The organism is Paenochrobactrum gallinarii, from assembly GCF_014205685.1.
GTDB classification, from domain to species: domain Bacteria; phylum Pseudomonadota; class Alphaproteobacteria; order Rhizobiales; family Rhizobiaceae; genus Paenochrobactrum; species Paenochrobactrum gallinarii.
Genome location: NZ_JACIIU010000015.1, coordinates 1 through 57,671, shown reverse-complemented (window position 1 = coordinate 57,671; position 57,671 = coordinate 1). Strand labels below are relative to the sequence as shown.

At 49.1% G+C, this 57,671-nt stretch carries 51 protein-coding genes and 1 riboswitch (1 of these 52 running past the window's edge); of the genes, 23 read left to right on the top strand and 28 right to left on the bottom strand.

Annotated features, from left to right (window positions below; all coding sequences use genetic code 11):
* On the top strand, positions 1 to 1,519 hold the 3' portion of the coding sequence (locus FHS77_RS12740; protein WP_184223958.1) for an indolepyruvate oxidoreductase subunit beta family protein. The gene continues 20 nt to the left of window position 1, outside the view; the window shows 1,519 of its 1,539 coding nt (coding positions 21–1,539); the start codon falls outside the window, past its left edge; its stop codon occupies positions 1,517 to 1,519.
* A gap of 44 nt (positions 1,520 to 1,563) precedes the next feature.
* Here the strand turns inward: FHS77_RS12740 and FHS77_RS12735 are convergent, their stop codons facing one another.
* The 4 genes from FHS77_RS12735 to FHS77_RS12720 are packed head-to-tail and all read right to left on the bottom strand — an operon-like array spanning position 1,564 to position 5,197.
* The gene (locus tag FHS77_RS12735; RefSeq protein ID WP_184223956.1) at positions 1,564 to 1,956 is read right to left on the bottom strand and encodes an NUDIX hydrolase; all 393 of its coding nucleotides are present in this window, start codon (positions 1,954 to 1,956) and stop codon (positions 1,564 to 1,566) included.
* A gap of 14 nt (positions 1,957 to 1,970) precedes the next feature.
* Entirely contained in the window at positions 1,971 to 3,011 is a 1,041-nt protein-coding gene (locus tag FHS77_RS12730; RefSeq protein ID WP_184223954.1) for an HlyD family secretion protein, read from the bottom strand.
* 31 nt (positions 3,012 to 3,042) lie between these two features.
* Complete coding sequence (locus FHS77_RS12725; protein ID WP_184223952.1) at positions 3,043 to 4,767, bottom strand: MFS transporter; 1,725 nt, start codon at positions 4,765 to 4,767, stop codon at positions 3,043 to 3,045.
* Positions 4,754 to 5,197, bottom strand: coding sequence for a MarR family transcriptional regulator (locus FHS77_RS12720; protein WP_184223950.1), 444 nt, complete (start codon positions 5,195 to 5,197; stop codon positions 4,754 to 4,756). The genes FHS77_RS12725 and FHS77_RS12720 overlap by 14 nt, the downstream gene beginning before the upstream one ends.
* Positions 5,198 to 5,625: 428 nt before the next feature.
* Between FHS77_RS12720 and FHS77_RS12715 the strand changes: the two genes are divergently transcribed.
* The gene (locus FHS77_RS12715) at positions 5,626 to 6,897 is read left to right on the top strand and encodes an NAD(P)/FAD-dependent oxidoreductase (protein WP_184223948.1); all 1,272 of its coding nucleotides are present in this window, start codon (positions 5,626 to 5,628) and stop codon (positions 6,895 to 6,897) included.
* A 70-nt stretch (positions 6,898 to 6,967) separates the two neighbouring features.
* On the opposite strand, the gene FHS77_RS12710 is transcribed toward FHS77_RS12715, so the two are convergent.
* Entirely contained in the window at positions 6,968 to 8,152 is a 1,185-nt protein-coding gene (locus tag FHS77_RS12710; RefSeq protein ID WP_184223946.1) for an MFS transporter, read from the bottom strand.
* A gap of 107 nt (positions 8,153 to 8,259) precedes the next feature.
* Here FHS77_RS12710 and FHS77_RS12705 point away from each other — a divergent pair, with 107 nt between their 5' ends.
* Complete coding sequence (locus FHS77_RS12705) at positions 8,260 to 9,093, top strand: AraC family transcriptional regulator (RefSeq protein ID WP_184223944.1); 834 nt, start codon at positions 8,260 to 8,262, stop codon at positions 9,091 to 9,093.
* Positions 9,094 to 9,119: 26 nt separating this feature from the next.
* Here FHS77_RS12705 and FHS77_RS12700 read toward each other — a convergent pair whose 3' ends face one another.
* The 5 genes from FHS77_RS12700 to FHS77_RS12680 all read right to left on the bottom strand — a co-directional run bounded on the left by FHS77_RS12700 (position 9,120) and on the right by FHS77_RS12680 (position 16,156).
* The gene (locus FHS77_RS12700; RefSeq protein ID WP_184223942.1) at positions 9,120 to 9,953 is read right to left on the bottom strand and encodes a ChaN family lipoprotein; all 834 of its coding nucleotides are present in this window, start codon (positions 9,951 to 9,953) and stop codon (positions 9,120 to 9,122) included.
* A complete protein-coding gene (locus FHS77_RS12695) occupies positions 9,950 to 10,663 on the bottom strand; it encodes a hypothetical protein (RefSeq protein ID WP_184223940.1) in 714 nt (237 codons plus the stop codon). Before FHS77_RS12695 ends, FHS77_RS12700 begins: the two co-directional genes overlap by 4 nt.
* Before the next feature lie 7 nt (positions 10,664 to 10,670).
* Positions 10,671 to 12,404 (bottom strand): ABC transporter ATP-binding protein/permease, encoded by a 1,734-nt coding sequence (locus FHS77_RS12690; RefSeq protein WP_184223938.1) that lies wholly within the window; start codon positions 12,402 to 12,404, stop codon positions 10,671 to 10,673.
* A gap of 70 nt (positions 12,405 to 12,474) precedes the next feature.
* Entirely contained in the window at positions 12,475 to 14,784 is a 2,310-nt protein-coding gene (locus FHS77_RS12685) for a TonB-dependent hemoglobin/transferrin/lactoferrin family receptor (RefSeq protein ID WP_184223936.1), read from the bottom strand.
* A gap of 229 nt (positions 14,785 to 15,013) precedes the next feature.
* Entirely contained in the window at positions 15,014 to 16,156 is a 1,143-nt protein-coding gene (locus tag FHS77_RS12680) for a multidrug effflux MFS transporter (RefSeq protein WP_184223934.1), read from the bottom strand.
* Between the two features lie 104 nt (positions 16,157 to 16,260).
* Between FHS77_RS12680 and FHS77_RS12675 the strand changes: the two genes are divergently transcribed.
* From FHS77_RS12675 to FHS77_RS12630, 10 genes are all read left to right on the top strand, one after another.
* Positions 16,261 to 17,022 carry an AraC family transcriptional regulator gene (locus FHS77_RS12675; RefSeq protein ID WP_184223932.1) on the top strand — a complete coding sequence of 254 codons (762 nt, stop codon included), beginning with the start codon at positions 16,261 to 16,263 and terminating at the stop codon, positions 17,020 to 17,022.
* 128 nt (positions 17,023 to 17,150) lie between these two features.
* Positions 17,151 to 18,155, top strand: a complete 1,005-nt coding sequence (locus tag FHS77_RS12670) for an ABC transporter ATP-binding protein (RefSeq protein ID WP_246431330.1) — start codon at positions 17,151 to 17,153, stop codon at positions 18,153 to 18,155.
* Positions 18,152 to 18,892: an ABC transporter permease gene (locus tag FHS77_RS12665; protein WP_184223930.1), complete on the top strand. Its 741-nt coding sequence runs from the start codon at positions 18,152 to 18,154 to the stop codon at positions 18,890 to 18,892. The genes FHS77_RS12670 and FHS77_RS12665 overlap by 4 nt, the downstream gene beginning before the upstream one ends.
* 78 nt (positions 18,893 to 18,970) lie before the next feature.
* On the top strand, positions 18,971 to 19,996 hold the full coding sequence (locus FHS77_RS12660; RefSeq protein ID WP_210307135.1) for an ABC transporter substrate-binding protein: 1,026 nt from the start codon (positions 18,971 to 18,973) through the stop codon (positions 19,994 to 19,996).
* Positions 19,997 to 20,021: 25 nt separating this feature from the next.
* On the top strand, positions 20,022 to 20,891 hold the full coding sequence (locus FHS77_RS12655; protein ID WP_210307134.1) for an ABC transporter ATP-binding protein: 870 nt from the start codon (positions 20,022 to 20,024) through the stop codon (positions 20,889 to 20,891).
* A gap of 69 nt (positions 20,892 to 20,960) precedes the next feature.
* Positions 20,961 to 21,773: an ABC transporter permease gene (locus FHS77_RS12650; protein WP_184223928.1), complete on the top strand. Its 813-nt coding sequence runs from the start codon at positions 20,961 to 20,963 to the stop codon at positions 21,771 to 21,773.
* A gap of 1 nt (position 21,774) precedes the next feature.
* Positions 21,775 to 22,665 (top strand): substrate-binding periplasmic protein, encoded by an 891-nt coding sequence (locus FHS77_RS12645; protein ID WP_184223926.1) that lies wholly within the window; start codon positions 21,775 to 21,777, stop codon positions 22,663 to 22,665.
* A 404-nt stretch (positions 22,666 to 23,069) separates the two neighbouring features.
* Entirely contained in the window at positions 23,070 to 23,657 is a 588-nt protein-coding gene (locus tag FHS77_RS12640; RefSeq protein WP_184223924.1) for a c-type cytochrome, read from the top strand.
* A gap of 53 nt (positions 23,658 to 23,710) precedes the next feature.
* Entirely contained in the window at positions 23,711 to 25,468 is a 1,758-nt protein-coding gene (locus FHS77_RS12635) for a pyrroloquinoline quinone-dependent dehydrogenase (RefSeq protein ID WP_246431328.1), read from the top strand.
* Between the two features lie 73 nt (positions 25,469 to 25,541).
* Positions 25,542 to 26,393 carry a substrate-binding periplasmic protein gene (locus FHS77_RS12630; protein WP_184223922.1) on the top strand — a complete coding sequence of 284 codons (852 nt, stop codon included), beginning with the start codon at positions 25,542 to 25,544 and terminating at the stop codon, positions 26,391 to 26,393.
* A 55-nt stretch (positions 26,394 to 26,448) separates the two neighbouring features.
* On the opposite strand, the gene FHS77_RS12625 is transcribed toward FHS77_RS12630, so the two are convergent.
* The gene (locus tag FHS77_RS12625; RefSeq protein ID WP_184223920.1) at positions 26,449 to 27,054 is read right to left on the bottom strand and encodes a hypothetical protein; all 606 of its coding nucleotides are present in this window, start codon (positions 27,052 to 27,054) and stop codon (positions 26,449 to 26,451) included.
* Between the two features lie 125 nt (positions 27,055 to 27,179).
* Complete coding sequence (locus tag FHS77_RS12620; protein WP_184223918.1) at positions 27,180 to 27,638, bottom strand: Lrp/AsnC family transcriptional regulator; 459 nt, start codon at positions 27,636 to 27,638, stop codon at positions 27,180 to 27,182.
* A 137-nt stretch (positions 27,639 to 27,775) separates the two neighbouring features.
* On the opposite strand from FHS77_RS12620, the gene FHS77_RS12615 reads away from it, so the two are divergent.
* Positions 27,776 to 28,516 (top strand): AzlC family ABC transporter permease, encoded by a 741-nt coding sequence (locus FHS77_RS12615; RefSeq protein ID WP_184223916.1) that lies wholly within the window; start codon positions 27,776 to 27,778, stop codon positions 28,514 to 28,516.
* Complete coding sequence (locus FHS77_RS12610) at positions 28,513 to 28,812, top strand: AzlD family protein (RefSeq protein ID WP_184223914.1); 300 nt, start codon at positions 28,513 to 28,515, stop codon at positions 28,810 to 28,812. The genes FHS77_RS12615 and FHS77_RS12610 overlap by 4 nt, the downstream gene beginning before the upstream one ends.
* Positions 28,813 to 28,848: 36 nt before the next feature.
* Here the strand turns inward: FHS77_RS12610 and FHS77_RS12605 are convergent, their stop codons facing one another.
* From FHS77_RS12605 to FHS77_RS12580, 6 genes are all read right to left on the bottom strand, one after another.
* Complete coding sequence (locus FHS77_RS12605) at positions 28,849 to 30,483, bottom strand: dipeptide ABC transporter ATP-binding protein (RefSeq protein WP_184223912.1); 1,635 nt, start codon at positions 30,481 to 30,483, stop codon at positions 28,849 to 28,851.
* A complete protein-coding gene (locus tag FHS77_RS12600; protein WP_184223910.1) occupies positions 30,480 to 31,406 on the bottom strand; it encodes an ABC transporter permease in 927 nt (308 codons plus the stop codon). Before FHS77_RS12600 ends, FHS77_RS12605 begins: the two co-directional genes overlap by 4 nt.
* Positions 31,406 to 32,413 (bottom strand): ABC transporter permease, encoded by a 1,008-nt coding sequence (locus tag FHS77_RS12595; protein WP_184223977.1) that lies wholly within the window; start codon positions 32,411 to 32,413, stop codon positions 31,406 to 31,408. Before FHS77_RS12595 ends, FHS77_RS12600 begins: the two co-directional genes overlap by 1 nt.
* Positions 32,414 to 32,619: 206 nt before the next feature.
* Entirely contained in the window at positions 32,620 to 34,209 is a 1,590-nt protein-coding gene (locus FHS77_RS12590; protein ID WP_184223908.1) for an ABC transporter substrate-binding protein, read from the bottom strand.
* 50 nt (positions 34,210 to 34,259) lie between these two features.
* Positions 34,260 to 34,952 (bottom strand): AroM family protein, encoded by a 693-nt coding sequence (locus tag FHS77_RS12585; RefSeq protein WP_184223906.1) that lies wholly within the window; start codon positions 34,950 to 34,952, stop codon positions 34,260 to 34,262.
* Between the two features lie 156 nt (positions 34,953 to 35,108).
* Positions 35,109 to 36,056 carry an AroM family protein gene (locus FHS77_RS12580; RefSeq protein ID WP_210307133.1) on the bottom strand — a complete coding sequence of 316 codons (948 nt, stop codon included), beginning with the start codon at positions 36,054 to 36,056 and terminating at the stop codon, positions 35,109 to 35,111.
* Between the two features lie 140 nt (positions 36,057 to 36,196).
* Here FHS77_RS12580 and FHS77_RS12575 point away from each other — a divergent pair, with 140 nt between their 5' ends.
* Together FHS77_RS12575 and FHS77_RS12570 are read left to right on the top strand one after the other, a co-directional pair.
* A complete protein-coding gene (locus FHS77_RS12575; protein WP_184223904.1) occupies positions 36,197 to 37,276 on the top strand; it encodes an S-methyl thiohydantoin desulfurase family protein in 1,080 nt (359 codons plus the stop codon).
* On the top strand, positions 37,273 to 38,808 hold the full coding sequence (locus FHS77_RS12570; protein WP_184223902.1) for a hydantoinase/oxoprolinase N-terminal domain-containing protein: 1,536 nt from the start codon (positions 37,273 to 37,275) through the stop codon (positions 38,806 to 38,808). The genes FHS77_RS12575 and FHS77_RS12570 overlap by 4 nt, the downstream gene beginning before the upstream one ends.
* Positions 38,809 to 38,853: 45 nt before the next feature.
* Here FHS77_RS12570 and FHS77_RS12565 read toward each other — a convergent pair whose 3' ends face one another.
* Genes FHS77_RS12565 through FHS77_RS12545 form a run of 5 tightly spaced genes read right to left on the bottom strand, consistent with a single transcriptional unit; the run spans position 38,854 to position 44,347 of the window.
* Complete coding sequence (locus FHS77_RS12565) at positions 38,854 to 39,438, bottom strand: dual specificity protein phosphatase family protein (RefSeq protein ID WP_184223900.1); 585 nt, start codon at positions 39,436 to 39,438, stop codon at positions 38,854 to 38,856.
* 24 nt (positions 39,439 to 39,462) lie between these two features.
* Positions 39,463 to 40,557, bottom strand: coding sequence for an MBL fold metallo-hydrolase (locus FHS77_RS12560; protein ID WP_184223899.1), 1,095 nt, complete (start codon positions 40,555 to 40,557; stop codon positions 39,463 to 39,465).
* Complete coding sequence (locus FHS77_RS12555) at positions 40,545 to 42,269, bottom strand: ABC transporter permease (RefSeq protein WP_343061017.1); 1,725 nt, start codon at positions 42,267 to 42,269, stop codon at positions 40,545 to 40,547. The genes FHS77_RS12560 and FHS77_RS12555 overlap by 13 nt, the downstream gene beginning before the upstream one ends.
* A gap of 9 nt (positions 42,270 to 42,278) precedes the next feature.
* Positions 42,279 to 43,244, bottom strand: a complete 966-nt coding sequence (locus FHS77_RS12550; protein WP_184223897.1) for an ABC transporter substrate-binding protein — start codon at positions 43,242 to 43,244, stop codon at positions 42,279 to 42,281.
* Between the two features lie 26 nt (positions 43,245 to 43,270).
* Positions 43,271 to 44,347 (bottom strand): ABC transporter ATP-binding protein, encoded by a 1,077-nt coding sequence (locus tag FHS77_RS12545; RefSeq protein WP_184223895.1) that lies wholly within the window; start codon positions 44,345 to 44,347, stop codon positions 43,271 to 43,273.
* 190 nt (positions 44,348 to 44,537) lie between these two features.
* Here FHS77_RS12545 and FHS77_RS12540 point away from each other — a divergent pair, with 190 nt between their 5' ends.
* The gene (locus FHS77_RS12540; protein ID WP_184223893.1) at positions 44,538 to 45,968 is read left to right on the top strand and encodes a cryptochrome/photolyase family protein; all 1,431 of its coding nucleotides are present in this window, start codon (positions 44,538 to 44,540) and stop codon (positions 45,966 to 45,968) included.
* A 19-nt stretch (positions 45,969 to 45,987) separates the two neighbouring features.
* Here FHS77_RS12540 and ade read toward each other — a convergent pair whose 3' ends face one another.
* The 3 genes from ade to FHS77_RS12525 form a co-directional block, all read right to left on the bottom strand.
* A complete protein-coding gene (ade, locus tag FHS77_RS12535) occupies positions 45,988 to 47,679 on the bottom strand; it encodes an adenine deaminase (protein WP_184223891.1) in 1,692 nt (563 codons plus the stop codon).
* A gap of 77 nt (positions 47,680 to 47,756) precedes the next feature.
* Positions 47,757 to 49,073 carry an amidase gene (locus tag FHS77_RS12530; protein ID WP_184223889.1) on the bottom strand — a complete coding sequence of 439 codons (1,317 nt, stop codon included), beginning with the start codon at positions 49,071 to 49,073 and terminating at the stop codon, positions 47,757 to 47,759.
* Positions 49,074 to 49,075: 2 nt separating this feature from the next.
* Positions 49,076 to 50,713, bottom strand: a complete 1,638-nt coding sequence (locus tag FHS77_RS12525) for an MFS transporter (RefSeq protein ID WP_184223887.1) — start codon at positions 50,711 to 50,713, stop codon at positions 49,076 to 49,078.
* Positions 50,714 to 50,877: 164 nt separating this feature from the next.
* A riboswitch (cobalamin riboswitch) is annotated at positions 50,878 to 51,119 on the top strand.
* Between the two features lie 111 nt (positions 51,120 to 51,230).
* Between FHS77_RS12525 and FHS77_RS12520 the strand changes: the two genes are divergently transcribed.
* From FHS77_RS12520 to FHS77_RS12505, 4 genes are all read left to right on the top strand, one after another.
* Positions 51,231 to 53,183, top strand: a complete 1,953-nt coding sequence (locus FHS77_RS12520) for a TonB-dependent receptor plug domain-containing protein (RefSeq protein WP_246431326.1) — start codon at positions 51,231 to 51,233, stop codon at positions 53,181 to 53,183.
* A gap of 104 nt (positions 53,184 to 53,287) precedes the next feature.
* A complete protein-coding gene (locus FHS77_RS12515; RefSeq protein ID WP_374786268.1) occupies positions 53,288 to 54,106 on the top strand; it encodes an ABC transporter substrate-binding protein in 819 nt (272 codons plus the stop codon).
* Positions 54,099 to 55,100, top strand: a complete 1,002-nt coding sequence (locus tag FHS77_RS12510) for a FecCD family ABC transporter permease (RefSeq protein WP_184223883.1) — start codon at positions 54,099 to 54,101, stop codon at positions 55,098 to 55,100. The genes FHS77_RS12515 and FHS77_RS12510 overlap by 8 nt, the downstream gene beginning before the upstream one ends.
* A complete protein-coding gene (locus FHS77_RS12505; RefSeq protein WP_184223881.1) occupies positions 55,097 to 55,870 on the top strand; it encodes an ATP-binding cassette domain-containing protein in 774 nt (257 codons plus the stop codon). The genes FHS77_RS12510 and FHS77_RS12505 overlap by 4 nt, the downstream gene beginning before the upstream one ends.
* Positions 55,871 to 55,907: 37 nt before the next feature.
* Here FHS77_RS12505 and FHS77_RS12500 read toward each other — a convergent pair whose 3' ends face one another.
* Together FHS77_RS12500 and FHS77_RS12495 are read right to left on the bottom strand one after the other, a co-directional pair.
* Positions 55,908 to 56,234, bottom strand: coding sequence for a c-type cytochrome (locus tag FHS77_RS12500; RefSeq protein WP_184223879.1), 327 nt, complete (start codon positions 56,232 to 56,234; stop codon positions 55,908 to 55,910).
* Positions 56,235 to 56,291: 57 nt separating this feature from the next.
* The gene (locus tag FHS77_RS12495) at positions 56,292 to 56,501 is read right to left on the bottom strand and encodes a hypothetical protein (RefSeq protein WP_184223877.1); all 210 of its coding nucleotides are present in this window, start codon (positions 56,499 to 56,501) and stop codon (positions 56,292 to 56,294) included.
* A gap of 360 nt (positions 56,502 to 56,861) precedes the next feature.
* Between FHS77_RS12495 and FHS77_RS12490 the strand changes: the two genes are divergently transcribed.
* Complete coding sequence (locus FHS77_RS12490; protein ID WP_184223875.1) at positions 56,862 to 57,467, top strand: glutathione binding-like protein; 606 nt, start codon at positions 56,862 to 56,864, stop codon at positions 57,465 to 57,467.
* Positions 57,468 to 57,671: the final 204 nt, after the last annotated feature.

Below are 57,671 nucleotides of genomic sequence, written 5' to 3'. Positions count from 1 at the left end.
TCCTGATCAGGATAACACGGCTGACATCATTAAAATTGCAATTCTGGCCGTTGGCGGGCAGGGCGGTGGGGTGCTCACCAACTGGATTATTGATGTGGCCGAGCGCAATGGCTACCGTGCGCAGTCGACGTCTGTCGCGGGCGTGGCACAGCGCACTGGGGCTACGATTTATTATGTTGAAATATGCCCAGATACGGGGCGTCAGCCGGTTTTTTCACTGTCTCCTGCTCAGGGTGATGTTGATATTTTAATGGCGGCAGAATTGATGGAAGCAGGGCGTGCGGTGATGCGCGGGTTTGTAACTCCTGATCGCACTACGCTTATTGCTTCATCACATCGTATTGCGGCGGTTTCTGAAAAAACAGAGCCGGGCAATGGTATGGTTCCGTCAGAACCCGTGACGCAGGCAATCACGGGTGCGGCAAAGCATTTAGTCAGTTTTGATATGGAAAAACTGGCAAGACAGGCAGGCTCGGTGATTTCATCCAGCTTGTTTGGTGCGCTTGCTGGTTCTGGGGCTTTGCCTTTTGCACGCGAAACCTATGAAAAGACTATTGAAGTTTCAGGGCGGGGGGCGGCGGCCAGTCTGCGCGCTTTTCAAGCCAGTTATGACATTGCTAAAAATGGGGCAAAAGCGGAAGCCAAACCACATAGCGCAGCAGAAAAGCCAGCAATAAAAATTGCCGGCCCTTCACCGCTTTTGAAGAAATGGAATAGCTTATTACAGCGCGTTGAAACCTATCCGGAAACTGTGCAGCTCATGGCCAAGGCAGGATTGCGTAAAACCGTTGACTATCAGGACATTGATTATGGCGCTCAATATCTTGATCTTTTAGAAAAGGCTATCACGCTGGATGATGCGGCAAAGGACTATGCCTTGTCGGTTGCAAGTGCCAAATATCTGGCCAATGCTTTATGCTATGATGATATGATCCGCGTCGCTGACTTGAAAACACGATCAAAACGTCATGACCGTGTTGAAAAAGAAGTGGGTGCTAAAGAGGGAACTCTTTTGCAACTAACAGAGTTTTTTCATCCGCGGGCAGAAGAATTTTGCAGCATGATGCCGGTCAGGATCGGGCGTTTTATTGAACAAAGACCGAAGCTTTTTTCCTTGTTAGATCGCATGATCAATCGTGGCCGTCGCATCCGCACGGACAGTCTGTTTGGCTTCTCGCAACTATGGATGATTGGTAGTTTGCGCCGCTGGCGCCGCTCGTTTTTGCGCCATGAAACGGAAATGCAACATGTGCATAAGTGGTATGATCTGGCGCTTAGTTATAAAGCCCAAGATTATGCGCTAGCCGTTGAGCTTATTCAGTGTCGTCGTTTGATCAAAGGCTATAGCGACACGCATATGCGCAGTTTTTCAAAGTTTGATCGTGTTCTTTCCAGCCTTCCAATGCTTGAAGGACGGGAAGATGCGGCAGATTGGATCAGACGTTTGCGGGAAAGCGCATTGAAAGATGAAAAAGGCACCGCTTTGGACGGTGCCTTGCAAACGATTGCTTCGTTTTAAATAGAAGCGGAGACAACAGGCGGCAGTAGTTCTGCCGCCTGTTGTCATTTCCAGATGAGTGGTAAAATATGGTCACGGGTGAGAGGTGCGAGTTCCAGTTCTGAGGTATTGTCCGCCAAAACCCAGCGCGCATCTTCGATTTCGGCTTGCACTTGAATGGTGCTATCCGTGTTAATCTGAAACAGTTCCGCCGTAACGGTTGCACCGGTTTCATTGGCTGCGGGAGCTGAAAAGCAACCCAGGTAAACCGGCTCTTCCGGCTTGACCTCAAGCCCTAATTCTTCTTTCAGTTCACGGCAAAGGGCAGTCAGGGGAGTTTCACCAGCGTCTATTTTGCCACCCGGTTGCATAAAAGCGGTGGTGCCGCGCTTGCGCACCAATAATGTTGCTCCATCCGCGCGCATTAATGCGGCGGCTGCGATTTTAATTTCTGTCATCTGTTCGTCTCGTTTTATCCGTGCGCGGAACTTACATTGGCAATAACCGACATGCCAGGCATTAATTTTTCATTTAACGGCTGATTGTTATCAATCGTAATTCGCACCGGAATGCGTTGTGCGACTTTGGTGAAGTTGCCTGTCGCATTGTCTGCACGAATGACCGAAAACTCAGAGCCTGTTGCTGGTGCGAAGCGTTCAATCGTGCCGGAAAAAGCTTGGTTATGAAGTGCATCAACAGTGAAAGTAACGCGTTGGCCGGTCTGCATATTGCTCAGCTGCGTTTCTTTGAAATTGGCAATAACCCATAAATGTTCGGTCACGACCGAGCCGATTTGGGTGCCGACAGAAACATATTGGCCGACGCGTCCCGTAACTTCGCCAAGTGTGCCATCTGCAGGCGCAATAATCCGCGTATTGGCAAGATCAATCTCGGCAAGTTCCACGGCTGCTTTCGCACTCTCCACATTAGCTTCCAATGAGCGGCGGCTGACAATGGTTGAGTTAAGCTCTTGTTCTGCAATTAAAATTCCTGCTTCAGCCTGATGTACGGCTGCTTGAGCCTGATCAAAGATAGCGAGGTTTTTTTCTGCATCACTTTGGGTGGCGAACTCGCGATCAAGCAAAGATTGTGTGCGGTTATGGGCTGTTTGTGCAGAAATAAGGGCTGCCTTTGCACTTTCCAGAGCGGCTTTTGCCGAGACAATTTTGGCTTCAGCAGATTTGCGGGATTGCTCTGACATGGCAAGCGAGGCTTCTGATGCTTTCAGAGCAGCTTTGGCCTGTTCGGCCTTTTGAATATAGATCCGGTCGTCAATTTTGGCGATCAAATCACCTTTATGGATTTTTTGGTAATCCTGCACCGGTACATCCACCAGATAACCGGCCAGTTGCGGGCTTAGAAGTGTGATCTGGCCACGGACATAAGCGTCATTGGTGGTTTCTGAGCCGCCATGAAAGGGAGGTAAGTTCCATGCGTAAAGTACAATGAAAATACCGGACAAACCGATGGCTAAGGCAATATAAGTAGCGATAAAACGAAATATCTTTGACATGGAATAAGCTTCTTTGGGTTTGGCTTTATATTTAGGCTTGGGCGGTTTCAGTTATATTTTGCGGGAAAAATTTATGCCTGTTACGCCATGCAACATGGATGCAGAGACAGGCCAATGCACCAAGCGACAGATAGGCGGTGAACAGAAATGAGTCATTGTAAGCCAGCATATAGGCTTGTTGCTGCACCTGTTTTGCAAGCAGCGACGCACCTTGCAATGATTGCTGGTTTGGGTCGGTAAGCAGCTTGCCATAGCTGCCGCCCAATTGTTTCAGGCGGGTTGCCACCAACGGATCGGTTGAGGACAATTGCGAAACCAGCCTGAAAGAGTGAAACTGTTCGCGCCATTGCACGAATGTGCCGTAAAGCGCGCTGCCCAAATAACTGCCAACTTTTTGTGCTGCCAGAAAAACGACGATGAAGGATAAAATATAGTTTGGGCCGCGTTTCATAGCGGCAGCCATGCCGATCATCAAGGCAGGGGGCAGGAAAATGCCACCGGCAAAACTGACCATAAACTGGCTCAGATACATCTGCTCCGGACGGGTCAGGGATGTTGAAAGACTGTCCATATAGCTGCCAAGTGCCATCAGCATGAACGCAATGGCATGGATGGTGGATTCACGCCCTGGCCGCATGAATTTGATGCAAACAATGGCCGCGGCAACGGCTCCGGCAATGATTGAGAGGTAAACACCGGCCAGTTGTTCATTTTGCATGCCGTTGATGCGCAGGAAGTTGATCGCACCGCTGGTCTGTTCTGACAAAATCAAGCGCGAAACCATCAATGTGCCGGTGAAATGGATAATTTCCTTCGAGGCAAGCCAGCGAATGTCAACCAGATGATTGGAGTGGTTCAGCTCAATCATGGCAAAGATCGCGCCTGATGCGATGGCGGCAATCATCAGCCATGCAATCCAGTCCACTTCCGTCCACCAATAAAGGCGGCCAACAGTGAAGGCGACAGCAAAGCAGCCCATGGAAATGGCCAGAAAAATATAACTGACAATATCCATAAAGCTGATGACCTTTGCACGTGGCGGCGAGGCCAGCGGCAACATATAGACAAGGCCGAGGCAGATCATGGCGAAGCCAAGTTCGACCAGATAAATGGCATATTGCTGACCAATATCAAGAAGATAAGGCGAAATGAGCCCGGTTAGCGGCATCGGGATGATGAGCGCGGTGAGCGCTGTACACAGACCGATGGTCATCTTCTTCTCAGGCGGCAGGCACTCAAGAGTGTATAAAAAACCGAGTGAGGTTATCGGTGCTGCGGCAAGCCCTGCCACGAAACGCAATGCAAGCGCACTTTCATAAGTTTCAACCCAGAAATGTGCGAGGCAAACAAGGGCATAGGTGGCGATTGCCACTTCTGCAAAATTGCGCAAACCATACTGGGCGCGAATTTTAAACAACAGTAATGTCAGGCTTGCATTGGGAAAAAGATAGGCGGCTTGCAGCCATGTGGCTTCGGTTTGGGTAAGCCCCATCGGCCCTGCAATTTGTTGTAGGTTGATGGTAATAAAGCTCATACCGAAGCCTTGCGTTAGCGCAAGCAAAACACCGGCAAGCATGTAAAGCAGCGTGATATGCGTTGGCTTTGGCACAAAGGGCGGCGGAGTGGTTGGGGAAGGCTTTGGAGCTGGCTCTGAAGGCGCAGCTATATCCGTCGCATCAGATTGTTCAGCAGTGGGCTGATCACTCTGTTTTGTAAGCGTTTCCTCTGCTTTGGCTCTTGCTTCAAGCGGAGGCATCAGAGTTTTCCATAACGTCGATATTGCTGGATATACGATGGAAAAGCTTAATGCAGATTATTAGCTCTTGCTCAGTCATATTATGAAACATTTGCTTGCGCATGGTTTTGCCAATGGAGCGGACAAGCTCTGCCTGCTCAACGCCATGAGGCGTTAAAACCAGCAATTTTGCACGCCGGTCATTGGGGTCCGGATGGCGCTCAATCACGCCATTTTCTTCCAGTCTATCCAGCAGCCGCACCATAGTTGCCTGTTCAAGTTCAAGCTCAAAGGCCAGCTCGCTTTGGTTCATATATGGTTTTTTTATCAAGCGCAGCAAAGTGCGCGCGCGTGGATAAGTCAGCCCGTGTTCGGTAACTTCTTTGTTAAAAATGGTGCGAATTTTACGGCTCACTTTAGTGAGCTCTTCAAGAAAGTCAGAGCTGATCACGGGATTATCCATTGGGGGCTATATATTAGCGTGCTAAGTAATTTCTTTGAATAAATAACATGCACATTTTACGGTTTCAATGAGTGGGAAACAGAAAAGAGCGCAAAAAGGCTGAATTTCTTTTCACGCTTTTGTGATTGTTGAAACTACACCGTTTTTATCGGCGAAAGCCAAATTTGAAAAAGCTTTTGGCAAAGAAAAGGCGGAGCTTTTAAGGGATACAGTTCTCTTTATTACGTCTGATGCGTTTTTGCACGCTTTGGAAGAATGATCCGGCTCTGCGGGAGAAGCATTGAGGACAAAGCTCAACTATATTTCGATAAATTATCTTATCGTGATAGTCACACTATATATTTTCTTATGCGCATGTTCTAATCGATTAGTGTCGTGGTTATATATTGAGCTCCTCCTCAGAAATGGAATGCGTTATGGCAGAGAAACAGAGAGTTGTTGTTGTTGGCGCGGGTTTTGCAGGCTTGCAGGCTGTTCATGGCCTCAAAGGTGCAAATGTTGAAATCACTTTGATTGATCGTCGCAATCATCATCTCTTCCAACCTTTGCTTTATCAAGTTGCCACCACCGTGCTGGCGACATCAGAAATCGCATGGCCAATCCGTCATTTGTTTCGTGACCGCAAGGAAGTGACCACGCTGCTTGATGAAGTTGTCGGCATTGATCGTGACAGCAAACAGGTGATGTTGCGCAATAGTGCCAGCGTTCCTTACGACAAGCTGATTTTGGCAACCGGCGCACGTCACGCTTATTTTGGCAAGGACGAGTGGGAAACATTTGCGCCAGGATTAAAAACGCTGGAAGACGCAACCACTATTCGCCGCCGTGTGCTGTTGGCTTTTGAGCAGGCGGAACTCGAAACAGACCCACAAAAACAGGCGGCACTTTTAACCTTCACCATCATTGGAGCGGGGCCAACGGGCGTGGAAATGGCAGGTATTATTGCTGAACTGGCGCACAGTACTTTGCCTCGAGAATTTCGCCGGATTGATACGAAAAAAGCTGTTGTCCTATTGGTGGAAGCAGGGCCGCGCGTATTGCCTGCCTTCAGTGAAAAGCTCTCGGACTATGCACGCTCTGCTTTGTTGAAGCTGGGAGTGACCGTGCGCACCGGTGTGCCGGTAACGGCATGTGACGAAGATGGCATTAAGATTGGTGAGGAAGCTATAGCCTGTCGCACGGTGATCTGGGCGGCCGGCGTGCAGGCATCACCAGCCTCAAAATGGCTTGGCGTGCAAGGAGATCGTGCAGGACGGGTTATTGTTACCAAAGATTTGCGTGTTGAAGGTGATCCTTCAATCTTTGTCATTGGCGATACGGCTTCAGTGAAATGGGGCGAGGATAATCTGGTGCCGGGTGTTGCACCTGCTGCCAAACAGCAGGGTGACTTTGCGGCACGAGCCATTCGTGCTGATCTTGATGGCAAACCATTTAACGAGACATTCAAATATCGCCATCAGGGCAATCTGGCGACAGTCGGAAAGAAAGTTGCGGTAATTGAATTTGGAAATTTCCGCTTAAAAGGTCTGCTTGCTTGGTGGATATGGGGACTTGCCCATATTTACTTCCTGATCGGCACCCGCTCACGTCTGGCTGTTGTATGGAGCTGGCTGTGGATTTATCTCAGCGGTTTGCAAAGTGCGCGTCTGATTACGCAAAAAGAAACACTGCGCACACCTGAGCAATAAAGAAAAATGCCTTGAGACGGTTTTCTGTTTCAAGGCTTTTGTTAATTATTTAGTATGGGCAATCCGGTGTTTAGTCGATGTGAACCGCACGTCCGGCACGGTAGCCAAGCATAGCCATCACAATGCATAAAATGGTGCAGATGATGAGCGGTACTGTCCAGCCATGCGAATATTCAAAGATGAAACCGGCAGCTGGTGGTGCACCGGCTGCAACGGTGTAACCGATACATTGTGCCATACCGGAAAGGGCTGCGGCTTGTGCCGGACTGCTTGAGCGCAGGCTGATGAACGCCAGTGCCAGAATGAACGTAGCGCCACAGCAAAAGCCAAAAAGAGCTGCCCAGACCGATGCCCATTGTGGCAAAAGCAGAATACCGGCCAGCGAGATGGCAGTCATCAGCGGCAAGGCAACTGCAATAGCTTTTTGATCTCTGAAACGTGCCAGAACGAGGCCAAAAACCAAGCCCGGAATGGCGGTTGCAAGTTGTGAAATGCCGTGGAAAGAACCGGCAACGGCTGGTGAGAAACCGGCTTCGAGCAAAATGGCAGGCAGCCATGTGACGATGACATAATAAACCAGCGAGTTAAGGCCGAAGAAGAAGGTTACCTGCCATGCAAGGGCAGATTTCCAGATAGGCGTGCCGGAATGTGAGGTTACAGCGGCCTTTTGGGTTTCTGCATTTTTGCCGGAAAGCTGTGTCAGCCAGATGGCAAGTGCTGCAATAGGGAAAATGATAAACGCACCCAAAGCCCAGTTCCAGCCGCCATTAAAGTAATTGGCAATTGGAATGGCTGCGGCAGAGGCAAGGGCCGCTGCAACACCGGCTGTCACTGAATAAGCACCGGTAATAGATGCAATTTTGGTTGGAAAATCGCGCTTTAACAGGCTGGGCAAAAGCACATTGGCGATGGCAATGCCGGTGCCGATTATGGCCGTGCCTAAAAATAAGCACCAGACAGTTTCCACCATACGCAGTGCAATGCCGCCGGTAATGAGGATCAGCGCGATAAGAAGGCTAAGCTCCAAACCAAATTTGCGGGATAAAACCACTGCAAATGGCGAGACGACCGCAAAGGCTAAGAGCGGCAAGGTAGTCAGTGCGCCCGCTGTGGTGGTGCTGAAGGAGAAATCATCGCGGATCATTTCCAAAACCGGCGCAATACCGGTGATCGGCGCGCGCAAAGTGGTAGCGATCAGCAAAATGCCGATCAGCAAAATGAGGGGCTGCGCCACAGAATTTTTATTTGTGTCCATTGTTCTTATTTCCGTTTTTGTGTGGCTCTTCCTAGCAAATTGCTTATTTAAAGAATTTAGATATAATGCCTATTAATCTCTAAATTATGCCAAATACGGCTGGGCACATGCAAACAAAACGGCAGGCAGTGGAATTTGATCCGGATGTGACGAAGCGTCCGGCATTGGCGCTGCAACTGGATTTCAAAGATTATTCCAATGAAATACCGGTGCATCGCCATCGTAAAGGTCAGCTTGTTCTGGCCTTGCATGGTGCTGTGAGCTGCCAAATTACCGATGACGCGTCTCAAAAGAGCGATGGCCAGTCTGGCAAGGGCATGTGGATGGTGCCGCCTAATTGTGGTGTCTGGATTCCAAGTGGTGTCGCGCATTGCAATCACGCGACCGACAATGCGCGTTTGACGTTTTTATTCGTTGATCCGCTTGCAGCCGCCATGCCGCAGCAATGCTGCACGCTTTCTATATCACCGATGGTACGGGAGATGATCCGGCATTTATCCACGCTGTCGCCCGATTATGCCGATGATAGTCATACAGCAAGATTGGTGCGGGTGCTGCTGGATGAGCTGGTGCTTATGCCGAAAGAAGATTTTCATTTGCCTGTGCCCGATCATCATAAAATCCGTTTGATAGCAGATTTTTTGCGCGATGATCCGGCAGATCGCTCCACATTGGCGCAATGGGCAAAACGGGTAGCGATGAGTGAGCGCTCGCTTGCGCGCTTGATGGTGCAGGAAACCGGTTTGACCTTTGGCCGTTGGCGCCAGCAACTGCATCTTATCATTGCGCTGCGGGAGATTTCCGGCGGCACTTCGGTGCAGGCAATTGCTGAAATACTGGGCTATGAATCGCCAACTGCTTTCATCACTATGTTTAAAAAAGCAATGGGGCAGACACCGACACGCTATCTGGCAGCGCTGACAAGTGATGAACACCCGTGAATGTAAACACGCACGGGTGCTGGTTTTTAAGCCTGTGGCTGTAATCTGAAAACCGCATCGGCAACGGCTTTACCTTCAACCGTCAACGGGCAGGAGTGTTCATCACCCGCATCTTCGGTCAAAAGAATAGCACAGGCGGTAATTCCCAAATCATCAAGCTGATCAGGTGTGCCGTGGCCATATTCCATATGTCCGCGCCCGATAATGCTGATGACAAGAGCTTGCGGGTTTTCAGTGCAATAATTGGCGATATTGCAGGCAAAAGCGCGATCCCATGTCTGCTGCGCGCGGACAAAGCGATCAAAATCAGGGGAATCCGCTGACTTTCCTTGCATGAATGGCGGGCCGCCATTGGTGAGGCGTAAAAGATGCTCACGATGCGCCAGACTTGCAGGGCGTGCCGGTGTCAGGTCGTCACGGTCTTCTTCGGCAATGGCTTCCCAACCTTCTTTGCCAACGCGGGTGACGAGATCACGGCGGCAATTCAGCGCCAGCATTTTGATCTTGAACGCACGGCAGAAATCAAAAATCGGCATATAGAGATCGGATGCAAAACCCCAGACCGTTCCCCATTCTGTCCGTTGCAAAAATGTCTCCTGGTCAAGCTGGCCTGCAACCCATTCATCAAGAACTGGCTGCAATCGGCGCGGGAACATTTCGAAGCCGACAGCCAGATTATCACGCAAAGCAAGAAGCGATGCACAGATATGCAATTGCCAGCGGTGAATGTCATAGCGGTCGTGGCGTTCGCCCAATAAAACCACCTGCTTGTTAGCCATTTGCTGCATAAGCTGATGATGGCTGATGGTATGGCCGTCAGATCTGCGCCATTGCGAAGTCAAATTGTCGGTCTTACTCATGCGAAGGCTTCTTTCTCACCGGAGACCACCAGACCTGTTGGCTGCCCGTCAGCATCAAGAGCATAGAAATGGAGCTGATTGCCTTTTTCTTCGCCGCGCCAATCCATCACATGGCCGACCTTCAAATGCAGATGAAAGTCCGGTTTCATCACATTGATAAAGCCGCGGGAATTGCGGATATCAGGCATTTCGCCCGTCCATTCTTGCGAAAATGACGGACGCTCCAGCGCAATTCGCACACTAGCTTTATTACGCTGTGCCGCTGCAAAGGGTTTTAGTGCCGGATCGTCTTCCTGCACTTCCTCTTGTTCGCTCATTGAACGCGGTTCGTTGTTGAGCTCCAAAGCCTGATAGGCAAAAGGGCTCAATGCGGCATCAAATGGTTCCGCACCTTCAAAGCCGATGACGCTGCCGATCGTGTCGCCAGCTATGCTCAACAGGTCAATGCGCGGATAGACTTTTTCCTGCATCACGGAGCTTCGATCAACAATCATGGAATGGATAGCTTTTAGCTCTATTTTTGAATGGTGTTCATCCCCTGAAAAGAAAATCCAGCCATCATGAACATGAACATCTTGCACTGTGCCGATGCGTTCATGGGTAGCGCCGCCATTTTTAGAATTAATCATCAGCTTGCCGATTGCCGGCAATGTTTTCAAAACCTCAGCCGGATCAGCTGTTAATTTAGCGCGGATTACTTGCTCAGTCATTATATCCTCATACAGGTTGAACGGTTGGGGCAGTCAGTACTTGTTGATGACTGCGAAAAATTTCCAGATTGATAATGGCGTCCGGTTTGAGATTGCCCGGTTCACGATGGCTCAACATCACAAGGGTTGTTTCCGGCAATTCCTGGCGCAACATATCCAGAAGCTGTGCTTCAGAAGCGCAATCAAGCGCGCTGGTGGCCTCATCGAGAAACAGCCATTCGGGCTTGTTGAGAAGGGCACGGGCAAGGGCAAAGCGCTGCAGCTCGCCGCCTGAAAGACTATTGGGCATAGGGGTGCTATGGAGCTTCATTATATCTGTCGGAAGGAGCTTCGACAGGCCGGTTTTTGTTAAGGCCTCAGCCATGTCGCTATTCGTAAAATTTGAAGCGGAAGCCGGATAGCAGACAGCGGCTTTTAATGTGCTATTCGGCAGATAGGGCTTTTGCGACAGGAAAAGTGAAGAGGCATCGGGTCGAAAAATTTTACCTGTCGCACTTTTCCATGCACCCGCAATCAAGCGCAGCAAGGTTGTCTTGCCAAGACCTGATGCCCCGCGCAACCACACAACCGTTCCGGCCTCAATGGAAAGCTCAGGGATTTGTAAAAGTTGCTGTTCATCGGGGGTGTGTAAGGTCACATCGCTCAAAGACAATGTAGTGGTTGCCGACATTTCTGTACTGATATTATTTTCAGCGCTTGCGGCCTTTGCTTTTTCTATGAAATTGGAAAGGCGGGAAATGGCGGAAACCAGCTCGGCCAGTTTTCGATAGCTGAAGATAAACCATGACAATGTGGTGGCGACCTGTTGGGATGCACTGCCTAGTTGCATCAAGCCACCGAAATTAACCGCGCCGGCAAAATAACCAGGCAGCGCTAAAAACATTGGAATGCGCAAAATGGTTGAATAATAAGGGCGGGTGAATAGCCCCAATTGAACTTGTCGGCGTAACAAGCGGAACCTGTTTTTACAGACTGCCAAAAACTTTTGGTCAAGCTGTTCACGTTCGCTTTTCTCACCGCCCATAATGGCAATTTCGGCAGCATGTTGGCGCATATGCGCCATGCCAAAGCGAAAATCAGCTTCCTTTTTCTGCTGCTCAACAAAGGTTTCTTTCAAACGGCGGCCGAATAAATGGGTAAGAAGAGAAGATAGAAAAACGTAAGCAAATGGTGCCCAAACCATGTAGCGGGGAATACTGACTTCAAAACCAAAGAGATTGAATTCGAGCGCAAATGTAGCCAGTCCCCATAGTACAACCACATATGAAAACAGCCCGATAATGCGGGTAATAAGCTCAATGCCCTCAGTGAGCGTATGCGTGACAAACATGGCGCAATCTTCAGCAATGCGCTGATCGGGATTGTCCGGTTTTTCGCTCTCAGATTGAAGCGATAAAAACCAATAAGCTTTATTGCGGAGCCAGGCGGTGAGTGCGGCATTGGTCAAGCGCTCGCGCCAGCGGATTTCCAGCCAGCCTTTGGCATAAAATTCTACTAAATAAATGCCGACATTGCCTGCAACGATCATGCCGAAAATGGCTAGTTGATGGAGGGTTTCGTCTAAGTTTCGCTGTTCCAGTGCGTTGTAAAATCCGGCAGTCCATTTAATCAGTTGAATGCTTAAGTAAATGCTGAGCATTTCGAGCGTGAAAATAATGGCCAGCAATGCCCAGTTCAGCACTTTGCCGGAGCCTTGATTACAATAGGTCAGTAATGTCCAGAATTGTTTGATTAATCGCATTGCCGTTGCCAAAATGAATAAGCCGGAACGGCTTGAATAAAGCTGCTCCGGCATGAGGATTAAGGTTGTTTTAGAAACGCATGGTTGCGCCAAGTTTGAAAGTGCGTCCGGCGGCTGTTTGCAACTCCAGCGGATTGGCATTGGCTACGTTTGAAGGTGCTGTGTTTGCGTAATTAGTCAGCGTATTCGGGAAGTAGCGCTTGTCAAAAATGTTCTCGACGCCAAAATTGATGTCGATACTCTTTGTTGGCTTCCAACGCGCATAGGCATCAAAAACAGCATAACCGGATGGTTTATAGGCGTTTGGATTTGCGCGGCGGCTTGGGCCTTTGGCAAAGGTTCCGACAAATTCGGTTTCCAGGTTCCAATCCGGCATGAAATAGCGCAGACCCAATACGGTGGTCAGTGGTGTAGCACCATCAAAAGGTGTCCTATCTGCATCCGGTGTCGAGCGTTGATCGCCACGCATATAAGAGAGGGAACCATGGGCGTAGAGATTATTATAAATCTCATATTCACCACCCAGTTCTATGCCCCAGACTTTAACACTGGAATAGTTATAAGAGGTCAGTGTGTTGGCCGTGCCAGGAACGAGCTGCCAGACCTGAATAAAATCATCATAGTCTGAATAGAAGCCTGAAAGGCTGAAATAGCCGCGGTCAAATTCGCCGCGGATACCGGCTTCATAGCTTTGTACCGACTCCGGTTTCAGATTGGGATTAGGAATGATTTTAAAGAATGTGGATTCCGTTGCCGAAAATAACTGTGACGATGTTGGCATCTTAAAGGCCTCACCATAAGAGCCGAAGACAGAATAATTATCGTCAAGCTTGTAAGTGGCACCAAGGCGTTTAATCAGGCGGGTTTTGTTGATTTTCTCCGGACTAAAGCCAGTAACCGGCACATGCTCATCATCTTTGGTCGGATCGATCGAATATGTGGCAAGCCGCAAACCCGGCGTGATGGTAAGCCGGTCATTCAGCAGCTTGATTTCATCTTGCAGATAAATGTCCGCGCGAACCGTATCGACACGCGGGAAGCTGAAGCCTTTGCCATGCTGGGTTTTGACACTGCCGTCATTAAGACTAGTGGTGATATTGGTGCCATCATAATCGGTTTTGGTATAGTCGCCGGCAAAACCGTATATGAGCTTGTGATGGCTTTGGCCAAGATCGAAAGACGAGGTGAGCTGTACATCACCTTGCAAAAATTTCTCGCTATAATTGCGGATTGTTTCGTAGCGTTCGCGCTTGGCAGGTGTTTGCGTGTTATAGTTGCGGATCTGATCGCCGAAAGTGTCACGTTTTTGCGGAGAATAAGAAAGGCTCCATTTGACCTCGTCGAGCCATTCGGCAGGCGTTGACCAGCGATGCTCCAAAGCAAAGCGGGAGCGTTGCATTTTCAACGAACGGTCATAGCTTTCATTTTGATATTTGCTGGCACTTGAATCATATTTCTGATCAATATCTGTTCTGCGCTCAAACCATTCTGCGGTGAGCTTAACCTGATGATCGGCGCCCGGATCCCATTGCAGTTTCATCAGTCCGTTATAGGCGCTGACATCCATCGGCATGGTTTTATTGCATGGCCAGATGGCACCGCGCGGACAACCCCATATGCCACCATCGGCACGGGCTTTGGTCATTCTGGGCTCTGAGGCTCCGACATGGCCGAAACTCCCGAGTATTTTAAAATCATCTGCCTCAGCAGCGCCTGTAATCTGCTTGCGAAAGGATTTATCAAAGCTGTCATAGGCAAGCTTGCTTTCAATCGCCCATGGTTTGCTGCCGTCAAGCAGATCATCGGGATCAAGGGTGCGGAAAAAGACCACGCCGCCAAGCGCATCAGCACCCCAAAGCACGGAATTGGGGCCGCGGGTGATCTCAACCGATTTCATATTGAACGGGTCAACAAAATCACGGCTGCCATCAGTGACGCGCTCTTGAACACGGGCACCATCCACCAGCATCTGCACGCGGTTGCCGCCGACACCTCGAATATTAAAGCCAGTAAGCTGCGCAAACGGATTGGCCATGGAAGTTTGGCGATCAACATTAACGCCGGGCTCATAGCGCACCAAGTCCTGAATATCGCGCACTTGATGGCGCTCAAGAGCATCGCGGTCAATCACATTGATCGACATTGGCACATCCAGCACATTTTTGGTGGTGCGCTCAGAGGAAACGGTGATCATTTTTAATTTGAGCGCTTGTGCGTCTTCAGCTTTTTGCTCACTCGCAGCGGGGGATGGGGTGCCGGTTGTTTGTGCCTGTTGTGACTGGGCTTGTATTGTCGTGCAGGCGAGAAGTGCTACTGAGGTGGAAAGCGCACGTAATGAATGGCGATGAAACGAAAAGTCAGTCAATAAATTTGCCAGCATGATACCCTCGTTATGAGTTGGGAATTATCGCTGGCTGGCTTTTTTGGCTTGCTGGCTAAAACTTGAGTTAATTAGTCAATATTATTAAAGTTACGCTATTGCAAGCCTGATTGCTGAAAAGATTACGGGCTGTGCATATGATTTAACCATGCTTAAAAATGTTTGATTTTTAATGATAAAAGCCCCGCTTTATGGCGGGGTAATTGTTTATTTTAAATTATATTGCGATTTATTCTTTACTGACCGCAACCTTTTGTGAAGCGAGAGCAAGTGGCAGCGCAAGGATACCACAGATGAGAAGCAGTGCTCCCAATTGCTGCCACCAGCCAGCGAAGATAAGGCCGCTACCAAGCAACAGATAATAAAAGAGCCCCAATACAGCCCCTGCTGTGCCGCTGCGATCAGCATAAGAGACGAGCGCTTTGGCCAGAATGTTGGGAATAGCAATGCCATAAGCCAATACAACTAAGATGACTGGCAAGACAAACAGCCAGCTTGCTTGCAAAAGTGCGGTCAACGCACCGCCGATAAGCATCAGACTTGCGGCCAGTATGACTAATTTTTCACAAGACCAATTACGCTTTAGCAGACACTGGTTGAGGAGTGAGCCAAGCAATACGCCGAATGCTAACAATAAACCGCTATAGCCGAACATTTCTGCTGTCAGATTAAGGCGCTCAAAATCAAAGGGCGCCAACTGATAATAGCCAAACAAAGCCAGATTAAACAGTGCCACGAGGCAAGCGGTGCGCCAGATGGAGCTGTCGCGCAGCATGATCAGCAGTGTCTCGACGAATGGTGCCGGTGTGCTGCGAGTTGTTTGTGTTTCGGGCAATTGGATGGCTGACCACAACAGCAAAAGCACCGCTAAAGCGGCAAGCCCTGCGAACATGCCTTGGTAGCCAAAATGGCTTGTCAGCAGAGAGCCCGCCATCATGCCGATAGCTGGGCTGACCGCTAGCGCTATGCCCATGATGGAAAAGACCTGTGCCAGCTTTTTGCCGTCAAACATATCGCGCATCATGGTTTGTGTGCCCACCGAGCCAACCGCCGCACCAAAGGCTGCCAGCATGCGTGCAAGCATCAGCATTTCAAAATTTGGGCTTATCAATGCGATAAGAGAAGCTACCATATAGAGAAAAAGCCCGATCAGCATGGTTGGTCTGCGGCCAAGCTTGTCGCATAAGCGTCCCCATACCACCACGCCGATGGCAAAGGCTAAAAAGTAAAAAGAAAGCGTCTGGCCTGCATGTTCTGGCGAGACAGCAAAGCTTTGTGCAATTTGCGGCAAGGCGGGGCTATAGATGGTTTCTGCAATTTGCGGGAACATCATCAAACCTGTCGCAAGCGGAATAGTAAGATTACGTTTCATATCAATCATGCCTGTTTGTTTTTTAAGTGTTGGCATGGCTATGGCTGAAATGAACAAGTCGTGTTATATCTATAAAGATTATTAATATCAAAAATGAGACAATTATGGCATGGCTGAAACAGCAGGATCTGTTTGATGCTGATAGTATCGATAATGAGCTTATCGGTATTGCTGCCGATATGGGCATGCACGATTCCGGCTGGCACCAGCATAAAATGGGGCAGTTTTTATTCACGCAAGGCGGCTGCATCACTATTCGGTTGAACGATCGCTTATGCCTTTTGCCGCCGACACGACTGGCGTGGATACCTCCTTGTACGCCTCATCGTGCAATTATGACGGAAGCGGTTGATTATCGCTCGGTTTATATTGATGTGTCACTACATTCCAACCTGCCGATGCAAGTGGAGGTGATGACGGTGACGCCTCTTTTACGCGCTGCTTTAGAGCGAATTGCGGTTGCAGATTTTGACACAGATTGGAGCAAGGGGGCTAAAGCCAATATTCTGGCGGTTTGTCTTGATGAGGCTGCGGTTGCGCAACGTGAACCATTGCTTTTGCCTTTGCCATCTGATTGGCGCTTGAGCGGGCTGGATACGGATGAGCTGCCGCCGCCTTTACATGAACTGGCACAAAAAGCAGGTGCAAGCGAGAAAACAATTTTGCGGATTTTTCGTAAAGAAACAGGTATGACTTATCAGCAGTGGCGTCAGCAATGGCGTTTACTGAAAGCAATTGAGAGGCTGGCAGCAGGACAATCGATCACAACAGTAGCGTTTGAACTCGAATTTGCCAGTGACAGTGCTTTTATTGCATTTTTCAAGAAGATGACAGGCTATACGCCACGGGTTTTTATGCGTTTTTAAGTGTTGATAGTGGTCACGTTTTTATCATCCTCTTGATAAGCGTGGACATAAAGCGTAGCAAGCGCCGACTGGCTGGTTTATCAGTCAGGTCACCGTATGTGAGAATAAGGAGAGCTGTTGTGGCTTCAATGACAAGTGATATGAATGCATCACAACAGGCAGCAGAACTGGCGATTGAGATCCGTAATCTCTCGCATAGTTATGGTGAAAAGAAAGTTCTCGATAATATTAATTTGCAGGTCAAAAAAGGCTCAAGCTTTGCGCTTTTGGGGCCAAATGGCGCTGGTAAAACCACGCTTTTGAACATTCTTTGCACCTTGATGAAGTTTGATCAGGGTTCAGCGCTGATGGATGGCGCGGATGTGGTCAGGCAATCAGTTAAAGCCCGCCGCTCTATCGGGGTGGTGTTTCAAACTTCCAGCCTTGATGACCGTTTGAGCGCTGATGAAAACCTTGAGTTTCACGGGCTTGTCTATGGTATGAGCAAGAAAGAGCGCCGCGAAGCCATGGATGCGGTGCTGGAACTGGTGGAACTGAGCGAGTTTCGTGAGAAGATTGTGCGCGAATTTTCCGGTGGTATGCGCCGCCGCTTGGAAATTGCCCGCGCCCTGATGCACAAGCCTGCCATTTTGCTGTTGGATGAGCCGACCGTTGGTTTGGATGCACAAACACGCCAGCGCATCTGGCGTTATTTGCAGGATATGCAGATCAATGAAGGTCTGACTGTTCTGACCACCACGCATTATATTGAAGAAGTGGAAAGTGCCGATCAGATCTGCATTATTGATCATGGACGCATTTTGGCTGAAGGCACACCGGAAAGCTTGAAAAATCAATATGGTAAAAGCTGGCTGCATGTAACACCGCTCAATAGTGATGTCGTGGCTGAGATCAAATCGCGCTTTACCAATGTTCAGGCGCTGACGCATAATCGTTATGCTATTGAAATTCCTGATACGGCAGAACTGAACACATTTCTTGAGGAATGCAGCGATCAGATTGAAGAAGCACGCCTTGATGCCCCGTCATTGGAAAGTGTTTTCCTGTCATTAACGGGGCGCGAATTGCGTGACAAGGCTTCAGGTGTGCGCATCTCCGAGCAGCAGGCTGGCAGACGAGCAGGGCGCCGATGATTTTAAGCTTACGCCTTGGCTTCTTTGTTTTGTTTCTAGCAGTTTGGTGGGTGATTTCCCTCAAAGTGCCGCAGGGCTTGTTTGCCTCGCCTTATGAAACATTGCTGGCTGGCCAACAAATGCTGGCGGAAAAACGCTTATGGACTGCATTGCTGGAAAGCATGCGGGTTTATTTCAGCGGTACTTTAATAGCAGCTTTGGCGGGCATTTTTATTGGTGGCTTAATGGGCAGCATCCGCACCTTCGGGCGTGCGGTTGATGTCTATGTTTATGCACTGGCGGCAACACCGCGTGTAGCTTTCGTGCCGATGATTATTGTGCTGCTGGGCTTGGGTGTCTCGGCAAAAGTGTTCATCGTTTTTTTGGGCGCGGTGATGCCGGTTATCATCAACACCTATAAAGGCGTGCAGCAGGCGGATGAAAATCTGATTGAAATGGCGCGCTCCACCGGTGCAGGGCAGGCGCGGATTGTGCGCCATATTATTATCCCGGGTGCGATGCCGTTTATTCTGGCGGGGCTTCGTCTGAGTGCCACGCTGGGGCTGATCAATACAATTGTTGCCGAGCTTTATACGGCTGTTTCCGGCCTCGGTGGTTTGCTGAATATTTATGGCAGCAGCTTCCGCATGGCTGAATATTTTGTGGTGGTGATTATCCTCGCGCTTTTGGGCGTGGTGGTCAATGAAGGTTTGCGCCTGCTGGAGCAGCGTATGACACGCTGGCAGGTGTCGCGATGATCAATAATTTTGACAATGGAGCCTTTGTTTTCATTTGAAAACGGGCAGACAGTTCAATCAGGTAGATGGAGCATTTTCATGCGCTTTGGTAAATTTGTTGGTATGACGGCTTTGGCCGCAATTGCTGTGGCTGGCTCGCATATGCAGGCATTGGCTGAACCGTTTCGTATGATTATCACCGATATGGAAACTCCGCTGGTGCCTAATTCGGTTGTCGATCTGGCGCTTAAAGGTGGCTATTTTGAGCGTGCCGGTGTGGATGTGGAATTGATCCGCGTACAGCAAACCCCGATGGCATTGGCCGCATTGCAGTCCAATGAAGGGGAAATGGCCAATATTGCCACCGAAGCATTGGTGCAACTGGTAGCGCGCGGCACGACTAATTTGCGTGCGGTGACATCACCGAACAAGGCACTGCCTTATCTGATCGCGGCCAAAGAAGGTGTAAAATCCATTGAGGATATCAATGGTAAAAGCTTTGGTATCGGCCGCATCGGCAGTCTTGATCATTCGCTCAGCACCAAAGTTTTGAGCGGAAAAGGCGTTGATACTGAAAAATTAAGCTGGGTAGCGCTTGGTCAGCCAAATATCCGTGCGCAGGCACTGAAAGCTGGTCAGATTGATGCCACCACCATGTCGATCGGTGCGCTGTTGGCATTGCCGGGGCATGAAACCCTGCCGGTTTTGGTTAGTGTTGATGATTATTTTGCGGCAGCACCTGTTACCAGCAAGGTCAATGCTGTGACAGTTGAGACTTTGGAAAAGCGGAAAAGTGACGTTGAAAGAGTCATCGAAGCTTTAACACTTGCTGCACGTGATTTTGCTGAAAAGCCTGAAAGCTGGGCGACTGTCATGAAGGAAGCCCGTCCTGATGTGAAGCCGGAGAGCCTGGACGAGCTTTCAAAAGCTTTTGCTAAAAGCTGGACGGTAAATGGTGGTATTCAGAAGTCTGAATTGGAGTTTACCCAGAACTGGCTTTATCAGACCAAGGAGTTTGAAGGCCTGCGTCAGGTTGAGCTGAAAGAATGGGTTGATTTTGCTCCCGTTGACGCAGTGCTGAAAAGAATTGGTACTTATGAAGGTCTTGATACGGTTTCCCGATAAGGCATAACGGATATCTGGCTAAGCTATGCTGTTAACCCCGCCCCATATCGTCATAGAGGCATTGTCGCATGCGTTTTCTGACAAAAAGAAAACGCATGAAGGCGGTGTTATGCCGGTATTGCAAGATATTAATCTGAGCGTGCGGCGGGGTGAGACGATTGTTTTTTTGGGGCCTTCCGGCTGCGGAAAAACTACACTTTTACGGCTTATCGCAGGATTGATTAAACCTGACCAAGGCTCAATATTGGTTAATGGTACGGCACCCCAAGCCGGTGTTGGCAGTGCGATGATGTTCCAGTCTTTTCGCTTGTTGCCATGGAAGACCGTGCGCGAGAATATTGCTTTTGCATTGCCGCATCTATCTGCCGCTGAGCGCGCGGCGCCTGTTAACAAGGCATTGCATCAGGTGGGGCTGACAAGGTTTGCGGATTATTATCCGGCGCAATTATCGGGGGGCATGTGCCAGCGTGTAGCCTTGGCGCGCGCGCTGGTGGTTGAGCCCGATTTGTTGCTGATGGATGAGCCGTTTGCAAGCCTTGATGCGCAATCGCGCGAGCTGATGCAGGCTGAAACATTGCAACTGACGGAAAAGCAGCCGGCAACAGGCAGTGATGGAGCGCATCCGGCAAAAGCGACATTATTTTTTGTTACGCATAGCGTTGATGAAGCGTTGATTATGGGTGACAGAATTGTGCTGATGGCACCGCGTCCGGGCCGTATCCATGAAATTATTAACGTGCCATTTGAGCGTCCGCGTTTTACGAACGATCCGCGCGATGTGCCGGAATTTACCCGATTGCGACAGCATTTATGGGCAAGTTTACGTGAGATGGTATTGTCTGATCCGCAATCAGACTTTTATGGCCGTGGCAATGAAAGCATTGCATCATGGTAGAAATTTTAAAATATCAGGCAGCGCTGTTGAGAATAACCAGCGCTTTGTCAGGCATGGAACGGATTTAAGATGAAACAGATACTGCCTTTGATGCGCGGCGTTTACGGCATTTGGCTGCGCGAAGTGATGCGCGCAACACGCGATCGCGGCCAGATGGTGGGTGGTGTTTCACGCCCGATCATATGGCTTTTAGTGCTGGGTATCGGGCTAAACCCTTATTTCCGCGGCGAAATTTATGGCGAGGTGCGCTATGTTGTGCCTTACACCTATTTGCAGTTTCTGTTTCCGGCGGTCATTGTTCTCAATATTATGTATACCTCGATCCAGTTCGCGGTTTCAGTCATTTGGGATCGTGAGTTTGGTTTTTTACGTGAAGTGCTGGTTTCGCCGATGCCACGTTGGCTGATCCTGCTCGGCAAAGTGCTGGGTGGCAGCACAGTTGCAACCGGACACGGTATTCTGGTGCTGATATTAGCCCGTTTTGCTGATGTGAACCTTTCTTATGATCAGGTTTTCATCGCCATTTTGCTGATGTTCTTTACTTCTTTCGCTCTCACCTGTTTTGGTGTGCTTTTAGCGGCTCGTGTGCGTAGCTTTGAGGGCTTTGGTGTCTTTTCCAACACGATCATCCTGCCACTTTACTTCACATCATCTTCAATCTTCCCGCTTGATCCGTCTTTAAGTCGCACGCAGGCCGTGAGCCTGTATCCGGAATGGCTGGTGATGGTGGTGCGCGCTAATCCGATCACTTATGTGGTGGATGCGCTGCGTGGTGTGCTGATTGATTTCAACCAGTTCACCCCTTGGCTCGGGCCGGTAATTATTGGTGGTATGGCGATTGTCTTCTTTACCCTTGCATTATTAGATTTCCGGCGGGCGTAAAATGGCAAAGAAACCAAATCGCTGGAAGCATTGGCGCAGTACAGTTATCAATTTGGGCACGATTTTTGTGTTACTTATGGCGGTGAGCTTTTTGCCGGCAGACACATCGCTGTCGCAGATTAAAGATCGCGGCGCTTTGAAATTATGCGTACCGGCTGGTTATCCGCCTTTTGTCACGGCTGACCCGCAACATCCGGGCTATGATATTGAGCTGGTGCAAGCCGTTGCTGATAAGATCGGTGTGCGGCTAGCGGTCAACAAAATGGAATCGATAGGTCGCGACTTCAACCCGCGCAACTGGATGTTATCACGCGGCCAATGCGACATGCTGGCGGGCGGAGTGGCTGATACGGTGCGGATGCGTAATTTTATGCAGACGATTCCAACCGACATCCAGCTGGGCTGGATGCTTTTGTCACCGGATGGACATATCCCACAAAAAGGCGATCAAATTTTTGTTATTCCTGGGAATACTGGGCTGAATCGACTTGAATTGTCGGGTTGGTTGCGCAATCAAGGGCTGAATGCTCAGTCGATTTCGATGAAGGCAGGTGAAATACAGGTTGCGCAACAAGTTTTTACAGCTATTGCTAATGGAAATGTGCAAGGACTTGTAGCCGAAAACTTCACTGCTTGTTCATTGTTGAAGGCTAAGGGCACTGAAACAAATGTTAAAGCCTCATGGGTTTTCTCAAGTGAAACCGAGAAAACAGATGGGCAAACGAGCAACTCTGGCGTCGGTGAAACCTACTCTATGGCGCTGAGTTTGTGGAAAGGTGACGTAACTTTGAAGAGAGCTGTTGAAAAAGCGTTGCAGCAATTGGATAAGGACGGAAAAATAGCAGAATTGCGTGAATTTTATATGGGTGGCAGTATTATTTGCGATAATTAAGTGTATTGTATAGAACTTTAGTTTTATAAATAGATCAGTCGGGGGACTTCAGTAAGCAAGTGGCGGAGAAAAACGCAGAGCGTTGAGCGATGTAATCTGTGACTCCGCAAAGAGCTAATATCAGGCGAAAGCAATATTTGTAAAAATATTGTTGTCGTTATAAAATAAGCTTGCTCGATGAGGCCGGAAATTTCAAGGTTGAAATTTCCAACTTTATCGAGATTTTAAGAATACAGATATCCGGCAGGCGCGAATGCCTTGATGGATGATGTATTCTCAAATGGAAGAAACATATCGGATATGAAAGGTAATTACCTGATCATCTGATATTCAAGTTGAGTGGCGGATAACACCTGTTGTTCAAGAGATATATCGCTGAATGCACTTAGGTGCGGGAGGGTATTTTGATAAGACAAAAAATAGTCGGCATTTCCGCAGCTTTGGCTGTCGGTTTTGGTCTTGCCGCCATAGCTCCGGCCTCAGCGGCTGGTTTTACGGCAGAGCAAGCAACCGCCGGTAAGAAAGACTATGACGCGAACTGCGCACAATGTCATGGCTTTAAGCTGGAAGGTCCGGATGCTCCGGGGCTGGTCGGTAAGGATATCATGGCCAACTGGGATACAGCCGGTGGTCTTTTTGACTTCATCTCTGTCGCGATGCCTCCTGTGGCGCCGGGCAAGCTTGGTGATGAAGCTTACCTGAACATCGTTTCCTACATCATGTCTTACAATGGCGCACAGCCAGGTGATGAGCCGATGGTTAACGATGAAGATAAGCTGGCAGCCATCAGCCTTGTAGATGAAACAGCGGCTGGCCCTGCGGCCAATGCTGTTGCTGATGCAGGCCCTGTTGCCGACACGAATGTTCCGCAGGCATATACTTGGGGCAAACAGCTTCCAGGTGGACCTGAGCCGGTTGCAAAGGCTGTGCCTGCCGGTTCTTCCGTGCCGCAAGCATTTACATGGGGCAAGGAGCTTCCAACCGCTAACTAAGTTTCCGGTTTCAAGCTTCTTTTACCGTAATTTATCCTGACAGGAGAATTCCTTTGAAAATCAACCTGAGAACCTCGCTTCTTGCTGCCGGTACCATTTTGATGGCAATTACCGGTGCGGCAATTGCACAGGACGCACGTCCTTATAAGCCAGTCACCGATGAAATGCTGCTCAACCCGCCAGCTGAAGAATGGCTGCAGTGGCGCGGTACCTATGACAACCACGGCTACAGCCCGCTTGACAAAATCAACAAAGATACTGTCAAGGATCTGCAGCTTGCTTGGGCCTGGCCAATGGCTGAAGCCGGTATTCAGGAAACTGTTCCGCTCATCCACGACGGTATCATGTTCCTGCAGACCAGCAACGCTGTTGTTGAAGCACTCGATGCTAAAACCGGTGATCTGATCTGGCAGTACCGCCACGTTGCAACCGAAATTCCACAGGCATGGAGCTATCAGGCTAACCAGGCTCGTCGTCAGAAAAACTCTATTGCTCTGACCGGCGACAAGGTCGTTTTGACCACTCCTGATGCGAAAATCGTTGTGCTGAACGCAGCAGACGGTAAAGTTGTCTGGGAAAAAGAAGTTCTGGACGTGATGAAGGGTTACTCCTACACCGTCGGACCGTTGATTGTTAAAGACAAGATCATCAGCGCAATTTCCGGTTGCTCGATTGCCGGTACCGCTGGCGGTTGCTACATCATGGCTCATGACCTGAACACAGGTGAAGAACTGTGGCGCTTCAACACCATTGATGATCCAAACAACCCGGAACAGCAGAAGAGCTGGGGCGATGTTCCTGCAGAAAACCGCTGGGGTGGTACACCTTGGGCAACCGGTTCTTATGATCCGCGCACCAACATGACCTTCTGGGGCGTTGGTATGCCTGGTCCATATGCTGAGCTGATCCGTGGTTCAGGTGATGGCGATGTGCTTTACACCAACTCGACAGTTGCTCTCGATGTCGACACCGGTGAGCTGAAGTGGTACTTCTCGCACTTGCCACGTGATAACTGGGACTTGGACAGCCCGTTCGAACGCGTTCTGGTTGACCAGGAAATCGACGGCAAAATGCATCACCTGATGATTTCGATCCCAGGTAAAAATGGTATCGCTTTTGCTCTGGATCGTGACACTGGTAAATACCTTTGGTCAAAAGAAACCATCGTTCAGAACGTTGTGGAATCCATCGACAAAGACGGTAAAATCAAGCTGAATGAAAGCCTGATCCCAAGTGCTGTTGGCGAAGGTGCAATGATCTGCTCCTCCGTATCCGGTGGTAAATTGTGGCAGGCCGGCGCATACAGCCCGCTGACCAAGTCTTTCTTCGTTCCGCTGACCGAAGCTTGTAACACTGTAACTCCGACCCAGTCCGAGTTTACAGCTGGTAACGCGGTTGGTTCGGTTAAGTTCGGCCCTCGCGTATTGCCGGAAGGCATCAAAGAAGCCGGCTTGATGCAGGCTTTGGATATCAACCCTACACAGGGTGAATCCAAGTGGCAGTTCCGTAGCCGTCCTTCAATGACTTCTTCGGTTCTGGCAACCGGTGGTGGTCTGGTATTCGGTGGTGACGCAGCTCGCTTCGTTAAGGCCTGGGATCAGGTAACTGGTGAAGTTGTTTGGGAACAGCGCCTGAACGCCCCAATCGGTGGTTCGCCTGTGACTTACGAACTCGACGGTGAACAGTATCTGGTTGTTCCAACCGGTTACTCGAACGCTGCAAGCTCGATTTCTTCAGCATTCCCGGAAGTTCCGCTGCCATCAGGTGCCGGTAACTCGATCTTCGTTTACAAGCTGCCAGCAGCTAAGTAATCGGTAATCGATTTGAGACTGAGAAAAGGGCTTCGGCCCTTTTCTTTTTTACAAGGTCAAACAGGATTGAAATATGCGCCGATTTCTTAAAACACTGGGTCGCGGCTTATGCAGCCTTGGTCTTTTATCAACTTTGACCTTACCGGTTTTGGCTCAGACTTCGGGTGTTCCTGAAGAGCTGCTGAAAAACAGCCGCCGTCAGAAAGGCGATAGTCTGACATTTTGTAATGATGTGAACAGTCGATTACGTGACTTTGATCGCGACATTGCGCAGGCGATTGGTGATGCACTTTTTTTGAAAATTGACTTCAAAGAAGGTTTTGGTGGTTTTCCATTAAGTGGTGATGGCTTCTTGCAAGAATTGCAGATTGCCATGACTAATGATTGTGACGTTATGATGGGATTGTCTGTCCAGGAAGAGTCTGCCTTTCCTGAATGGGCTGCTATGACACGCCCATATGTTTCATTACCATATGTGATGGCTGTAACTGAACCTGACTGGAACAGTCTTGCTGATATTCCATTCGACCGTAAACTTGGTACCGCGATGCAAAGCATCGGCGAGCTGGTTTATATCACCTGGTCGCAGCAGCAACCTAAACAGTCGCGTTGGGTACGTTTGCCTTATGCGGATATGGATTTGATGGTCAAGCGCGTCGTGGATAGCAGCTTGGGCGGAATTTTACTTTGGCAGCCTGTTTATGCACAGCTTAAAAAGAATAATCCCGAAGCAGACAGTTTGCGACTGGTCGATACAAAGCCTTTGCCGGTTACCTATACCAAGGTTGGTGCATTGGTTGATGTTCGTGATAGTTTTTTAAGAACTGAAATTGATCAGGCAATTGATGCATTGGCCGCTGATGGTACGATTGCAAAAATCATGGAAAAATACGGTTATGAAGGTGTTGCGGGCGACAGCAACTGATTGATTATTTTATTATTTTTATAAAAACAGCTCCCTTAACGGGAGCTGTTTTCGTTTAGATCAAGTGCAGCATTTTCAATAACTGACTGGTATCAGGAAACCAGCCAAGAATGAGGATGATAATCATCAAGCTTAAGCAGAGCGGTTCGAATTTGATCAGTTTCGAGTCGCTTTTGGGCAGGATAATGCGCCATAGATTGCCAGCTAAAAAGCCCGGAAGAGGAACAAGGCTGATCAAAACCAGTCCCAGCATTTGTTCCTGAATAACCTGCACACTATAAAGCACATAATAACCACTTGTGCGGGACAGCGCCTGATGAATATAGGGGCGCAGAATATCAAGTATTGGTATGGTAATCAGTGCGACTGCGCTGCCGATCAGAATGATAAGCAAAATGCGCAGCATTTGTGATGCTTTAGACGCTGCGCTCAATCGGATTGGCCTGATCCAGCCATGGCTGAATAAAACCGCCATCGCTAGTCCGCCATAGGAAATATTGGCGGCCGGATTGAGTGACAAATGTCCCTCACGTTGCGGACGTTTGTCATCCAGCCACGTCGCCAGCAGGGAGATCCATGCGCCATAAAACGCAGTGACGACAAGCATCATAAGAAGACGGGTTACGAATTGATGGACGGTCAATTCATTGAGAATATTCACTTAAATTCACCTGAATTTTTAAACTGCACTGCAAAGCATCTTATTGCAGCTCTGATTTTAATTCTGTAGCTATAGCATGGCGCTATAAGTTTTTGAAATAATACGCGCCTGGCAGATGCTGTTTCTTACACCGGTACGACAAAACTTTGCTTGACCGTTTGGCTCAATACGTCGGTTTTAAGGTTCTGCACCCCTTCAATCTGGCTGAGAGATTCCGATTGAAAGCGTCTATAGTCTTCAAGATCAGCCGCAACGACCCGAATGATGACGTCATAATCACCAAGCATAAAATAACATTCCTGCACTTGCGGTAATTTTTTAATCTCTTCCGCAAAATGTTTCAGGCTTTTTTCATCCTGCTTATCGAGCTTGATGCGGGTGAAAAAGGTCAATCCTTTATTGACCTTAGCCGGATTAAGAACCGCTACATACCGATCAATGACGCCTGCTTCTTCCAATAATTTAACACGGCGCAAACAAGGCGAAGGTGACAAACCCACTTCGCGCGCCAAATCATTATTCGCGATGCGGCCATCTCTTTGCAGCACACGGAGAATCTTCTTGTCGGTCTCATCCAGACGCATTGGCTTAAAATTCCAATTATAAAATAATAATTGACAGTTTATGCCATAATGAAAGGTTTAAAGTCAATAATAGCCATGAAATTGCTCTGATAATGAATTATCTTGCTACAAAACTTCATTCATTCAGATAGTGTAGCATGGATATTTCGCAGACCTATATGCCGTCAGATACCAAAGCGGCTTGGCGTTCAGAATTTTGGCGCGGCATGATAACCGGTATTCCGGTGCTCCTTGGTATCGTTCCTTATGCTTTGGTGCTGGGGGCACAAGCAGCGCAAAAGGGTTTGACCCTTGCTGAAGTACCAATGATGACAGGGCTTAACTTTGCTGGTGGTTCGGAATTTGCGGCCATTCAGCTTTGGACATCGCCGCCTCATATTCTGCTGATTGTTTCCATTACTTTTCTGGTCAACAGCCGGCATTTGCTGATGGGCGCAGCCTTAGCGCCATTTATCAAGCATTTGCCGAAACGAAAAGCATTAGCAGCATTATTCTTGATGTGTGATGAAAGCTGGGCGCTGGGACTGGATGATGCAAGAAAGCGCAAATCGCAAGGCTTTATGACAGCTTTTAGTATGCCGTTTTATTTAGGTGTCGCACTGCCGCTATATATTATGTGGGTGTTGTTTACACTGCTTGGCGCAGGCTTTGGCCCGATGATGGGTGACTTACGGGTCTATGGCCTTGATATGGCGTTTCCGGCCGTCTTTCTGGTGCTGCTTGCCGGTATGTGGAAAGGTTTTGCAGCTGCACGTCCTTGGCTTGTCAGCCTTGTTGTTGCAGCAACATTTTATCTGACTGTGCCAGGCGCATGGTATGTGGCAGCTGGTGCGGTTTCCGGCTTGGTGGCAGCTTATTTTCTGGCAGAAAAAGAATGATTGATCCGATTGTTGCCGTCACCATTTTATTGATGGCAGGCGTAACCTATCTGACCCGTATTGGTGGCTATGTGTTGCTGCGTAACCGTGTTTTGAGCAAACGCGCAACTGCGGTGATGGAAGCGGCACCTGGTTGTGTGCTGATTTCAGTGATCGCGCCGGATTTTGTCTCTAATAATCCGGCTGATCTCTTAACTTTGGCGATTACTATTTTTGCTGCAACGCGTTTTTCGATGTTACCAACTGTTGTCATTGGTATTGCTTCTGCTGGTATCTGCCGCGCATTGATTGGCTGATAATTTTAAGGGCACTTAATTCGTGCCCTTAAAATCTTACATACCCAGTGCCGCGCGCGATGTTTTGCGTCCGCTTTCAATCAAATCGCGGGTATATTGCTGCTGCGGATTGCTGAAGATATCTTCAACCGTGCCTTGCTCAACAATGAGGCCGCGGCGCATGACAATCACGCGATTGCAAATCTCTTTAATCACCGCCAGATCATGTGAAATAAAGAGATAAGTCAGATCAAGATCACGGCGTAGCTCTTGCAAAAAATCCAGCACTTGCGCTTGCACCGAAACATCAAGTGCTGATGTCGGCTCATCAAGGATAAGTAATTTCGGGTTAAGCGCCACTGCACGGGCAATGCAAATACGCTGCTTTTGACCGCCGGATAATTCATGCGGATAGCGATATTTAAAATTGCGCGGTAGTTGCACAATGTCGAGTAATTTATCGACTTGCGCTTCAATTTCGTGGCGTTTTAGCTTTGATTGCAGACGCAATGGCTCACCAATCGCATCGGCAATATTGTGACGGCCATTAAGCGCTGAATGCGGATTTTGAAACACAAGCTGCATATGGCGCCGCATCAGCCGCATATCTTCCTGGCTGAGCTGACAGATGTTTTTATCATCAAAAAGCACGTCACCTGATGTTGGTTCAACAAGGCGCAAGATAAGGCGGGCGAGGGTTGATTTACCAGAGCCGGATTCGCCGACAATGCCAACGATTTCACCTTTATTGGCGTGAATATTCACGCCGCCAACGGCGGCAAACTCACCACCATCTTTGAGCTTATAAATCTTCTTGAGATCACTGACTTGCAGGAGTGGCTTTTCACCTGTTTCCGTGGTGGTTTCCGTCGTCGCAATCGGATTGTTGATATCCGGCATCGCTGCCAGCAAACGCTTGGTATAGTCATTTTGCGGGTTGGTCAGGATGTCATTCGTCAAACCCTGCTCAACAATTTCTCCCTTATACATGACTGCGCAGCGTTTCGCGACAGTGGCAATGGCCCCCATATCATGGCTGATCATAATAACGGTGAGATTAAGCTTTTTAACCAGCTCATTGATGAGATCCAACACTTGAGCCTGAACAGTTACATCAAGTGCGGTGGTTGGTTCATCGGCAATTAGCAGGTCCGGCTTGCCGCAAAGTGCCATCGCAATCAGAATGCGCTGGCGCATACCACCGGAGAGCTGATGCGGATAGCTGTTAAAGACGCGTTCAGGTTCAGGAATGCCAACCTGTCCGAGCAGTTCAAGTGTTGTGTCTTTGCGCTGCTGTTTGCCGGATTGTACGCCGCCAGCCGCTTTTTCATGCGCCTTCATCACATCGCTGATTTGCTGGCCAACGGTGAAAAGCGGATTAAGATAGGTCATCGGATCCTGAAAGATCATGGAAATGCGGGTGCCGCGAATTTTGCGCCAGCCCTTATTATCCAGACCGATCAGATCAATATTATCGAAATGCATCGAGCCGTTTTTGACCTCGGAGCGCTTTGGCCCGATACCTAAAACCGTGCGCATCAGCACGGTTTTACCCGAGCCGCTTTCGCCAACAATACCAAGCGTGTCGCCGCGATAAACATCCAGATTGATATTTTTGAGAATTGGCAGCGAGCCGTCAAAGGTTCCGATGTTCAGGCTGAAGTCCTGAATTTTTAACAATAATTCACTCATCTTTCGCGGCTCCGCGGGTCGAGAATATCACGCAGGCCATCGCCCAGCAGATTGAAGCCCAGCACGGTCAGGAAAATGGCGGCACCAGGGAAGAAAGAATACCACCACCAATCCGGCATATAGCTTCGGGCGATGGAAATCATTGCGCCCCATTCCGGTGATGGCGGACGTGCGCCAAGGCCGATAAAGCCCAAACCAGCGGCAGACAAAATCGCCATGCCCATATCCATGCTCATTTTGACAATGATCGGTGAAAGGCAATTGGGCAAAATATGGTGCCATAAAATCCATGGGGTTTTCGCACCGATTGAGCGGGCGGATTCTACAAATAATTCTTCTTTGACAGAAAGCGTCTTGGCTTCCACTAAACGCACATAACCGGGCCACCAGACAATCGCCAAGGCAATCAGGCAATTGGTGAGGCTTGCACCTAGGGCTGCAACAATCGCCAAGGCTAAGGCCAAGCCCGGAACAGCAAGAAAAAGTTCAGTCACGCGCATGATGACAGCGCGCACCAAGCCGCCTTTATAGCCTGCGATGATACCAAGCGGGATGCCGATCAGTGCGCCAAGGCCGGTGATAACAATGCCGATCCAAAGGCTTGTGCGTGCGCCGATGATAACGCGCGAGAAAATATCTGCGCCCATTTCGTCGGTGCCAAACCAGTGTTCAGCACTTGGTGGTAGCAGGCGCTGGCTCATATGTACCGCACCGGCGGCATCTTCAGGATAAGGAACCAGCCACTGGCCAAAAGCTGCTAAAAACAAAAATAGCAGCACTAAAGCCAAACCAAGCATGGAGGAAAAGCTGGAGCGGAACATATGCGCATAGAGACGCCATTGGCGGATCTGACTGGCGTATTTCTCGCGGAAGCTCAGTTTATCTTGTCTCTGATGTTCGGTGTTTACAGATGGGGTATTCATCATGCTTTCCTCAAACGTGGATCGATCCATGCGTAAGCCAGATCAACTAAGGTGTTCGCTACTACGAAGAAGAAAGCGATAATCAGGGTGACGCCGACAACCGGCTTGAAATCCGATGCGAGAGCGGAAGAAACCGCATAAAGACCAATGCCCGGCCAGTCGAAAACGGTTTCAACCAGAACGGTAGAGCCGAGCATCCAGCCAAAGCGCAAACCGATCATGGCAAGGGTTGGCAGGAGTGCGTTTTTAAGCGCGTAGATAGCGATGATGCGTTTTGATGAAATGCCATGTGCGCGCGCAGCAACAATATAATCCGATTGCAGCACTTCCACCATTTCTGCGCGATTGACACGCAGGATCGAGGCAAGACACGGGAAGGACAACACAAAGGCAGGCAGCAAAATATGCTTGAGCGCCACACCAAATGTTGAAAATTGTCCGGCCAGCAAACTATCGACCAGCAACATGCCGGTAATTGCTTCAGGCGGGCGGGTGACGAGTGGCAATTGGCCTGAAACCGGCAACCAGCCTAAATCAACAGCAAAGAGAAGCTGCAACAAAATACCAAACCAGAAGGCAGGCAGCGCCACACCGGAAATGGAAAAAATACGGGTGATATGGTCGAGCGGTCCGTCCTTATAAACGGCGGATAAAATTCCAAATGGCACGCCGATCAGCACACCCAACATCATCGCTACAAGAACAAGTTCTAAAGTGGCCGGTGCATAGCGCAGCAATTCATCCATAACCGGACGGGTTGTGACAATAGACTGACCGAGATCACCCTTCAACAAACCGCCCATATAGACGACAAATTGCTCGGTCACCGGTTTATCAAGGCCGTATTCCACCCGGATGGTTTCCACCATATCTTCCGTGGCATTGGGGCCGGCAACAAGGCGTGCAGGATCACCGGGGGCAATATTCGTGATGACAAAAGTGAGCGCCGCCACACCTATCATCGTGAATATCAGTGTCATTATTTTTCGTAAGGTAAATGATAACATGGCATTTCCCGGTTGACCGGCAATAAACAGTAAACTGTCGATACCGTCGAGCGCGTGCAGTAAAGTCACACACGATCTTTGACTTAACATATTGTTTTTATTTGTTTTCATGGTGAGGCATTCAGCTTGCCTCACCATGAAATATTCTGATGCGACTATGACCGATGGGGGCGGTTACAGTCTTGATGCATCAGCTTTGACCGGTTTTATTGTTCTTTGATCCACAAAGGATAAAGGTCAACTTCACCGGTAAAATGCACAGGGCTAAACTTGAAGTCCTGCAAATAGCTTTGATGTGCCCAACGGCGGTTTTGCAGCATGCCGAACACTTCCGGCTGATCTGCTACGATCTGGGTTTGCACTTCAGCATAAAGCTTGGCGCGTTCATCCCAGCTGGTGCTGGCACGAGCCTGATCAATCTTCTTAGCCACATCCGGATTGTCATAGAATGACATCGCGTAATACTGACCCCAGCTATTTGGATGATACTGATAGGCAACGGCATCCGGGTCGGTGGAAATTGGTGTCGTGTAAACAGAGGTCATTGCCGGCGCTGTTTCTACCTTTGCACCATTGGCCACCATATTTGGCCATTGTTCCGGCTGGATCTCAACATTGATGTTGAGCTCCTTGAGGTTTTCCATCAAGACCAAGCCAATGCGGCGGGCTTCTTCAAGACCGGCCACATGCACATAAGGCAGGGTGATGCCACCATCCGGATAGGCGGATTTTGCCAGATATTCTTTGGCCTTTGCTATGTCATGGCGCGGCATGGCTTCGACTGCGATATGGCCTTGCATGGCATCCGGCAGCGGGCTGGTTTCAAGCGAGGCATCGCCGTTATAAATTTGCACCAGTGCATCATAATCCATCGCATAAGCAATGGCCTTACGCAGGTTGATATCGGCAGTCGGGCCTTTCTGCGTGTTAAACTTGATGCCGAAAGTGGTCATGCCTTTGTGGTTCTGAATAGTAATATTCGGAATACGCGCCATCTGAACATAATCGTCGGAGGTCAGGCCTTCAGCAATGTCCACTTCACCACGCTGCAATGCTGCTTTTTGTGCGGCAGGCTCACGGATGATCTTGTAGATCACACCGGCAGGACGGTTTTCACCTTGCGGCCAGCCACGCCAGTAATCGGCGTTCGCCTTCAATGAATAAAGAACATTCGGCTCCCAGCGATCCATCGTGAAGGGGCCGGAACCGGCTTCATTATCGGTCAGCCATTTCTGGCCGTAATCGCCATCCACTTCATTGGCTTTAACCTGATTTGGATTGACAATATACCACCATGGCAGAAAGGAAATGAACGGCGCATAAGGCGCATCAAGTTCAAATTTCACCGTATGGGCATCAACGACAGTGATGCCTTCCGGCTTCAGAAAGTCTTTCAGCATCCATGCGATGCCTTTGTTGAGTTTTAAGCCGCGCTCGAATGAATAGCGCACGGCTTCCGCGTCAACCGGATCGCCATTGTGGAATTTTGCATTATCGGCGAGATGGAATGTCCATGTTTTGCCGTCTTCGCTGACATCCCAGCTTTTGGCGAGCCATGGTTTAATCTCAGCCGGATCGCCTTCATATTTTAAAAGCGCATCGTAGAATCCCTGCTGCACCATGCGGGTTGACCAGTCATAGCGCACATGCGGATCAAGCACCGGAATAGCCTGCCGGCCGGTAAAAACGATGATGTTGCCATCTTCGGTACGTTCAAAAGCGCCTGCCGGTGACAGCATGGCGGTAGAGGCTAAAAGCCCCGCAAAAACCGTGTATCGGATCAGATTTCCTAACATCAGAACTCCCCATTAATTCATGATTTTAAAAGCAACGAAACAGGCAATGCTCAGATCATCTGGCGGATGACACCGGAGACAATGCGGCGGGATAATAAAACAGGCGCTTTGCAAGTTGTGCGGGCGCGTTCCAACATTTCGCCGGAATAGCCCATGCAATGCATGATAACGAAACTGCAATCACTGAGCTCGGCGGCTTTCTTTTCAATGTCGCCACCGGCATAGGGCGAGGCGGCAACCAGTTGAGTTTTGCCTTTGAAAACATGGCGCTCGTGAAAATCATTGATCTGGCGTTCAAGCGGCAGGATGACACCTAAAGTTCCATCATCGGTAAGTGCGTTAACGGTGGCATCAACAATGCGCTGCGCTTCAATAACGAGGGTGTTTTTCAAAGGCGTGATATGTGTTCCGGTGCAAAGCAGCACAATAAGGTTGAAACCCTGATTGTCGATTGTTTGCAGGATCAGGTTAAGCCGCTCTTCGGTTAGTTTTTTGGATGTGACAATTTCATCGCCGCTTTTAAGGCGGGTGGCAAAAGAATGTTCGCCGTCCTGGGCATGAAGAGCGGTTAGTTCCGTATCACTCAAACCATCAAGCACGCCAAATTCCTGACAGGTGACTTCTGTGTCTGTCAGTCCGGCGGTAATATCAGTCATCATTTCCGGCACAATATCAATGCGCGGCGTCTGCCCGATCGTTACAAAAGCAATGCGAAAAGCTTTCGCCATATTATCCTCACCCATTCACTGCTCATCCCAGAATAAGCAAGAGTAATGCGTGGGAAGACCATTTCTCTATAGGGTTATTCCCCTATATGGCGTTTTTTATGCAGAAAATTGCGCCTACCATTTGATGAAAAGAATCACTGTGATGGCATATTGAATGCAAATCACAGCTTTTTAAGTGTGACCGGAGGTGATCACCAAGCGAATAAGTGCATTGGAAGAGGAAACTTCCATCTTGCTTAAAACATTGGAACGGTGAATCTCCACGGTCTTCGGGCTGATATCCAATTGGCGAGCAATCGCTTTATTGGAAAGCCCTTCGGCCACCAGTGACATCACCTGTCTTTCACGCGGGGTCAGACGGGCAAGCTTTTCTGAAAATTCTGGCGTGACACCGGGCAATACAATTGTCTGTGCTTGATAAAGCAAAAGCCTGATTGCGCTGGAGACAATGCGGCGTGCCAAAATCACCGGCTTGCCGCTGGCGCGCGCTACAACTGCACGGTCAGCTTCTGTATAAGCCACTGAATTTAAAACAATAATATCAGTTTCAGCCAGATCAATAAGCGCTGCTGCCAATTGTCCGCGATCATTGTCGCGTGCATGGCTTGCTACAATTTTATAGTCAACCAGAGCGGGAATATCGAACTCCTGCAACTGGCGTTCCAATGGCATAATAATGCCGACAGTCGAGCCCTGTGCAGCCAGAGAAATAATTGCCGATTCAATCGCGCGCTGGGAATTAACAGTCGGGCAATTGCTTTCAAAATCGCGGAAAAGGCCGGTCGATAAAATCGCAACCAGATCATATTCACCTGGGCGAAAACCAGCGACGATCTTTGCCATTCTTTCGCTGATTGCGGATTTGGAAAGCACAATATTGGAACCGTCAGCAAGTCGTGTGACTATGCTGGCTTCATCATCCTTAACGGCAAATGCTTCAATTTCTGCGGCTGACAGATTGTCGAGCGCCCCGATTTCCAGTGTTTCTAACGGAACATCAAGGTTCTGCATCATTTCTTCGATCAGGTCATGACGCGGCGATTGGCCGACCGTGACAAACATGATGCGACGAAGCATTTTATCCGACTGTTCTTTGGAGCCGTTTTTAACGGATGGCACCAGATATTCTCCTCAAACTCCCGATTCCTTTACGGATCATCCTCGATTCTTGATCAATTCTACACCTTTATAGGGGCGGTTCCCTATAGGCACGCATTATCTTCGAAGGCTAGTGTTAAATATATTTTTCGGAGGGAAGCATGATCCGTGATTTTGACGAAACAGAAATTGATCCGCTGGCAACCGGCGCGTGGATCTTGGGAACTGGTGGCGGCGGCAGCCCTTATTTGGCACAGCTTAACCTCAAAAAGCTTTATAAAGAGGGAAAACGCTGCAAGCTGATCGATCCGGCAGCTCTTGATGATAATGATGCCGTGGCGGTTGTTTCCAAAATGGGTGCGCCTCTGGTTGGTCAGGAACGTCTGGTAGATCCGGCACATCTGGCACGCGCCATGCGTTTGATGGAAGATTATACCGGCCGCAAATTTCGTGCTGTGATGAGCGTTGAGATTGGTGGCGGTAACGCCTTGTCGCCTTTCCTGGCCGCAGCACATCTCGACATTCCTGTGGTGGATGCCGATGCGATGGGACGCGCCTATCCGGAAGCACAGATGACCAGTTTTGCCATCGGTGATTTGTCGATGTATCCGCTGACATTGGTTGATTGCCGTGACAATGAAGCGATTGTTGCCAAGGCTGCATCATGGAAGTGGATGGAACGTATTTCGCGTAAAATCTGCACCGAAGTGGGGTCGACATCAGCAACCTGTAAGGCTCCGCGCACAGGCCGTGAAGTGAAAGACTGGGGTGTGCTCAACACTGTGACCAAGGCTGTTGCATTGGGACGTGTTGTGGCAGAAGCGCGTGCAAAACACGAAGATCCGGTGGCGGCAGTGCTTGCGCATGAAGGCGGCAAGCTGCTGTTTAAGGGCAAGGTTTGCGATGTGGATCGTACCACAACCGGTGGTTTCTTGCGCGGTTCAGCCAAAATTGAAGGTCTGGATAATGACAAAGACTCCATCTTTGAATTAAGCTTCCAGAACGAATGGGCGGTCGCCTTCCGTGACAATCAGCCAATCGCAATGACACCGGATTTGATTTGTCTGCTCGACACTGTTTCGGGTGAAGCAATTGGTACAGAAACAGTGCGTTATGGCCAGCGTGTTACAGCCATTGCGCTGCCTGCACCGGCTGTTTTATGCACGCCTAAGGGCTTGGAACATGTAGGCCCGCGTGCATTTGGCTATGACATTGACTTTAAATCGGTATTTGGATCATGAAGCGTATAGGTATTGACGTTGGTGGCACCAATACGGATGCCGTTCTCATCGATGGTGATAAAGTTATCTCCACCATCAAATTTCCGACCACCGCAGATGTGATGCATGGTGTGGTCAATGCAATCAATAAAGTGATGGCTGACCAGCCGGCAGATGCAAAGCCTGTTGATGCTGTGATGATCGGCACCACGCATTTTACCAATGCGGTCGTTGAACGCAGCCGTTTGGAGCGTGTTGCCGCCATTCGTATCGCCATGCCTGCGGGTGCCTCATTGCCGCCGATGGTCGACTGGCCGGAAGAACTGCGTGATGAAGTTGATCCTTTATCCTTCATGGTTGAAGGTGGTCATGAATATGATGGCCGTCCGCTCGTGCCGCTGGATAAAAACGCCATTCGCGAAGCTGCGAAAAAAATCCGCGATGCCGGTATTACATCGGTTGGTATTACGGCACTTTTCTCGCCTTTAACCACAGAATGTGAAGATGAAGCTGCGGAAATCGTTCGCTCTATCATCCCTGATGTGCGCGTCACCTGTTCCAACACGCTTGGCCGCATCGGCCTTCTGGAACGTGAAAACGTCACATTGCTGAATGCGGCTTTGCAGGGCCTTGGCCAGCGCACGGTTGATTCATTTGGCAAAGCCCTGGTGGAAGCCGGTATTTCGGCACCATTTTATCTGACCCAGAATGACGGCACCGTTGTTTTGGCGGAAGTGGCAGCTGCCAATCCGGTTTACAGCTTTGCGTCCGGCCCGACAAACTCCATGCGTGGTGCGGCATTTCTCACCGGCTTGAAAGAAGCCATGGTGATTGACGTTGGCGGCACCACTTCAGACGTTGGCTGCCTGATTAACGGCTTCCCGCGTGAAGCTAATAATGTGGTGGAAGTTGGCGGCGTTCGCACACTTTTCCGTATGCCGGATTTGTTGCCATTTGCTTTGGGTGGCGGCACGATTGTTAATCCGGAAACCGGTCAGGTAGGCCCGCGCAGTGTCGGTTATCGTATCACTGAAAAAGCCTTGGTCTTTGGTGGTGATGTGCTGACAGCTACCGATATCGCTGTTGCTGCTGGTCTGGTGGAAATTGGTGATCGTGACCGCGTCAAGCATCTTGATCAGAGTTTTGTTCAAACGACATTGAAGCGCATCAATTCGATGGTTGAAGACAATGTCGATCGTATGAAAACCTCTGCCGAAAACGTCAATGTTATTGCCGTTGGTGGTGGTGCATTCCTGATCCCTGAAAAGATCAAGGGTGTGAGCGAAGTGCTGAATGTTGAACATGCCGGCATTGCCAATGCGCTTGGTGCGGCTATGGCGCAGGTTTCAGGCGAAGTGGATCAGGTTTTCTCAGGCCTTAGCCGTGAGGAAGCACTGGCTGCCGCTGAAAAAATGGCGCGTGATCGTGCGATCGAAGCAGGGGCTGCACCAGACAGCATTGATCTGCTTGATACGGAAGACATTCCGATTGCTTATCTGCCGGGTGATGCCCGTCGCGTACGCGTTAAAGTGGTTGGCAATATTACATTGTAATCAGCCGAAATTCAAAAGCCCCCGTTTAATGCGGGGGCTTTTTGTTTAAGCTGGAAATTGCGTTGCCAAAAACTGTCCTGCTTCTTCAGCAAGTTTAATCATGCCGGCAAGGGGATATTGGTTATCCATCTGGCGCAAGTCACGAATATGCTGGATGGCCGTTGCAACATCTTGAAACTGATCGCGATGACGCCAGAAAAGATATATCGCCAGAACGGTGAGTGAGCGTGAGCGACCGCCGCGACAATGCACCAGCACATTGCCGTATTTATGTGCGGGATAGTGCGGTTTTCCCGGACTTTCCTGATTTAAAATACCATCAAGGGCAAAAACCGCGGCCAGCAGATGGGTGAGCGAATTACCGTGACCATCAATCAAGCCCACTTGTGTGCGGCGGATATGGGTGCCGTCGGCCAGTTGTAATGGTGCCAGATAAACATTGACCGCCACATTCATAGTCGAGGTGATATTCTCTTGCAAAAGCAGCGCGGCATCATTGGCAGTCACCTGATTGCCGATATAAAGCGTTGCATTCTGCGCACCTGTTTTTTCAAAAACCGGTACGATCATGGAAAAATTGTCTTCTTCCTTTTCGCTCATTCCGGCGGGTGGCAATAAAGTAACAGGCATTTTCAACTCATTTCATGAATAGCATCAAGGCAGGATTAATTCGTTTTCACAGCATAGGCGCTCGCCTAAGATTGTGAACAGGTTTTCTGCCTTTTGTGGATCGACAAAAGCAGGCAGAACAAACCGCGCACGGGTCTGATCGGCAATGGCAATCACATCACGCTGGCGCGGATGAACATTCCATGCAAACCATTGTGCCGTGCCGTTTGTCAGCATGGTTTTAGCCGGTGTATTATCCGGCACATGGCCGGTAAAAATGAAATTTCCGTTTGCGCCAAATTCTGCCAGCAATTCAGCCGAATGGCCGCTTTCGGCATTGGCTTCAGTGGTGATGATAATATCATCAATACTGAAAGCTGTACTATAATCCTGCTGCTGCAAAAGCGCTTTGAGTACCGGCTTTTGCGTCACATCATAAAGCGTTTCATTGTCCAGCAATTGTTCGATTTCGGCATAAATGCTCTTGCCAAGACGCGGGATATGACCACGGGCTAAAAAGGCCAGTGCCATTTCCGGCCCGCGTCCATGGGATGGTACGCAAAGTACGGCGCCGTCTTCGCAGGCGTTATAAATTTTGCTGAACTGGTCTTCTAAAGCCTGATCGCGATCGCCATAAGATGCATCAGTCAGCAATGTGTCGGCAACGGGTGGCATGTCAAAGGGAAGCAGATTGGATTCAACGCTCCAGTCCCCTGTATAGGTTACGCCACCATGATCGCTAAAATGCACCCATATGCCACCAGGTGAATGGCCGCAACGTCCGGTTTGTGCCGCTAGCCCTTCAATCAGGCATTTTCCTTGATCCGGCAGAAAGCGACGGTCGGCTTCTGCTACCGGCGCATCCTCCAGAAAACTCCATGTGGTGCGGGTCGCATAGACGGGAGGATTTCCGATCTGCGGACGTAAATGCAATGCATCGGCGTGATCCATATGCGCATGTGACAGCACGATGCAATCTACATCGCCCACATGGGTTAAATCCGGGTAGATGCCAGGTTCCGGCCCTTCGCCCAGATCCAGCATAATGCGTTTGCCGTTCATTTCGAGCACGAAACAGGCAGGCATTTTACCGCCCAGACCGCTAACGCTGATGAGCTTTGCTCCGTTTAGTTTTGCCATGGAAGCGCACCTTTTGGCAGTTTATGCGAGAAGAGAGAAATGAACGCCATCAGCAGGAAGATGACCATGACGATCAGACAACCAACCGCTGCGGCCAAAGCTGATGAGCCGCCTTCTTCCAAAAATACAATCATCGGACCGATGGTGCGGGTGGAGGAAGAAACCAGCAGGATTGAGACCTGAATTTCATTGAGCGCACTCATGAAAACCAGAATGCCGCCAGCGACCAATGCGGGTGCTACCAATGGTGCTATAATCGTGCGCATGCGGGTGATAAAGCCAGCGCCTGCCACCCGTGCTGCTTCATCCATTGAGCGGTCGACCTGTGCAAATCCGCTTAATGCGGGGCGCAGACAAAGCGCCAGAAAGTTGGAAATATAGGCGGCGAAAATAATCCAGACCGAACCGTAAATGCTGACATTGAGGATCGGGATGGGTTTGAGGAAAAACAGGATCATCGCAACGCCCAGAATGATGCCGGGCAAAGCATAGGTCAGTTCACTTGCGACCTGCAAAAGCCGTGACAGCAAGCCTTTTTGCCAGCTGAGGAAATAGGCCAAAAACAGGGACAAAGCCATAATGACGACAGAGGAGGCGAGGGTCAGATTGAAACTGGTGATGAAAGCATTGCGGATGGCTTCTTGAGCAAAGAGCGCCTGACGGTAATTTTCAAAAGTAAGGTTGGTGAAGTTTAATTCCTGACCGACTCCGCGCACCAGGGAGGAGGCGATGAGTGCAGAAATCGGCAGCACCAAAGTGATGAGGTGAAAGCCCCAAGCGGCGATTTCAACCGGATATTTCCATTTGCCCAGATCCCAGACCATGTTTTGTCCAAGGCCGGACACACGCACGTCACTGCGATTGGCAAGCCAGCTGTTCAAAATCAGGCAGAGGCTGGCAATAATGGTGAGAAACAGTGCAAGCACAGCCATTTCCGACAATGCTGTCGGGCCATAGGAGTTTAATCTTTGATAGATAATGGTAATCAGCGTTGGAAATCTGGCCGGAATACCAAGCATTGCCTGAATACCGAAATTGCCGATGGCTGAAACAAAGGCGAGGGCTGCGCCTGCCAGCAAGCCGGTGCGTGATAATGGCAGCACGACACTGAGCATAGTCGCCCAAGGTTTTGCACCTGACGCGCGTGCAGCCTCCAGCAAATCTGCCGGAATACGGCGCAATGTGGCGCGCAATGTCAAATAAACCAATGGTGCATTATAAAGGCCAAGCAGAATGATAATGCCGGTCGACGAATAAAGCGGGTGTTTGGTGCCGCCACTAAAACTAAACGGCAGATAAGTTAAAAGCGGGCTGGAGGGCGAAAGTGCCTGCACCCATGCCAGTGCTGTCACCTGTGGCGGGATCATCAAAGGCAGTACAAAGGCAAAAATCCACGCTTGTTTCCAACGCATTTTGGTGAAAATCGTCAAAAAACCAGCGGCCGAGCCGATAACAAGCGCCAATATGGTGGAAAAAACTGCAATATAAAGCGTGTTAAGAGTGGCGGTGAAAATTTGCTTCTTCGCCAAAACGCTATAGACCCAATTAAGGCTGAACTGGCCTTCCGGCATTAGCGCCGTCATAGCCAGACGCGCAACCGGCGCGATTGAAAGGCTAGCAATCAGCAGGGTCAACAGAGTGAGAATAATCCACTCGGTTTTGAAAGAGAGCGTCGCAAAGCGACGCTCCAGATTTGAGGATATATACTTCACGTAAACTGCTTATCCGCCGAAGATTTCAGTGAAAGTTTCACGGGTCTGCTTGTCGGATGCAACAGCTTCATCGCTGTCCATTGGCAGAAGTTTAATGTCTTCCAAACGCGGGAAGCCTTCCGGTGAAGGCAGCGATTTATCGATCGACAAATTGCCTTGCTTGATAACCAGCTCCTGACCTTGCTTTGACAATACAAAGTCCACGAACTTCTTGGCTGCATCGGCGTTTTTGGTGTTTTTCATGATCGCAACCGGCTCGGTGATGAAGCTCACACCTTCGGTTGGGAAAATGAGGTCGATTGGTGAACCACTGGCTTTGGCGCGAATAACATCCGCATCGGCGATGATACCGTATTTTGCCATGCCATTGGCAACAGCCTTCAAAGCCGGGCCATTGCCGCCTTCAGGGTGAATGTCGAGCTTGGCAAGACCTTTGTAGAAATCCCAGCCGATTGTATCGACATTTTTAACTGAGTGCAGATGGTTGAGAGCTGCGCCTGAATAAAGCGGGCTTGGAACAGCAATCTGACCGGTGTTTTTTTCGTCCAAAAGCTGGTTCCAAGAGGTCACGGCTTCGGCGTTTTTGGTGTTATAGGCAATCGCAGTGGTGATCACTTTGGTGCCAAAGAAGGTCATGTCTTTGTCATAGGTTGCCTTGTCGAAGTTACCGACAGGGGCTTCCGGATAGCTGAGCAAACGGTCGTCTTTTTTCAATGCGCCGAGGTTAATGGTATCGGCAACAAGCAAGAGATCCGGCTTGATCGCACCAGCTTCGATTTCAGCCTGCAAAATATTCATCAACTGGCTGGTGCCGTTGCGCATCCACTCCACTTTGATGTCAGGATACTGTGCCTGAAACGCATCAACAGTCTGTTGTGCAATTTCAGGGGACTGCGATGTGTAAAGCTGCAATGTGGTTGCATTGGCTGCGGTTGAGATGAGAAGCGCGGTAGTAAGAGCAGTTATAAGACGCATGAGATAAGCCTTTTTGACTGTTGGGTTTATGCTTGGGAGGCGGGGATAAGCCAGGCATCATCAATAAGAAGTGAGATGGTCTGGCCGGTTTGAAGATCGGTTAACTGGTCGGCATAAAAAGCAAGCTTGACGCCGGGAAAGCGGATGGCTTCTGCTTCCATGCGGAAATGACTGCCGCGAAACACCTTGCGGGTGATTTTTACGCGGATATGGCCTTGATTTTCCGCAGCAGGCTTTAGATTTTCGGGATGCATGGCAATCACGCCGGATGAGCGTGGTTGTTCATCTTTATGGCAGCGCACTTCCACGTCAAAACCTTCAATTTTGACGGTTGCTTTGCCATTATCAACCGCACTGACATGGCCGGTTGTGAGGGTAAAACCATCGCCGATAAATTCGGCAACCATAGTGTTGCGCGGTTCATTATAAAGCTCATGCGGTGTCGAAAACTGCATGATGGTGCCTTTATCCATCACTGCGACACGGTCGGCGAGCGCCATGGCTTCAGCCTGATCGTGGGTGATGTAAAATAATGAGGCACCGGTTGAGCGGTGGAATTTGGAAAATTCATCTTCCATCGCAGAGCGTAAATTCACGTCCAGATTGGCCAGTGGCTCATCCAGCAAAACAAGATTGTTGCCTTGTGCCAAGCAACGGGCCAGTGCCACGCGCTGACGCTGACCGCCGGAAAGGTCGGCAGGTTTGCGATGGGCATAGGCCAGCATTTCAACGGTTCTCAGCGCATCATCAACACGTTTTGTGCGCTCGCCAGCCGGTGTTTTCCGTACTTTCAGACTGTAGCCGACATTTTCTGCAACATTCATATGCGGCCAGAGCGCATAATTTTGAAAGACGATACCGAGATTGCGATCTTCAGGAGCGACAAATTTTTTGTCCGAAGTAACAAGATTGCGGTCAATATGGATAGTGCCGCTATCAGGTTGCTCAAAACCGGCAATCATGCGCAGCAAAGTTGTTTTGCCGCAGCCGGATGGGCCAAGCACGGCAACAAACTCGCCATCACCGATAGACAGGCAAATATTGGAAAGTACCTGAGCACCGCCATAGGACTTGTTTAGGTTCTGTATTACGATCTCGGACATTCAGCTTGTCATTTCACCTGCATCAAAACATCAAGTCTGCACTCGTGTGCGACAGCGCCTTAATCGCGCATATTTATGACAGGCAGATTACGGTGACTGTGAATGTCGAAATTTTTTAAATATTGCTGGCAATGAATTGAATAATTAATGCTAAAAAGAATGGACTGACAGACAAATTGCAGGTGAAATGATGAGCAATAAGATATTGATTTGGTTGCGTAATGATTTGCGTCTCAATGATAATCCGGCGCTTATGGCTGCGATGAAATCTGATGCAGATATGTGTGCAATTTTTATCCATGAAGTGGGTGAAGGTTCACGAAAAATGGGCTCGGCCTTGCGGTGGTGGTGTGAAAATAGCCTGAAGAATCTAAAAAACGACTTGGGCGCCGCTCAGATTCCTTTGGTCGTGGAAGAAGGGAATGCAGCCACAATTTTAAACCGGCTTGCTGCCGCACAAGGCTTTGACAAAATTTATTGGAACCGGCGTTATCTGCCTTATGAACGCGATTATGATGCGCGGATTAAAGCCGATTTGCTAAAAGCGGGCATTGAGGCCACATCTTTTCAGGGCAATTTATTGCTGGAGCCTTGGCAGGTCAGGCCCGCGGGTGAAAATCCTTATAAAGTTTTTGGCGCTTATGAGCGGGCGGTGCGCAAAATACTTGGCACAACCAGCTTCGCAGAAACGGGGCGTGAAATTGAAGTTTCGCCCTCGTCATTGATCAATCAAAGCCGAAATGAAGATTTCTGGGCACATAAATTTGAACCTTTATGGATGATTGGCGAAGGTGCTGCACAGCAAAAACTGGATGATTTTTTAAGCGGTAGTCTGCAATCCTATAAGCAGGATCGTGACCGGCCGGATAAGCAAGGCACATCGCTTTTATCACCGCATTTACGCTTTGGTGAAATCAGCCCAAGGCAGATTTGGCAAAAAGCTGCCTTTATCAGCGATATGAATGGTGCCTTGGCGGAAGGTGCACAAAAGCTGATGTCGGAATTATTATGGCGTGACTTCCATTATTATCAGGCGTTCTACTTGCCTGATATTGCCCGTTTCGACATGCGCGATACATTGCAAAACCTGCACTGGCAAAATGATGATACGCTGATCAGGCGCTGGCAGAAGGGGCAAACGGGCATTCCAATCATTGATGCGGGGATGCGTGAATTATGGGCAACCGGTTATATGCATAATCGTGTGCGTATGCTGGTGGCATCATTCCTGACGAAAAACCTGATGGTGGATTGGCGCATTGGCGAGGAATGGTTTTGGGACACATTGCTAGATGCGGACGCTGCCAGCAATCCGGGCAACTGGCAGTGGGTGGCAGGCTGCGGCTTTGATGCGGCGCCTTATTTTCGGGTGTTCAATCCTGTTTTGCAAGGTCAGCGTTTTGATGCGCAAGGGCACTATGTGCGCCAATGGGTGCCGGAACTGACTTCTATGCCTGATCGCTGGATTCATCAGCCATCTGATGCACCGCAAGCGGTGTTGGCTGATGCGGGCGTGGTGTTAGGGCAAACCTATCCGCTGGCAATGGTCAATTTGAAAGCAACACAAGCCGCCTTCAAACAAGCAATGAAGAAGGATTTTGATCAGCCGGATTTATTTTAATCCGGCTGATCTAATTTTATTAATTGCCGACAAATTCAAATTTATCGACATCCACCAAGCCCATATCGGTGATTTTCAGATGCGGGATCACCGGTAGCGCGATGAAGGCCAGTTGCAGGAATGGTTCGTCCAGTGTTGAGCCTATGTCAAAAGCGGCCTGACGCAGTTTGCGCAGATTTTCACGCACCACTTCATGTGGTTCTATGCTCATCAAACCTGCTACAGGCAATGGAATTTCTGCCAGCACGCGACCATCGCGGATGACAACAAAACCGCCTTCAATTTCGCCAAGCCGATTAACAGCGGCGGCAATATCTTCATCATTGGTGCCCACCACACATATATTGTGGCTGTCATGGCTGACGGTTGATGCAATCGCACCGGTTTTCAGGCCAAAGCCGTTGATGAAGCCGGTGGCTATATTGCCGTTTTTACCGTGGCGTTCGACCACTGCTATTTTTAAAACATCGCGTGTTAAATCCGGCTCAACGCCATGAGAGCCGACAGTTAGGTCATATTCGATGCTTTTGGTGATGATTTTGCCCGGAATAATGCCTATAGCACGGGTTTTGCCGCTATTGGATGAAGAGCGGAAATCGGCAGGCTTAACCACAGGCGCGCGTACACTGTTGCGCCCGACCGGTTCGATTTTTTTGCGTTTGGCAAAACCTTCTTCGCTGACCAGCTCACCACCGGCCAGCACCATCTCAGCGTGACAACCTTCCAATGAATCCAGTACAACCAGATCAGCACGCAAACCCGGTGCAACAAGGCCGCGATCATGCAAGCGGAAAGCGCGCGCGGCAGAAATACTGGCGGCGCGATAAATTGCTAATGGTTCCACACCACCTTCAATTGCAGTGCGGATGATATGGTCAAGATGGCCATGATCGGCAATGTCGAGCGGGTTGCGATCATCGGTACAAATCGCGATGAAAGGCGAATTGCGTTCGGTAATCAGCGGCATCAGCGCTTGCAGATCACGCGAAACCGAACCTTCACGCACCAGCACATGCATGCCTTTGCGCAATTTTTCGAGCGCCTCTTCATAAGAGGTTGCCTCATGTTCAGTGCGGATACCGGCTGCAATATAGCCGTTTAAATCTTTGCCCGATAAAAGTGGTGCGTGGCCATCAATATGGCGACCCTGAAACGCGGTCAGCTTTGCCATACACTCAGGATCTTTGTGCAAGACACCCGGAAAATTCATAAATTCTGCAAGGCCGATAACTTTTTCGTGGTCGGCCAATGGCAGCAGGTCGTCAACGAGAAGCTCCGCACCTGCCGTTTCCATATGGGTGGATGGCACGCAGCTAGAAAGCTGCACGCGGATATCCATCAAGGTTTCGGCAACGCTGTCGAGAAAATAATGAATGCCTTCAAGGCCAAGCACATTGGCGATTTCATGCGGGTCACAAATGGCAGTGGTCACACCGCGCGGCAGCACGCAACGGTCAAATTCATGCGGCGTGATGAGGGAGGATTCAATATGAAGATGTGTATCGATAAAGCCGGGCACGACAATACGACCGCTAATATCAATTTCGCGTTTGCCGCTATAAGTGCCATAAGTGCCAACGATACGATCACCACAGATGGCAATATCACTTTCGACAATTTCACCGGTCACAAGGTTGAAGAATTTGCCGCCCTTCAGCACCAGATCAGCCTGTTCGCGACCGGTGCCCTGATCGATAATTTTTTCTAACATCTTGTTTCCTTCTTAGCGTCTGTGCGTGCTTTTAGGGCGTAACGGTAACACGCAAATCTGGCAAGTGGGCAGATGTTTTAAAGTTCTTCAAAAATCTGTTCGAGTGTGAGGCTGATAGCGAGTAATTTATGGTCGTGGTTGTTGCGTGCAAACGCCATAAATCCGGCTGGTTTTGGCATTTTTATCATCGGCAATGTGATAGCGCAAAGGTCAAATTGATTGGCAACTTGGTTGTTGCGCAGAAGCAAATCTTCCACACGATTATATTCATCACGATTGTCGATCAGATCAGCAATAGGGCTGGCAAAAATCGGGCAGGTTGGCGTGACCATCAGATCATAGTTATTTAAGCGCTCATCCATAAGGCGCACAAGTTGTTGCCGCTCAAATAATTGTTGCTGGTAGGCTTCCTTAGAAATCAGGCTTCGTTTACGCAAGGTGCGTGCCAGATCCGGACCAACAGGTGCAGTGTCATCATGCAACCACTCCCGATGGACATGGCTGGCCTCAATGCCTGCTATTGAGCCAATACGGGTGATATGATCCATATCATCCAGCAGATCATCAATGGTAATTTTGAGAATACGCGCGCCTTTTTGCTCCAAAACTTGTAAAATCTTTTGAAACTGCGTTAAAATTTGCTCATTTGTATGCTCAAACAAGCGGCCTTCTGGAACGCCGATTGTTAAATTATGTAATGGCAGTTCCTGCGGCAGCAAAGTTATATCAGCAGCCATATCATTGGCCATAATAGCATCGGTGATAATGCAGTCAGCCACATTTTTCGCTAATGGGCCGATGGAATCCAAGCTTGGTGCTAAAGGAAAAACGCCTTCATGCGACATACGCGCAGCCGTTGGTTTGAAGCCGACGAGGCCGTTTAAAGCTGCCGGAATACGGATACTGCCGCCTGTATCTGAACCAATAGCTATTTCGCTGGTGCCTTCTGCGACCGATACGGCCGCGCCTGAGGAAGAGCCACCCGGAATACCACCTTTGACAACGGCATTTTCCGGCACACCATAATGCGGATTAAACCCAACGGCAGTGAAGGCAAATTCTGTCATATGAGTTTTACCGATGATGATGGCACCTGCTTGCCGCAAGCGTTCAACAATCACAGCATCTTTTTTAGCCGCAGAGCTGGTTTTGCGAATAACAGAACCTGCAAGGGTTGGTTCCCCACGCACATCAAACAGGTCTTTGATGGAGACGATACGCCCGTCTAACAGGCTTAAACGCTCACCTTTACGCTGACGGGCATCCGCTGCATGTGCGGCTTCCAATGCACTATCTTCATAGATGTGGCTAAAAACGAGCTCGCTGGCGTGTCTTTTTGCAAGCCTGTGCAAGATTGCTGCTGTTCTGTCAGTGGCGCTTTGTTTATTCGTCATATTTATACAATCGCATGATCATCAGTATGGGGTTTCAACGGCATGTCATCATGTGGCGTTACCGTTTGGCGTTCAATCATACGATGGACGAAGGGTGGATTTTCACCTCGATGCAGAGCCTTCAGGCGCACCCAGATTTCAGCGTCAGCTTGCGTGCGGCGTTGATTATGGCGCACATATTCAACCCATGTTGGCACATGGTAGCTTTCTGTCCATGTTTCCGGGTGCTCCAGATCGCGCAAAAGTGCCCATTGTTGTGCGCCATCGCGAATACGTACACGGCGACGATCAGCCATTAAACTTAAAAACTCAGTGACATCATTCTGCTCGATCTTATAATCGATCATAATCACGATCGGGCCACTGCGGGAGCGGATGTCGAGCTTCAGTTCCGGTTCATTGAAACGATTGAGCGGATCAAGATTAAGTGCATCAAATTCGGGTAGCTTAAACATTAAGCCAAGAATGGCACCGCCAATCAAAACAATGCCAGCAATAATTAACGACAGAGCAACGCCGTGTGATTCAGCAATAGAACCCCAAATCCAGCTACCTGCTGCCATTCCACCGAAAGTAGCGGTTTGGTAAAGCGCCAATGCACGGCCTACCACCCAGCGCGGCGTAGAAAGCTGTACGGTGACATTGAACAGGGACAGGGCAAGAACCCATGAAACGCCAGCCGGCAAGAGCAGCAGCCAGCTTAACCAGAACTTTGTGCTGAACCCTAAGCAAATGCAGCTTACGGCAAACATTAAAAATGCCAGTCGCACAATCCATTCATTGCTCATCACTTCGCGCAAGCGTGCGCTCAGCATTGCGCCACCAATAGCGCCAAAGCCAAAAGCGCCAAGCATCATGCCGTAAGTAATCGCATTACCTGAAACCAGATCGCGCGCGATAATAGGCAAAAGCGCCAGGATAGCGATACCGGAAAGGCCAAAGAGAAAGCCGCGGAACATCACCTTCAACAAGTTGGGCGACATCGACACATAACGAAGACCCGCGGCAATGGCGCGGCCAAAGGATTCACGTGGCAAAGTGTTTTGCGATTTTGGCGGTTGCCACTGCCAAAGCGCAATTAGCAAAGTAATATAGCTGAAGGCGTTGATGATGAAGGCCATTGCAGCACCTGCCGCCGCAACAATGAACCCGCCAATGGCAGGCCCGATACTGCGCATCAGGTTGAAGCTCATACTATTGAGCGCAACAGCTGCGGGTAAATCCTCACGCGGAACAATGTCGCCCATCGATGCCTGCCACGACGGATTGTGCAATGCACCGCCGCAACCGATCAGAAAGGTAAAGCTTAACAATAGCCAAGGGGTCAGAAGATTAAAATAAGCAAAAACTGCAAGTGCTAATGATACTATCAGCATCAAAGACTGCGCGGTGAGCATGATGCGGCGACGGTCGTAATTGTCGGCCAGTGCTCCGGCTGCCAGAGAAAATACCATAACAGGCAAAGTGGTGGAAGCTTGAACCAATGCAACCATATCTTGCGAGGTTGCGATGGTTGTCATCATCCAACCGGCACCCACAGCCTGAATAAGCCCGCCAAGATTGGAAACCAGCGTTGCAGACCAAAGGGCTCGGAAGGTTTTGTGCTGGAACGGAGCAAGGGGCGAAGCTCTTTGCGGCACGGCTGGTGCCTCCTCTTTCATGCGCGTTTTTACTAGGAATAGGTGAGTTTGCCACAGGCGGCAAGACGCTTAAGACAATATGTGCGAAGACTGTTTTAAAAGGCACGTAACATGGTTTATTTTTAGTTAAATTATAGGAGTTGTATTATTTCTCTGGGCTTGCTACGTGCAATATCGGAACAGGTTCTGCTTGTGATGAGCAGATGAAAAGGGAACACGGTGCCAGATTAAACTCTTGTTGTTTTAATCTTATTCCGTGGCTGCCCCCGCAACTGTAACCGGCGAGTGATCTTTCGTGAAATGCATGTAGTCGCATTTCGAGCCACTGATGAATATTATCATTGGGAAGGTGAAAGAGGCGCGACGACCCGGAAGTCAGGAGACCTGCCTTTTCCGGTCACCCATGCACGGATACGGGGTGTGTCCATGCGCGGTCGTCCGTGGCGGTGACATTGAACAAATGTTGCCGTGCGTCCGGATCAGAATTTTTCCCGACAATCGGTTTGGTTATTTGAGCATGTCTTATGGCGTGCCTCACACAGTGTCGGGAAATGAAATGTTAAGAAAAACTGTTTTACTCAGTGGCATTGCAGTTGGTGTCGCGGCCGGATGGGCTGTCGCTGTTCAGGCGCAACCAGCACTGAATGAAAATGGCGAGATTGTCTTAAAAACTATTACGGTGACAACACCTTTGCGCCGTGCAAGTGCTTTGGAGCGCTCTACTTCGTCCGTAACTGTCATTGGCGAAAAAGACATTGATCAATCGGCAGCACCCGATCTGCAATCATTGCTGAAAATATATACCGGCGTGACCATGACCGCGAATGGCGGGCAGGGCGCAACTTCGGGTGTGTCTTTGCGTGGTTTCTCATCCAGCCAGACCCTTGTGCTGGTCAATGGTGTGCGTATGGGCTCGGCCACATCCGGCACACCAAATCTTTCCAGTATTCCATTGGCATCTGTTGAGCGGATTGAAATCGCTAAAGGCGGGCATTCGGCACAATATGGTGCGGATGCGATGGGCGGCATTATTAATATCATCACTAAACAGGGTGGTGCGTGCGAAAACGGCAAATCCTATTGCGGTTCATGGACAACGGGTGTGACCCATCCTTGGGGCGGCTTTGCTTCGGGAAATATTTCCGGCACAGCGGAAAACGGCATTGAATATGGTTTGGGTGCCAATGTTCTTGGCACCCAGGGCTTTGATTTTACAACAGGTTTAAAAGAAAACGACCGTGACGGTTTCCTGCAAGGGAGCGTCAATCTGTCTTTAGCCAAAGATGTTGAGTGGGGGCGGGTCTATATTGATGGTCTTTATACCCGTGGCCGCAATCATTATGATGGTTATAACACAACAGTGCCTGACTCCGCCGACACGCATAATTTTTCTGGCCGTTTTGGTGCGCGCATTGATCATAGCGATGATTGGTTTTCGACCATTGAATTGACGAGCTCATTGGATAAAGCAAAACAATTCCGCGCTTCGAAAAAAGGCGATACATATAAAACAGAACGTTATGGTGTTTTCGTGTCTACACAGAAGGCATTTAATACAGACAAAATTGACCATATAGTTGTTGCAGGTGGTGAATTTTATCATGAAAAAGTAGCCGGTGCCGCATATGCAACCCCCCAAAGAGACATCAGCGCTCTATTCGCACAGTACTCAATTGATTATGCGAGCCTTTTGATTGATGCAGGGGTACGTTATGATCACAATCAACAGTTTGGCGATAAAACGACTTATAATATTGGAGCCAGCTATGAGATCGAGCCAGAGTTAATCTTGCGAACATCATATGCAACAGGTTTTCGTGCGCCTACCTTTAATGATCTTTATTTCCCAGGTTCCGGAAATCCAGATTTGAAAACAGAAACGTCTAAGTCATTTGAAATCGGTTTGAATTGGCACATTAGTCAGCAAACAAGTTTTGACATTGTAGTGTATCAAAATAACGCTAAAAATCAGATTATTTGGCAGCAAATCACAGCAGATGAAAATAGTTCGTGGGCACCTTATAATGTGACGTCTCGTACACGAGGTATCGAAGCCTCTCTTTCTCATCGGTTAGATGAGGCTTGGGCCGTTAAGGCGAGCATTGATTTAAGGAAGCCTATTAATAAAGAAAGATTTGATCCGAATAGCCCAAATGGTGACGATTATAATGGTAAATATATGCCTAATGCGGATCGTTTTAAAGCAAGTGGTGAGTTAAGTTATCGCCCAGATGAAAACCTTGATCTGATAGCTCGCGTTCTTTATGGTTCATCGCGTTATTCTAATGCGGCTAATACTAAGAAACTTAGTGACTATATAACTGCAGATTTTGTGGCTACTTATGCTTTCGATCAACAATCAAAGATTAAATTGTCTGTAGAAAACGTCTTCGATAAGCAATATCAAACCAAGGATGGCTATCGTATGCCAGGCCGAACCATGAGCCTGGGCTTTACCCGTTCGTTCTAATTGATTGCAGGCCTTCATTGAAGAGTGCAGAAAGACATCGTAATTTGCGCACTGTACTTTCATATATTGGCAGACTGACCGGCGCATGGCGTGCCGGTCATGATATTTGTAAAAGCGCATCGCTGGCAGGTGCGCTTTTAGTTGCTTTGTTTGGTAGTGTTACCCTCTCGCAAAGCGCACCAAAAGTTGCATCCATAAATGTGTGTACGGATCAGTTGGCAATGTTGCTGGCAGATAAGGAGCAATTGACCTCAATCTCATATTTGTCATTGGATCATAAAACCTCATATCTTTTTGAAAAGGCCGCGACTTATCCGCTTAATCACGGCCGTGCGGAAGAGATTTTTCTGCAAAAGCCTGATCTGGTTTTGGCGGGTAGTTTTACAGCGCGTGCGACGGTTGATTTGTTGCGGCGACTGGGCTTTCAGGTCGAGGAGTTTCGCCCTGCATCCACTTTTGATGATATTCGTAACAATATTAAGCGCGTTGGTGATCTGCTGGAACAGCCACAAAGAGCTGAGGCTCTGATTGCAAAGATTGATCAAGGCTTGGCCGAGGTTGAATTGAAAAAGCGCGCAGGTACAATCGCGCTTTACTATGCCAATAATTATACGTCAGGACGTGGCAGTTTGATGGATACGGTGGTGCGTCATGCCGGATTTACCAATTTGGCCGACAAATTATCGTTAAGCGGATATGGTCAGATGCCTCTTGAAGTGTTGGTGATGCATCAACCTGATTATTTATTGATGGGCGAGCGTTATGAAGGCGCAGCTCTGGCCTATCAAAATTATGAACATCCTGCATTGCAGGCCATTAAAAAGCAGGCGGTTTCTGTAACTTTGCCTGATAATCTGACCGTTTGTGGCGGGCCTTTTACGGTAGAAGCAGTGAAAATTTTATCGGATATTGCATATGAGTGAAACACGGCGCTATCACTGGTTATGTGCTGGGCTGGCCATCTTGGTGGCTTTGCTTTTTATGCTGTCTTTGCTGATCGGTCCCGCAGCTTTAGGTGCCTATGATGGTCTTCATGCGCTGGTAACCGGAGAAGGCGATGCCGTTGTGCTGGTAATGCGGGAAATTCGTTTGCCGCGGGCTATTTTAGGGCTTCTGGTTGGTGGTGCGCTGGGGTTGTCGGGCGCCGTATTACAAGGTTATTTACGCAATCCGCTGGCAGAGCCTGGCTTGCTTGGTGTCAGTGCATCTGCATCTCTTGGCGCGGTGATTGCCATTTATACTGGTCTTTCAGCACTTTTCCCGCTGGCGTTGCCATTGCTTGCTTTGGCAGGTGCTTTTGCTTCTGTGTTGATTGTGCAAACATTGGCTGGTCGCCATGGTGGCACATTAACGGTTATTTTGGCAGGGGTTGCTTTGTCGTCGCTCGCCGCAGCAATGACATCGCTGGCACTCAATCTGTCACCTAATCCATATGCGGCAATGGAAATTGTTTTCTGGTTGCTGGGTTCACTGGCTGATCGTTCCATGTTGCATGTGATGCTGGCCGCCCCTTTTATTTTGGTCGGCGCGGTGATGTTGCTCTCGCTCGGGCGGGCACTGGATGCCCTGACCCTTGGCACAGAAACTGCCGTTAGTATGGGCGTTAATTTAAAACGCGTGCAAATTTTTGCCATTACCGGCACTGCGGCGGCGGTTGGCGCAGCAACAGCAATTTCCGGTGCCATTGGTTTCGTTGGTTTAATCGTGCCGCATATTTTGCGCCCGCTTGTTGGGGCGCAGCCATCTCGATTATTGCCGGTGAGTGCTCTGGGTGGTGCGGCGGTGCTTTTAATGGCTGATATTGCAGTGCGGATCATTGCGCCATCGCGTGATTTGAAATTAGGGGTTTTAACAGCTTTGGTTGGTGCGCCGTTTTTCCTCTGGCTTGTTTTGCGCTACAGAAGGAAAATGCTGTGACCCTGAATGTACGCGACTTATCCGTTTCGCTGCGTGGCGAAGATATTTTAAACCAGATCAGTTTTGAAGCGAAGTCAGGTGAATTTATCGGTCTGATTGGCCCCAACGGGGCAGGTAAAACCACGCTTTTACGAGCGATCATGAACTTTATCACTTATCATGGTGAGGTGGCGATCGAGGATGTACCGACTGTTAAAATGACACATCATGAACGCGCAAAATGGCTTTCTTATTTGCCGCAAGAGCGCGATGTTGCATGGCCTGTTTCGGTGGAAACAATTGTCGGTCTTGGCCGTCATATGCAGCGTTCGGCTTTTGCGTCGCTCAGCCCAGCCGATCATCAAGTTATTGCCGACGCTATGGCACAGATGGATGTGGCTAAATTTGCCAAAAAATCGGTTCAGGAATTGTCTGGCGGTGAAAAAGCCCGTGTCTTGATTGCCCGTTTATTGGCGCAAGGCTCACCGTTGATCTTAGCGGATGAACCGGTTTCCGGCCTTGATCCGGCGCATCAGTTGAGCTTGATGCAATGTTTTGCTGATTTGGCTCAGACGGGCAAAACGGTCATTGCATCTTTGCACGATCTGTCATTATCCGCGCATCGCTGCACGCGGCTGATCATGCTGGAAAAAGGGCGCATTATAGCTGACGGCACACCGCAAACGGTGCTGACAGCCGAGAATTTGCGCAATGTCTATAAAATCGAGGCTGATATCAGCCATAAAGACGGCCGGATTTATATTCAGCCGGAAGCGGTCGTTCAGAGTTAATAAAAACGGGCGCAGTATTAGCTGGCGCCCGTTTTATTTATTTTTGCTGAATGCTGTTCATATAGGCCAGAATAGCATCGATTTGTTCTGGCGATGCTTCAAATTCCGGCATGTCCGGATGGCCGGCATAAATGCCTTCGGCAAACGCTTCCGCCAAAGCGTCAATCGGATAACGCTTAGAAAGCGTGCGGAAAGGAGGCGCATCCTTATGGGTGCTCTTGTCATCTGTTCCGATTGCGTGGCAACCGGAACAGTTTGTATCAACGATTTTTTTGCCGTAATCGACCAGCTCATCAGCATAGGCCGCAGAAGCGAGGCTGATAAGAGCGTAAAAAACAGAAGTGGTCACAAGTGTTTTGATCATGGCGTTTATGTGTAAAACCTTTTGCTTAACAAGGCGTTTATCAAAACAGACGGGCTTTTACTCTTTGTCGTCGATGTTTTCATCATCTTCATAGTCGTCATCATCGGATTCAATGATTTCCCAGATGAAGTTGTGCAAGCGCTCTTCAATTTTCGAGCGTGAGGCGCCGGAGGCTTCCATTGTCCGTTTGATTTTTAAATATTCTGCCTTGTCGTCTGGCGAGAGATATTTGGAGGCAGCCTCAAGAGCTGAAAGTTTAGTGGACATGAACGTCATCCAATATAAGTGCTTAGAATAAATTTAAGCTGATACAGCACAAATATCTGCATGGAAGCAATCCATATAAATGGCGCACTGTGCTTTTAGTGTGTGATCTTAGCATGTAAGCGATAAAACTGATGCATATTTTCACGTGTTAATTTGAGTGATGGTGTCTGGATTTGTATTGTTCTTATTTGTTTGAGCTTTGACTCTCTATCAGAGTGTCGAATGCCTTATTTAGGCGGGATACGTGACTATCCATAATAACATCGCCAACATAAGTCACATTTAGGTGCCTCGTTGTGCGTTGAAAATGCTTATGTTATCTCCGTTGTGACCAAGATTGATGGCTTAGGAATATTGACTATGAAGCTCTATTATAAAGCTGGCGCCTGCTCTTTGGCGCCTCATATCGCTCTGTGTGAAGCAGGACTTCCATATGAACTGGAAGCGGTTGATCTTAAAGAAAGAAAGACAGAAGCCGGTGTTGATTTTTTAACAATTAACCCGCGTGGTGCGGTTCCGGCATTGGAAGTCGCTGCTGGAACAGTAATTACACAAAATGCTGCTATTATGCAGTATATCGGCGATCATTCTGATATAGCCGCATTCAAGCCGACTTATGGCTCATTAGAACGTGCCCGTTTGCAGGAAGCACTTGGTTTTTGTTCGGATCTGCACTCCGCTTTTGGGCGTCTTTATGCGCCAAATTTAACCACAGAGGACAGAGCGCAGGCTGTTGCTAATGTTAACCGTCGTATGTCGCAGTTTGAAGCAATGTTGTCAGGTGATCATGATTATTGGCTGGGTCATGATGTGTCACAGGCTGATATTTATGCAGCTGTTGTGATCAACTGGAAGGGCATTTTGAAGCTTGATTTGGATGCTTATCCTAAAGCGCTTGCGCTTTATCAGCGTGTATTGGCGCGCCCGGCTGCGCAAAAAGCCTTGAAAGAAGAAGGCTTGATTTAATGTGTGGACGGGCATGGCCGGATTTTCCGGCTTGAATAGATGGAGTGGTTGCCGCCCTACCCAAGCGACAATTTTTGTTTGAAGATTGTTGCGTTCAATCTACTCGATAGGAAGGATGGCAGACATGACCACAGATACAATGATCGGGATCGATCTGGCCAAAAGCGTTTTCCAAGTGCACGGAGCCTCGATGACGGGGCAGGT

Bases quoted from the DNA above. Each gene is read 5' to 3' on its own strand.
- FHS77_RS12725 (WP_184223952.1), bottom strand. From the start codon at position 4,767: ATGCCTCCGCTTGAAGCAAGAGCCAAAGCAGAGGAAACGCTTACAAAA.
- FHS77_RS12710 (WP_184223946.1), bottom strand. From the start codon at position 8,152: ATGGACACAAATAAAAATTCTGTGGCGCAGCCCCTCATTTTGCTGATC.
- FHS77_RS12575 (WP_184223904.1), top strand. From the start codon at position 36,197: ATGATCCGTGATTTTGACGAAACAGAAATTGATCCGCTGGCAACCGGC.
- FHS77_RS12685 (WP_184223936.1), bottom strand. From the start codon at position 14,784: ATGCTGGCAAATTTATTGACTGACTTTTCGTTTCATCGCCATTCATTA.
- FHS77_RS12620 (WP_184223918.1), bottom strand. From the start codon at position 27,638: ATGCGTCTGGATGAGACCGACAAGAAGATTCTCCGTGTGCTGCAAAGA.
- FHS77_RS12660 (WP_210307135.1), top strand. From the start codon at position 18,971: ATGCGCTTTGGTAAATTTGTTGGTATGACGGCTTTGGCCGCAATTGCT.
- FHS77_RS12715 (WP_184223948.1), top strand. From the start codon at position 5,626: ATGGCAGAGAAACAGAGAGTTGTTGTTGTTGGCGCGGGTTTTGCAGGC.
- FHS77_RS12565 (WP_184223900.1), bottom strand. From the start codon at position 39,438: ATGCCTGTTACTTTATTGCCACCCGCCGGAATGAGCGAAAAGGAAGAA.
- FHS77_RS12680 (WP_184223934.1), bottom strand. From the start codon at position 16,156: ATGAAACGTAATCTTACTATTCCGCTTGCGACAGGTTTGATGATGTTC.
- FHS77_RS12595 (WP_184223977.1), bottom strand. From the start codon at position 32,413: ATGTTATCATTTACCTTACGAAAAATAATGACACTGATATTCACGATG.
- FHS77_RS12650 (WP_184223928.1), top strand. From the start codon at position 20,961: ATGAAACAGATACTGCCTTTGATGCGCGGCGTTTACGGCATTTGGCTG.
- FHS77_RS12610 (WP_184223914.1), top strand. From the start codon at position 28,513: ATGATTGATCCGATTGTTGCCGTCACCATTTTATTGATGGCAGGCGTA.
- FHS77_RS12495 (WP_184223877.1), bottom strand. From the start codon at position 56,501: ATGTCCACTAAACTTTCAGCTCTTGAGGCTGCCTCCAAATATCTCTCG.
- FHS77_RS12545 (WP_184223895.1), bottom strand. From the start codon at position 44,347: ATGTCCGAGATCGTAATACAGAACCTAAACAAGTCCTATGGCGGTGCT.
- FHS77_RS12615 (WP_184223916.1), top strand. From the start codon at position 27,776: ATGGATATTTCGCAGACCTATATGCCGTCAGATACCAAAGCGGCTTGG.
- FHS77_RS12550 (WP_184223897.1), bottom strand. From the start codon at position 43,244: ATGCGTCTTATAACTGCTCTTACTACCGCGCTTCTCATCTCAACCGCA.
- FHS77_RS12500 (WP_184223879.1), bottom strand. From the start codon at position 56,234: ATGATCAAAACACTTGTGACCACTTCTGTTTTTTACGCTCTTATCAGC.
- FHS77_RS12605 (WP_184223912.1), bottom strand. From the start codon at position 30,483: ATGAGTGAATTATTGTTAAAAATTCAGGACTTCAGCCTGAACATCGGA.
- FHS77_RS12655 (WP_210307134.1), top strand. From the start codon at position 20,022: ATGCTGTTAACCCCGCCCCATATCGTCATAGAGGCATTGTCGCATGCG.
- FHS77_RS12670 (WP_246431330.1), top strand. From the start codon at position 17,151: ATGACAAGTGATATGAATGCATCACAACAGGCAGCAGAACTGGCGATT.
- FHS77_RS12510 (WP_184223883.1), top strand. From the start codon at position 54,099: ATGAGTGAAACACGGCGCTATCACTGGTTATGTGCTGGGCTGGCCATC.
- FHS77_RS12675 (WP_184223932.1), top strand. From the start codon at position 16,261: ATGGCATGGCTGAAACAGCAGGATCTGTTTGATGCTGATAGTATCGAT.
- FHS77_RS12600 (WP_184223910.1), bottom strand. From the start codon at position 31,406: ATGAATACCCCATCTGTAAACACCGAACATCAGAGACAAGATAAACTG.
- FHS77_RS12690 (WP_184223938.1), bottom strand. From the start codon at position 12,404: ATGCGATTAATCAAACAATTCTGGACATTACTGACCTATTGTAATCAA.
- FHS77_RS12630 (WP_184223922.1), top strand. From the start codon at position 25,542: ATGCGCCGATTTCTTAAAACACTGGGTCGCGGCTTATGCAGCCTTGGT.
- FHS77_RS12540 (WP_184223893.1), top strand. From the start codon at position 44,538: ATGAGCAATAAGATATTGATTTGGTTGCGTAATGATTTGCGTCTCAAT.
- FHS77_RS12585 (WP_184223906.1), bottom strand. From the start codon at position 34,952: ATGGGTGAGGATAATATGGCGAAAGCTTTTCGCATTGCTTTTGTAACG.
- FHS77_RS12695 (WP_184223940.1), bottom strand. From the start codon at position 10,663: ATGACTGAGCAAGTAATCCGCGCTAAATTAACAGCTGATCCGGCTGAG.
- FHS77_RS12570 (WP_184223902.1), top strand. From the start codon at position 37,273: ATGAAGCGTATAGGTATTGACGTTGGTGGCACCAATACGGATGCCGTT.
- FHS77_RS12490 (WP_184223875.1), top strand. From the start codon at position 56,862: ATGAAGCTCTATTATAAAGCTGGCGCCTGCTCTTTGGCGCCTCATATC.
- FHS77_RS12735 (WP_184223956.1), bottom strand. From the start codon at position 1,956: ATGACAGAAATTAAAATCGCAGCCGCCGCATTAATGCGCGCGGATGGA.
- FHS77_RS12700 (WP_184223942.1), bottom strand. From the start codon at position 9,953: ATGAGTAAGACCGACAATTTGACTTCGCAATGGCGCAGATCTGACGGC.
- FHS77_RS12705 (WP_184223944.1), top strand. From the start codon at position 8,260: ATGCAAACAAAACGGCAGGCAGTGGAATTTGATCCGGATGTGACGAAG.
- FHS77_RS12560 (WP_184223899.1), bottom strand. From the start codon at position 40,557: ATGGCAAAACTAAACGGAGCAAAGCTCATCAGCGTTAGCGGTCTGGGC.
- FHS77_RS12530 (WP_184223889.1), bottom strand. From the start codon at position 49,073: ATGACGAATAAACAAAGCGCCACTGACAGAACAGCAGCAATCTTGCAC.
- FHS77_RS12665 (WP_184223930.1), top strand. From the start codon at position 18,152: ATGATTTTAAGCTTACGCCTTGGCTTCTTTGTTTTGTTTCTAGCAGTT.
- FHS77_RS12730 (WP_184223954.1), bottom strand. From the start codon at position 3,011: ATGTCAAAGATATTTCGTTTTATCGCTACTTATATTGCCTTAGCCATC.
- FHS77_RS12520 (WP_246431326.1), top strand. From the start codon at position 51,231: ATGTCTTATGGCGTGCCTCACACAGTGTCGGGAAATGAAATGTTAAGA.
- FHS77_RS12645 (WP_184223926.1), top strand. From the start codon at position 21,775: ATGGCAAAGAAACCAAATCGCTGGAAGCATTGGCGCAGTACAGTTATC.
- ade (WP_184223891.1), bottom strand. From the start codon at position 47,679: ATGTTAGAAAAAATTATCGATCAGGGCACCGGTCGCGAACAGGCTGAT.
- FHS77_RS12590 (WP_184223908.1), bottom strand. From the start codon at position 34,209: ATGTTAGGAAATCTGATCCGATACACGGTTTTTGCGGGGCTTTTAGCC.